55 protein-coding genes (1 of these 55 only partly in view) are annotated in these 57671 nt (G+C 48.8%); 34 read left to right on the top strand and 21 right to left on the bottom strand.

From position 1 onward, the window contains the following. The first annotated feature begins 8 nt into the window (after positions 1–8). Both B160_RS0107000 and B160_RS0106995 read left to right on the top strand, forming a co-directional pair. Positions 9–629 carry an SCO family protein gene (locus B160_RS0107000; RefSeq protein ID WP_018627184.1) on the top strand — a complete coding sequence of 207 codons (621 nt, stop codon included), beginning with the start codon at positions 9–11 and terminating at the stop codon, positions 627–629. 13 nt (positions 630–642) lie between these two features. Continuing rightward, on the top strand, positions 643–1062 hold the full coding sequence (locus B160_RS0106995) for a Fur family transcriptional regulator (protein WP_018627183.1): 420 nt from the start codon (positions 643–645) through the stop codon (positions 1060–1062). 96 nt (positions 1063–1158) lie between these two features. On the opposite strand, the gene B160_RS0106990 is transcribed toward B160_RS0106995, so the two are convergent. After that, entirely contained in the window at positions 1159–1506 is a 348-nt protein-coding gene (locus B160_RS0106990; RefSeq protein ID WP_018627182.1) for a phage holin family protein, read from the bottom strand. Between the two features lie 154 nt (positions 1507–1660). Here B160_RS0106990 and B160_RS0106980 point away from each other — a divergent pair, with 154 nt between their 5' ends. The 4 genes from B160_RS0106980 (at position 1661) to B160_RS0106965 (ending at position 4680) form a co-directional block, all read left to right on the top strand. Then, positions 1661–1855 (top strand): hypothetical protein, encoded by a 195-nt coding sequence (locus B160_RS0106980; protein ID WP_018627180.1) that lies wholly within the window; start codon positions 1661–1663, stop codon positions 1853–1855. A gap of 246 nt (positions 1856–2101) precedes the next feature. Then, positions 2102–2572: a DUF5362 family protein gene (locus tag B160_RS0106975; RefSeq protein ID WP_018627179.1), complete on the top strand. Its 471-nt coding sequence runs from the start codon at positions 2102–2104 to the stop codon at positions 2570–2572. Positions 2573–2689: 117 nt separating this feature from the next. Next, positions 2690–3835 (top strand): DmpA family aminopeptidase, encoded by a 1146-nt coding sequence (locus B160_RS0106970; protein ID WP_018627178.1) that lies wholly within the window; start codon positions 2690–2692, stop codon positions 3833–3835. Beyond that, positions 3832–4680 carry an aminotransferase class IV gene (locus tag B160_RS0106965; RefSeq protein WP_018627177.1) on the top strand — a complete coding sequence of 283 codons (849 nt, stop codon included), beginning with the start codon at positions 3832–3834 and terminating at the stop codon, positions 4678–4680. Before B160_RS0106970 ends, B160_RS0106965 begins: the two co-directional genes overlap by 4 nt. On the opposite strand, the gene B160_RS0106960 is transcribed toward B160_RS0106965, so the two are convergent. The 4 genes from B160_RS0106960 to B160_RS0106945 all read right to left on the bottom strand — a co-directional run bounded on the left by B160_RS0106960 (position 4652) and on the right by B160_RS0106945 (position 9204). After that, positions 4652–5080, bottom strand: coding sequence for a hypothetical protein (locus tag B160_RS0106960; protein ID WP_157557939.1), 429 nt, complete (start codon positions 5078–5080; stop codon positions 4652–4654). The genes B160_RS0106965 and B160_RS0106960 overlap by 29 nt on opposite strands. Positions 5081–5453: 373 nt before the next feature. After that, on the bottom strand, positions 5454–6500 hold the full coding sequence (gene rlmN / locus B160_RS0106955) for a dual-specificity RNA methyltransferase RlmN (protein ID WP_018627175.1): 1047 nt from the start codon (positions 6498–6500) through the stop codon (positions 5454–5456). Between the two features lie 79 nt (positions 6501–6579). Further along, on the bottom strand, positions 6580–7242 hold the full coding sequence (locus B160_RS0106950) for a response regulator transcription factor (RefSeq protein WP_018627174.1): 663 nt from the start codon (positions 7240–7242) through the stop codon (positions 6580–6582). A 51-nt stretch (positions 7243–7293) separates the two neighbouring features. Further along, the gene (locus B160_RS0106945) at positions 7294–9204 is read right to left on the bottom strand and encodes an ATP-binding protein (RefSeq protein WP_169540007.1); all 1911 of its coding nucleotides are present in this window, start codon (positions 9202–9204) and stop codon (positions 7294–7296) included. 168 nt (positions 9205–9372) lie between these two features. Between B160_RS0106945 and B160_RS0106935 the strand changes: the two genes are divergently transcribed. The 7 genes from B160_RS0106935 (at position 9373) to B160_RS0106905 (ending at position 16721) form a co-directional block, all read left to right on the top strand. Next, positions 9373–10446: a hypothetical protein gene (locus B160_RS0106935; RefSeq protein ID WP_157557938.1), complete on the top strand. Its 1074-nt coding sequence runs from the start codon at positions 9373–9375 to the stop codon at positions 10444–10446. Positions 10447–10466: 20 nt separating this feature from the next. Beyond that, complete coding sequence (locus B160_RS0106930; protein WP_018627170.1) at positions 10467–11015, top strand: hypothetical protein; 549 nt, start codon at positions 10467–10469, stop codon at positions 11013–11015. Positions 11016–11198: 183 nt separating this feature from the next. Next, a complete protein-coding gene (locus B160_RS0106925) occupies positions 11199–11675 on the top strand; it encodes a low molecular weight protein-tyrosine-phosphatase (protein ID WP_018627169.1) in 477 nt (158 codons plus the stop codon). Between the two features lie 33 nt (positions 11676–11708). Then, complete coding sequence (hisS, locus tag B160_RS0106920) at positions 11709–13079, top strand: histidine--tRNA ligase (protein ID WP_018627168.1); 1371 nt, start codon at positions 11709–11711, stop codon at positions 13077–13079. Positions 13080–13161: 82 nt separating this feature from the next. Beyond that, positions 13162–14865, top strand: coding sequence for a DUF4836 family protein (locus B160_RS0106915; protein WP_245562158.1), 1704 nt, complete (start codon positions 13162–13164; stop codon positions 14863–14865). A gap of 11 nt (positions 14866–14876) precedes the next feature. After that, positions 14877–15518 carry an ATP-binding cassette domain-containing protein gene (locus B160_RS0106910; protein ID WP_018627166.1) on the top strand — a complete coding sequence of 214 codons (642 nt, stop codon included), beginning with the start codon at positions 14877–14879 and terminating at the stop codon, positions 15516–15518. A gap of 9 nt (positions 15519–15527) precedes the next feature. Beyond that, positions 15528–16721 carry an FtsX-like permease family protein gene (locus B160_RS0106905; protein ID WP_018627165.1) on the top strand — a complete coding sequence of 398 codons (1194 nt, stop codon included), beginning with the start codon at positions 15528–15530 and terminating at the stop codon, positions 16719–16721. Positions 16722–16918: 197 nt separating this feature from the next. Here B160_RS0106905 and B160_RS0106900 read toward each other — a convergent pair whose 3' ends face one another. Next, positions 16919–18346 (bottom strand): S41 family peptidase, encoded by a 1428-nt coding sequence (locus B160_RS0106900; protein ID WP_018627164.1) that lies wholly within the window; start codon positions 18344–18346, stop codon positions 16919–16921. Between the two features lie 8 nt (positions 18347–18354). Beyond that, complete coding sequence (locus tag B160_RS28570) at positions 18355–19428, bottom strand: AI-2E family transporter (protein WP_040679532.1); 1074 nt, start codon at positions 19426–19428, stop codon at positions 18355–18357. Between the two features lie 472 nt (positions 19429–19900). Here B160_RS28570 and B160_RS0106880 point away from each other — a divergent pair, with 472 nt between their 5' ends. The 3 genes from B160_RS0106880 (at position 19901) to B160_RS0106870 (ending at position 24031) form a co-directional block, all read left to right on the top strand. Beyond that, a complete protein-coding gene (locus B160_RS0106880; RefSeq protein WP_018627160.1) occupies positions 19901–22081 on the top strand; it encodes a helix-turn-helix domain-containing protein in 2181 nt (726 codons plus the stop codon). A 357-nt stretch (positions 22082–22438) separates the two neighbouring features. Then, complete coding sequence (locus tag B160_RS0106875) at positions 22439–22978, top strand: hypothetical protein (protein ID WP_018627159.1); 540 nt, start codon at positions 22439–22441, stop codon at positions 22976–22978. A 6-nt stretch (positions 22979–22984) separates the two neighbouring features. Continuing rightward, on the top strand, positions 22985–24031 hold the full coding sequence (locus B160_RS0106870; RefSeq protein ID WP_018627158.1) for a patatin-like phospholipase family protein: 1047 nt from the start codon (positions 22985–22987) through the stop codon (positions 24029–24031). A gap of 56 nt (positions 24032–24087) precedes the next feature. Here B160_RS0106870 and B160_RS0106865 read toward each other — a convergent pair whose 3' ends face one another. From B160_RS0106865 to B160_RS0106845, 5 genes are all read right to left on the bottom strand, one after another. Next, entirely contained in the window at positions 24088–24504 is a 417-nt protein-coding gene (locus B160_RS0106865) for an OsmC family protein (protein WP_018627157.1), read from the bottom strand. 18 nt (positions 24505–24522) lie between these two features. Next, on the bottom strand, positions 24523–25311 hold the full coding sequence (locus B160_RS0106860; RefSeq protein WP_018627156.1) for a segregation and condensation protein A: 789 nt from the start codon (positions 25309–25311) through the stop codon (positions 24523–24525). A gap of 109 nt (positions 25312–25420) precedes the next feature. Continuing rightward, on the bottom strand, positions 25421–25846 hold the full coding sequence (gene mscL, locus B160_RS0106855; RefSeq protein ID WP_018627155.1) for a large conductance mechanosensitive channel protein MscL: 426 nt from the start codon (positions 25844–25846) through the stop codon (positions 25421–25423). Between the two features lie 67 nt (positions 25847–25913). Then, positions 25914–26477 (bottom strand): ribosome recycling factor, encoded by a 564-nt coding sequence (gene frr, locus B160_RS0106850; protein WP_018627154.1) that lies wholly within the window; start codon positions 26475–26477, stop codon positions 25914–25916. Between the two features lie 87 nt (positions 26478–26564). After that, on the bottom strand, positions 26565–27653 hold the full coding sequence (locus tag B160_RS0106845; RefSeq protein ID WP_245562157.1) for an MraY family glycosyltransferase: 1089 nt from the start codon (positions 27651–27653) through the stop codon (positions 26565–26567). Between the two features lie 226 nt (positions 27654–27879). Here B160_RS0106845 and B160_RS0106840 point away from each other — a divergent pair, with 226 nt between their 5' ends. After that, positions 27880–28713 carry a transketolase gene (locus B160_RS0106840; RefSeq protein WP_026309599.1) on the top strand — a complete coding sequence of 278 codons (834 nt, stop codon included), beginning with the start codon at positions 27880–27882 and terminating at the stop codon, positions 28711–28713. A 116-nt stretch (positions 28714–28829) separates the two neighbouring features. Here the strand turns inward: B160_RS0106840 and B160_RS0106835 are convergent, their stop codons facing one another. After that, positions 28830–30053, bottom strand: coding sequence for an FtsX-like permease family protein (locus B160_RS0106835; RefSeq protein WP_018627151.1), 1224 nt, complete (start codon positions 30051–30053; stop codon positions 28830–28832). A gap of 99 nt (positions 30054–30152) precedes the next feature. Further along, the gene (gene rbfA, locus B160_RS0106830) at positions 30153–30551 is read right to left on the bottom strand and encodes a 30S ribosome-binding factor RbfA (RefSeq protein ID WP_018627150.1); all 399 of its coding nucleotides are present in this window, start codon (positions 30549–30551) and stop codon (positions 30153–30155) included. Positions 30552–30597: 46 nt separating this feature from the next. Here rbfA and B160_RS0106825 point away from each other — a divergent pair, with 46 nt between their 5' ends. Beyond that, the gene (locus B160_RS0106825; RefSeq protein WP_018627149.1) at positions 30598–32412 is read left to right on the top strand and encodes an ABC transporter ATP-binding protein; all 1815 of its coding nucleotides are present in this window, start codon (positions 30598–30600) and stop codon (positions 32410–32412) included. A gap of 72 nt (positions 32413–32484) precedes the next feature. Here B160_RS0106825 and gltX read toward each other — a convergent pair whose 3' ends face one another. The 4 genes from gltX to B160_RS0106805 all read right to left on the bottom strand — a co-directional run bounded on the left by gltX (position 32485) and on the right by B160_RS0106805 (position 39296). Beyond that, entirely contained in the window at positions 32485–34014 is a 1530-nt protein-coding gene (gene gltX / locus B160_RS0106820) for a glutamate--tRNA ligase (protein ID WP_018627148.1), read from the bottom strand. A 90-nt stretch (positions 34015–34104) separates the two neighbouring features. Beyond that, on the bottom strand, positions 34105–36978 hold the full coding sequence (locus B160_RS0106815) for an alpha/beta hydrolase family protein (protein ID WP_018627147.1): 2874 nt from the start codon (positions 36976–36978) through the stop codon (positions 34105–34107). Between the two features lie 146 nt (positions 36979–37124). Further along, positions 37125–37751, bottom strand: coding sequence for an endonuclease III domain-containing protein (locus B160_RS0106810; RefSeq protein WP_018627146.1), 627 nt, complete (start codon positions 37749–37751; stop codon positions 37125–37127). 81 nt (positions 37752–37832) lie between these two features. After that, positions 37833–39296, bottom strand: coding sequence for a patatin-like phospholipase family protein (locus tag B160_RS0106805; RefSeq protein WP_018627145.1), 1464 nt, complete (start codon positions 39294–39296; stop codon positions 37833–37835). Between the two features lie 155 nt (positions 39297–39451). On the opposite strand from B160_RS0106805, the gene B160_RS28565 reads away from it, so the two are divergent. Then, positions 39452–39745 carry a class I SAM-dependent methyltransferase gene (locus B160_RS28565; protein WP_018627144.1) on the top strand — a complete coding sequence of 98 codons (294 nt, stop codon included), beginning with the start codon at positions 39452–39454 and terminating at the stop codon, positions 39743–39745. A 40-nt stretch (positions 39746–39785) separates the two neighbouring features. On the opposite strand, the gene B160_RS0106795 is transcribed toward B160_RS28565, so the two are convergent. Both B160_RS0106795 and B160_RS0106785 read right to left on the bottom strand, forming a co-directional pair. Continuing rightward, positions 39786–41630, bottom strand: coding sequence for a 2-oxoacid:acceptor oxidoreductase subunit alpha (locus B160_RS0106795; protein WP_018627143.1), 1845 nt, complete (start codon positions 41628–41630; stop codon positions 39786–39788). 396 nt (positions 41631–42026) lie between these two features. Next, positions 42027–42407, bottom strand: coding sequence for a RidA family protein (locus B160_RS0106785; RefSeq protein WP_018627141.1), 381 nt, complete (start codon positions 42405–42407; stop codon positions 42027–42029). Between the two features lie 75 nt (positions 42408–42482). On the opposite strand from B160_RS0106785, the gene tsaB reads away from it, so the two are divergent. The 14 genes from tsaB (at position 42483) to B160_RS0106705 (ending at position 55445) form a co-directional block, all read left to right on the top strand. After that, the gene (gene tsaB / locus B160_RS0106780) at positions 42483–43145 is read left to right on the top strand and encodes a tRNA (adenosine(37)-N6)-threonylcarbamoyltransferase complex dimerization subunit type 1 TsaB (RefSeq protein WP_018627140.1); all 663 of its coding nucleotides are present in this window, start codon (positions 42483–42485) and stop codon (positions 43143–43145) included. Positions 43146–43249: 104 nt separating this feature from the next. Then, complete coding sequence (locus B160_RS0106775) at positions 43250–43588, top strand: ArsR/SmtB family transcription factor (protein ID WP_051107132.1); 339 nt, start codon at positions 43250–43252, stop codon at positions 43586–43588. A gap of 98 nt (positions 43589–43686) precedes the next feature. Next, positions 43687–44334 (top strand): rhodanese-like domain-containing protein, encoded by a 648-nt coding sequence (locus B160_RS0106770; protein WP_018627138.1) that lies wholly within the window; start codon positions 43687–43689, stop codon positions 44332–44334. A gap of 143 nt (positions 44335–44477) precedes the next feature. Continuing rightward, entirely contained in the window at positions 44478–45626 is a 1149-nt protein-coding gene (locus B160_RS0106760) for an aspartate aminotransferase family protein (RefSeq protein WP_018627136.1), read from the top strand. A gap of 177 nt (positions 45627–45803) precedes the next feature. Next, on the top strand, positions 45804–45959 hold the full coding sequence (locus B160_RS32085) for a hypothetical protein (protein WP_211218056.1): 156 nt from the start codon (positions 45804–45806) through the stop codon (positions 45957–45959). A gap of 148 nt (positions 45960–46107) precedes the next feature. Beyond that, positions 46108–47091, top strand: a complete 984-nt coding sequence (locus B160_RS0106750; RefSeq protein WP_018627134.1) for a Rossmann-fold NAD(P)-binding domain-containing protein — start codon at positions 46108–46110, stop codon at positions 47089–47091. 56 nt (positions 47092–47147) lie between these two features. Further along, positions 47148–47495, top strand: coding sequence for a DUF1016 N-terminal domain-containing protein (locus B160_RS0106745; RefSeq protein ID WP_018627133.1), 348 nt, complete (start codon positions 47148–47150; stop codon positions 47493–47495). Then, on the top strand, positions 47492–48331 hold the full coding sequence (gene argB / locus B160_RS0106740; RefSeq protein ID WP_018627131.1) for an acetylglutamate kinase: 840 nt from the start codon (positions 47492–47494) through the stop codon (positions 48329–48331). The genes B160_RS0106745 and argB overlap by 4 nt, the downstream gene beginning before the upstream one ends. Before the next feature lie 28 nt (positions 48332–48359). After that, complete coding sequence (locus tag B160_RS0106735) at positions 48360–49424, top strand: M20 family metallo-hydrolase (protein WP_018627129.1); 1065 nt, start codon at positions 48360–48362, stop codon at positions 49422–49424. A gap of 89 nt (positions 49425–49513) precedes the next feature. Continuing rightward, on the top strand, positions 49514–51106 hold the full coding sequence (locus tag B160_RS0106730) for a DUF4419 domain-containing protein (protein ID WP_018627128.1): 1593 nt from the start codon (positions 49514–49516) through the stop codon (positions 51104–51106). Positions 51107–51179: 73 nt separating this feature from the next. Further along, entirely contained in the window at positions 51180–52535 is a 1356-nt protein-coding gene (gene argH, locus B160_RS0106725) for an argininosuccinate lyase (RefSeq protein ID WP_018627127.1), read from the top strand. A 137-nt stretch (positions 52536–52672) separates the two neighbouring features. Beyond that, positions 52673–53908: an MFS transporter gene (locus tag B160_RS0106720; protein WP_018627126.1), complete on the top strand. Its 1236-nt coding sequence runs from the start codon at positions 52673–52675 to the stop codon at positions 53906–53908. A 382-nt stretch (positions 53909–54290) separates the two neighbouring features. Further along, the gene (locus B160_RS0106710; protein ID WP_018627124.1) at positions 54291–54689 is read left to right on the top strand and encodes a GreA/GreB family elongation factor; all 399 of its coding nucleotides are present in this window, start codon (positions 54291–54293) and stop codon (positions 54687–54689) included. Between the two features lie 153 nt (positions 54690–54842). Continuing rightward, the gene (locus B160_RS0106705; RefSeq protein WP_018627123.1) at positions 54843–55445 is read left to right on the top strand and encodes a 3-keto-disaccharide hydrolase; all 603 of its coding nucleotides are present in this window, start codon (positions 54843–54845) and stop codon (positions 55443–55445) included. 93 nt (positions 55446–55538) lie between these two features. Here B160_RS0106705 and bshA read toward each other — a convergent pair whose 3' ends face one another. Further along, a complete protein-coding gene (bshA, locus tag B160_RS0106700; protein ID WP_018627122.1) occupies positions 55539–56666 on the bottom strand; it encodes an N-acetyl-alpha-D-glucosaminyl L-malate synthase BshA in 1128 nt (375 codons plus the stop codon). A gap of 109 nt (positions 56667–56775) precedes the next feature. Between bshA and B160_RS0106695 the strand changes: the two genes are divergently transcribed. Beyond that, positions 56776–57671, top strand: partial view of a M20/M25/M40 family metallo-hydrolase gene (locus B160_RS0106695; RefSeq protein WP_026309597.1) — the 5' portion only. Its footprint extends 499 nt past the window's final position; the window shows 896 of its 1395 coding nt (coding positions 1–896); it begins with the start codon at positions 56776–56778; its stop codon lies off the right edge, out of view.

The raw sequence follows: 57671 nt of genomic DNA, 5'->3' as shown, positions 1-57671 counted from the left end.
TTTCAACCATGTCAAAAAAGGCTATCTTTTATATCGCATTTTTCGTTTTTCTGTCCATTGCATTTTATCTGACAGCGGTCTATTTTATCCCTGGTTTCAATGACCGTAAACTGGAGCCCATCAGCAAGGTGGGAAAATTTACATTTACCGATCAGGACGGAAAGCCTTTTTCCAATAAAGATGTGGAAGGCAAAATATATGTGGCCGAATATTTTTATACGACCTGTCCGGGCATTTGCCCGATGATGAATGACAATATGAAACAGGTTTACAAAAAATACAAGGGTACACCGGGCTTCCTGATCCTGTCGCATACCTGCGATCCTGAAAATGATTCCGCCGCCCAGTTAAAACACTATGCCGATTCGATGAAGGTAGATACGCACCAATGGGTGTTTTTAACTGGTCGTAAGGACAGTCTTTATAAAATGGCACGCCTGAGTTACACTATTGACGATCCCAAGAATTATTTTAACTCGGACGAAGATGATTTTTTGCATACCCAATTCTGGGCGCTGGTGGATCGAAAAGGCAATGTATTAAAAATCTATGACGGACTCAAGCAAAAAGAGATCAACCGGCTGATCGCGGACATCGCGGACGAGCTAAAAGATGCTTCAAAAAATTAATTAACTTTAAGGTATGGATAGCATTGTTCATATATTAAAACAAAATAATTTAAGTGTAACGGAAGGGCGGCGCAAGATCCTGTCGCTTTTCCTGAACAGCAATGGTGCGCTGGCCCATGCGGATATTGAAAAGAACACCGATGGTCATTTTGACCGCGTGACCGTTTACCGGACCCTGCAATCCTTTGTAGATAAAGGGATCATCCATACTATTCCTACCTCTGATAACAGCATCAAATATGCATTGTGTAAGAACGACTGTTGGGAGGGGCACCATCATGACCATCATGTGCACCTGGTGTGCACCCGGTGCGGCAATACCTTATGCCTGGATGATGTAGTAACCCCAACGGTAAAGCTGCCGCGCGAGTACACCATACAGCAGGTAGAAGTGGTGGTGAAGGGCGTTTGTAAATCCTGTAATCATCTATAAAAGAAAGTCCTGATGTAGACACATCAGGACTTTTGATTAATGTTTTGACTAACTGCTAATTTACAGCCGGAAGCCATGTTTTCCAAATAAAATATCTTAATTTTTACCACCTCCTACCAGCGAATAAAGCACCGAAGATCCGAGCGAAAGCAAGATGCTGAATATCAAGGCCCACCAAAAACCGTTCACTTCTACCCCCTTAAAAAAGTTGGCTGCGATCAATACCATAAGAGCGTTGATCACGAGTAAAAAAAGACCAAGCGTAATTAAAGTGACCGGAATGGTCAGGATCACCAGCACCGGTTTTACAATGGCATTCAGCAGGGCCAGCACAAGCGCAAATAATGCCGCGGTTTTGATATCCGCTACCTTAACACCCGGCAATATAGCTGGAAGCAAATAAGCGATGAGTCCGGTTATGAGCACTTTTAAAATAAAATTCATCGAGTTGAAATGTGTATTAAAAGTTAAAGGTAGCTAAAATTGAAAGACTATGAATGGAATACAGCATCTTTTACATTGATCTGCAGCCCCCGGAAAAAAATCTCATTATTTTTTGGTAACTTGTAGGTATAAATAAACATCCTCCGGAGTTATCATGAATCCAAAAGAACAACATAACGAAAACGAAAAAGAGGACTTAAAAGATCCACTCAAAAAGCATGAAGGGGATCCCCAGGAAGATATGGAAGGCCCGGTATCATCTCTGTTACAAAGAGGAAAAGAAACCATCGACAAGATCGGAGATAAAAAAGGGCATGTGGAACATCCCCAGGGAAATGATGAAGCATAAGCCTTCCCCTTCATTGTTTTATCCTCGTAAGTGCCTGCGATCGGTGATCCGGCAGGCAGCTGTGACCCGTTATGGGTACAATCTGCGGGCTATTGCATGGTCCGGAACAGGCATGCCAATTCTTCAAGCCGGCGTTCCGGTACCGGGCGTTTGCCCTCATTCCTTGATAAAGAGCGCCTACCTCACACGATCGTCGCAAATTCGCGGTATATTTACAATAATACGTAACGCTTAAAACCAGACAATATGGAAGATCTCTATCAACCCGCTCCCCAGCCGGAGGAAGGTGGGCTTTTTAAACATCTAGAAATCAACGACCAGGGAAAGGCATATATTGACGAAGCCTCCAAATGGGCCCGGTTCCTGGGCATTATCGGCTTTATAGCCCTCTTCTTCATCCTCATAGCCGGCCTGGGTGTGCTTATGGCCGGTTCCGCCCTTGTACAAAACAGCGGGATGCCTTTTTCAGGCGCTTTTCTCGGTTTGATCTACATCATCATGGCCTTGCTTTATTTCTTTCCCTCCCTGTACCTGTATAAATTCGGAAGCGTCACCCGAAGGGCGATACAGGCGGAGAACCTTTCGGATCTGAACGAAGGATTGCGTTACCTCAAAAATTTTTTCCGGTTTACCGGTATCCTCACCATCGTAGTGATCGGGTTTTACATCATTGCGTTTCTCGGCTTTGGTATCGGAGCCGTAACATCCAGGTTCTGATCCCGCCATACAGGTCATTTCCTCTGGCCGGGGTCCATCCTGTAAAGGGTTTACCAGCTCCGCTATTTTTCAATGCTGCAGGAAGCACCTGCGGTTCATTGCCTATATTGAATCCGTATGAAACAGCTATACTGCCTTATTTTTATCCTGATCAGCAATGCCGTGTCCATTATTCCGGTAAAGGCGCAACCAAAAATAACTTCCGGTAGCCCTGTACGGATCGGTGTATTGCCGCGTGGAACCTATAATGCCATTACGGATGTAGCGGGTGTGCAGGTCGGGCATAAAACGCTGATCAGGGGCAGTTCCGTAAGAACGGGCGCAACGGTCGTACTGCCGCATGGCGGAAATCTCTTCCGGGAAAAAGTGCCCGCAGCCGTTTATGTAGGTAACGGGTTTGGCAAGCTGGCAGGCATTACACAGATCCGGGAGCTGGGGAATATCGAGAGCCCGGTGATCCTTACCAACACCCTGAATGTAGCAGCTGGTATCAATGCAGGCGTCAGTTACACACTTGCACAAAAAGGGAACCAGGATGTACAAAGCGTCAACATCGTGGTAGGAGAAACCAACGACGGCTATCTCAATGACATCCGGGGCAGGCATGTTACCGAGGAAGACATCCTTGAAACCATTCACATCGCAAAACCGGGAGCCGTGGAGCAGGGCAATACAGGTGCCGGCACCGGAACCGTTTGCTTTGGATTTAAAGGAGGGATCGGGTCTGCATCAAGAGTGCTTCCCAAAACGTTGGGAGGATATACTGTTGGCGTTCTGGTTCAGGCCAATTTTGGCGGGGTGCTGGAAATTGCCGGGGTGCCCGTGGGTAAAGAACTGGGCCGTTACTTTTTAAGCGACCGGCTCAATAATCCTGCAGACGGAAGTTGCATGATCGTTCTTGCCACTGACGCCCCGCTGCAGGCCCACAGCCTGGAGCGCCTGGCCAAACGGGCCTTTATGGGACTGGCCAAAACCGGTGGTATTGCCAGTAACGGCAGCGGCGACTATGTCATCGCTTTTTCCACCCACCCTTCTGTCCGGATCCCTCACCAATCGGAGCAACCACTGCATACGGCAACCACCCTCTTTAACGACGACCTTTCGCCCCTGTTCCTTGCAGCCATTGAAGCCACCGAAGAGGCCATCGTGAATGCGCTCTTTGCCGCAAAAACAATGACCGGCCGCAATGGAAATAAAGTGGAAGCGCTGCCAAAGGAAGCCGTAATTTCGATATTAAAAAAATACAACCGGTACCAGCCATGAGATGGACATTCGTAAACAATGACTTTGCAGGAGAGGGAAGATCAGTGATTCAGACCAATGACCTGGCCATACAACGGGGATATGCCGTTTTTGATTATTTCAGGACCATCAACAATCAGCCCCTGTTCCTGGACGATTACCTGGATCGTTTTTTTAACTCTGCAAAGGAACTCTCAATTTCCATTCCGCACCCCCAGGCGGCCGTAAAAGAGATCATTTCGCAACTCATCAAAAAAAACAATATCCCCCAAAGCGGCATCCGGATGATCGCAACAGGCGGTTACGCACCCGATAACTACACGCCGGTGCAGGGAAACTTTATCCTGCAGCAGCAGCCCCTGGCATTACCGGACAGCATTCAATTTGAACAGGGTATAAAGATCATGACGTATGCCTATCAGCGGGACCTCCCCGCGGTAAAGTCCACCAATTATGTTATGGGCATCTGGCTGCAAAAACGGTTAAAAGAAAAGGGGCTGGATGATGTGCTCTATTTTCAGAACAACATCATTTCAGAATTTCCGCGCGCCAATATTTTTATGGTAACACCGCAGGGACAGCTTGTAACGCCTGCGCACAATATACTGGCCGGCGTTACCCGCAAAAAAACACTTGCATTTGCCGGTGGGATCCTGCCTGCCGAAACACGTGATATATCCCTTACCGAACTAAAACAGGCAGCCGAGGTCTTCATGACCAGCACCACCAAACGCATTTTACCGGTAACAGAAATTGACGGCATCCGCATCGGAAACGGGAAGGCTGGCGCCCTGACCCGGCAGCTACGGGAACAGTTCATCCGGCTCGGAGAGTCGGTTACTGGATCCGCACATAGCCCGTCTTAGAACCGCCATCGGTTGGAAAAAAGCCCTGGAGCAGGTAAAGGGTGTCGTTGGAGAACTGGTAAAATACCTTTTGCCCCGGGTCAGATTCAAATATGATCCGGGATTCAAACTGTCCTTCCGGTATCACCAGTCCAACAGTAGCCTCGGCACTCTTGTCTTTTACCAGGCTGAAGGTGCCGGTTTTTTTTACTTCGTTATTTTCCAGGCGCACATAATGGTTATTGTTGAACTGCAGCTGATTTCCGTTCCCTTCCGGGTAAGTCGTCAAAGGCATATCACCCCAGGTAGTTCTCATCTCCCATTTGCCCTCAAGTGTGGTTGGTTGGTTATCTGCAGATTTCTCACAGGCAGCCATCAGCAGTGTGAGGCCAAGAATGGGCAGCAATTGTGTAGCTTTCATAATCATTCAGGTTTTGTTTATGATCAGAAACGTTTTTTCTTTCAAAAACGCAACAGGTCGTCCATGCCATTTTTACGCGTTTCACTTTCCGTTGTCCTGACCGGTTTTCGAGTTATTTACTTACAGGGACCCCGGCAAAGAAGAGGATCTCTTTTTATACGTATGTGGGCGGCTGCCATCCGTTGGGAAATAACCGCAAACAATTATGCTCATAGCATACACAGATTTTTACAGAAATCCTTAAGAGTCGGAGACCGGGTAAATAAGGAGGTGCGAGAATTACACCGATCACAAAATAGCTACAACAAATCTGTGAACATCCGTGTAATCCGAGAGAAAACTAACATATGCACACTTTTCCCTGCTAGCCATCTCAGTTGCCCTTATTGGCCAGCTGGCCACAGGCGGCATCGATGTCTTTTCCCCTGCTGCGGCGCAACCGGGCATTTACCCTGTTTTTTTCCAGGTAGCTCATAAAAGCTTCTACTTTTTCCTCGGAAGGCTTGGTGAATTTTGCAAATTCGATGGGGTTGTATTCGATCAGGTTCACCAGATCGGCCGGCACCTGGCGGTAAATTTTGATCAGCTCATCCGCATCTTCCAGCGAATCATTAAAATTATTAAAGAGGATATACTCAAAAGTGATCTCGTTCTTCGTTTGCTTATAAAAATAATTGAGCGCTTCAATAAGCGACTGAATATTATTGCTGTCGTTAATGGGCATGATCTCGTGGCGCTTCCTGTCAGTGGCCGCATGCAGCGACAGCGCCAGCTTGAATTTCACCCGGTCATCGCCCAGCTGCCGGATCTGCTTGGCCACCCCGGCTGTGGAAACGGTGATCCTCCGCGGGCTCATGCCGAGGGCATCGGGGGAAGTGATCTTTTCGATCGCTTTTAAAACGTTCTTATAGTTCAGTAACGGTTCTCCCATGCCCATAAATACGATGTTTGTCAGCTTTTTATCATACACTTCCAGCGACTGCTGGTTGATCAGTGCCACTTCATCATAGATCTCGTCAAAGCTCAGGTTCCTTTTCCGCTCAATATAACCGGTAGCGCAGAATTTACAGCTGAGGCTGCAACCGATCTGTGAACTGACGCAGGCCGTTTTGCGCTCGTCAGTAGGGATCAGTACCCCCTCTGTCAGGTGGCCCTCAACGGTTTTAAAGCGGGATTTGATGGTGCCATCTTCTGAATGCTGCGTGGTATCAATCCTCAGCGCCGGAAAATCAAACCGGTCAGCCAGTTTCTGCCGCAGCTCCTTGCTGATATTGCTCATCGCGTCAAAATCTTGTACCGGCTTCAGCCACAACCAGTCGTAAACCTGTTTTGCCCGGAATTTTTTCTCCCCGATGGATAAAAAATAATCCTCCAGGTCGGTAAGACTGAGGGTGCGGATGTTCTGCTGCTTTGTGTTCATCCGGCAAAGATACGCCGGTTTTCGGTTCGCGGGTTTTGATTTGCCGCCGGTGCCCGGTAAGTTTTACCTCTTTTCTTTACTACTCCCTTCCAAATACCCTGATCGCCTGTGCTTTTGAGGTTACGTGCAGCTTCCTGTAGATGTTGGCAATATGGTTGCGGATGGTGTTGGGGCTCACGTTCATCTGTTGTCCTATTTCCTTGTATTCCAACCCATCGACCAACAAGGTCAGTACTTCCTTTTCACGACCGCTCAGCTTAAATTCGTCCGTTTCCTGTTTTGACGTACTACCTTTCAGATCAAGGGTGGCATTCATCAGCATGTTCAGGGCGCGCCGGGCAATGCTGGGCGACATAGGAGCACCCTCCTCATCCATTAATTGCGTGATGGCCTTTTTAATCGCTTCGATGGGTTCGTCTTTCAGCAGATAACCACTGGCGCCTGCTTTTATAGCATTGAAGATCTTTGCGTCTTCATCAAAAATAGTGAGCATCAAAAACCGGGTTTGCGGATAGCGTTTTTTCCCCTGCAACACTGCTTCCACTCCATCCATTACCGGCATATCAATATCCATCAGTACCACATCCGGACAAACAGATTTACGGGCTTCCATCATTTTCTCCAGGAAATCTTTACCATTTTCAGCCGTAAATAATACCTCGTATTTGCCGGCTTCGCTCAGTTTTTCCTGCAAGGTCTTCCTCAAATGTTTCTTATCGTCTGTGATGGCAATATGGATCATATGGTTTTTACTTAAAATTACGGTTGCCCTTCATGAAATAAAATAGTGCATCTATACTATCAACCTGTAGTGTGTGCCATTACCCGCAGCGGTTTCCATGATAAGCTCAATTCCGAATTCCCCGGCACGCTTCCGGATGTTTTGCAAACCATAGCCCTCCTCCTTCTGTAGTGCCGCATCAAACCCCATCCCGTTATCGCCGATAGCAATCATCAGTTTTGCCGTATCTGACCGCAGATCTACTTTCAGTTCATCTGCCAGGCTGTACTTAAATGCATTGGTAAGGATTTCCTGGCAAATACGGTACAGGTTCAGACCCAGCAATGCATTCAGCTCTTTTCCGGCTTGTACGCTTTCCGTGAACACAATTTTCACATCGCCGCGGTTAAAAAGGTTCCGGACATACAGTTTTAGTTTGTCAGAAAAATCCTGCAGGGAGATATTGGCATCGCTGATGGCCCAGATGGTTTCACGCAGGCTGCCGATAACACTGCGTACCGACAGGTCGATGTTTGCTGCGATCTCGGCCCGTTTTTCTTTATTTTCCTCATGAATGCCGTCGAGCGAATAAATGATATACGACAGCTGCCCGCCTACATTATCGTGCAGGTCGCGGGCAATGCGTTCTTTTTCCTTTTGCAGATCGGCAATGGCTTTCAGCTCGCTTTCTCTTCTGCGCAAACGTATCCGTGTTACCCAGCCAAACATCAATGCTGCCACAAACAACGTCGATGCCACAAGTATATAAATGGTGCGGTTTTTATTGCTGATGCGCGCCTCCTTTAAAGCATTTTCGTTCTTTAATAACTTATTTTCGTTTTCCTTTTTTTCCGTTTCATATTGCACGCGCATGTTAGCGATCGCTTCGCTGTTTGCTTTTTCAAACAGGGTGTCTTTAAGACTGCCCAACAACTTGTAGGCACCTGCGGCCTCCTTATAATTTCCCGATGCTTCATAGCCATTAGCCAGCGACAGGTACAACATGGGCAGCTTTGCATCAATGTTGTTTTCTTTTGCAATGGCCAATGCCTCCTTGCTTGTTTTAATACCCGCCCCGGTATTTCCCATCGCGTTATAAAGGGTTGCCAGCGTGGCCATATCAGACACAACAAAAAACGGGTTGCCCACTTTCTGCCTGAGTGATTTTGCATGCAGCAATTTTTCCAATGCTTCCCTGTATTTTTTTTCTTCCATCAATGCCGTTCCCAGGATGTTCAGCCCATTGGCAGCAGTAGCATAGTCGTTAACCTTCAATGCGGCGGCTATCCCTTTGTTGGTGTACAGGTAAGCAGAATCGGTTTCCCCTTTTGCACCGTAACAGGATGCCATGTTGTTATAAATCTTGGGCACATAAAACGGGGGTACCGCTGTGGAATACTGTTCCGCCAGCAATTTTGCGGTATTAAACTCGGCTATGGCCCGGTCGAATTGAAACAGCTCCATATACACCCAGCCAATATTGGTAATGGCCGCCACTCTTCCATAAACGGAACCGTTCTGCTCGCTTATTTTCAGCAATTCATAAAATGTGTTCAGGGCTTCCTGCTGTTTGTTCAACTGCATCAGGCAACCACCCCTGAGGCGCCAGAAGTCAATGACCAGATCTGCGTTCTTTTTATCATGCTGCAGCTGCACCATCGCTTTTTCGCAAATAGCAAGACCCTCTTTTGCCCGGCCGGTACTGGTAAAATACTGGGCTATTAACAACTGTGCCCGGTATTGCCGTTGCTGATCGCTGTGTGCCTTTGCCAGCGTTTCGAGCTGTGCGGCAAAATGGTAGGCAGAATCGGGAGCGGAGTTCTGGTAACGTTGGCATATGTCGTAGAGGATGTCCGCCTTTTGCTCGTAACCCGATGCGGTCTTCAGCCTCTTCAGCAAAACGGAAGTTCCCTGCTGCTGGCCAAAAGCCAAAAAGCCGGTAAACAACAGCAGGGTTGATGATAAGAATTGTTTCATTCTCATAGCAGTGTCCATTTCTATCGCAAGTTTACAAAATATTTGCCATGCGGCGAATTCCCGTATAGTACATCTGCACTATTGTTTACCTGCAATTTTCTTTCGTGATTTGCGGTGAAATAGCTGCCGGTCTTATCATTGAGATCCCTTTCAAAACTTTCAAAAACAATAAAAATGAACCAAACAACTTCTTTACATGACGGCATCCGCCATTCAAAGATCCCCGGATCGGCGATAACGAACCATTTAAAGCACGCTGCCCACCTGCTACCCATTATCTTGCTTATTTTCTGCAGCCTGACCCATTTAGCGGGTTATGCCCAGGTAAGCACGGAAGATAAACAGAATGCCGAAAAACTAAAGCTGATGCTGGCGGGTACTTTTGCAAAGCCGAAAATACTCCCCAATCTTCAAAAGTTTGCCATTGCCCAACTCAGCATAACCTATAAGCTGAATACCAGCGAATCGACGATTGGTAAGGAAAGAAGCACCGGCGCTATTGCCGGAGCAAAGCTGAAAGCCTTCCTCGAAACCACAGACGGGCAGCTGACACAGGAAGACTTCCAGGAGATCACCGACTATTTTTATCATTCCTTTCAAAAGAAACTGAAGGCGGCAGGAATCGATACCGTATCCTGGGGCGTCATTACCAATACCGATTTTTATAAAAAACAGGACGATAAGAAGCCGGAATTCGACAGGGAGCAGGTAATCATAGCTACCAATGCCAACAACGGGAATACGCTGTGGGGCGGCAAAACGGGATTTGCTTTTGGCAAGGCCAAAAAAGCCATGCGCTTTTGTGATGAACTGGGAGCCGACGCCGGCTATTTTTATCTTACGTTGGATTTTGCCGATATTTTGCTGGACGTAAAAATCAAAAGTTCCGAAAAGCAGCATATTTATACAATTGAAAAAACAAGGTCGTTCAAATATTCCGGCACAGTAATTCCTCAAATGGTTGTGAGCGCCAACACCAGAGCCAACGCTGCATTATCCATGCTTCTAAACGGGAAAGGCGGAGTAGAGACAATAGTGATCATGAACAACCTTGAAGGGGATGAAAGCTATTCCGAAAAAATATCACAGGACCCCTCTCGCCTGAAACGGAACGGATTTGCCTTTGCCAAATCCTTAAACCCGGTAGTGATTGAAACCACCCGGGCAAAATACAGGGAAGCAGCAAAACGATCGCTCGATAAATATGCCGATGCATTTATTGCGAAATCCATCCTGCTGAAAAAATAATCTTCATAAAAAAAACGATCATGACAAAAAGCAAAACGACCTGCAACATTTTCTTTACCGCCATTCTGCTGGCAGCGTTCACTTTTACCGCGTGTAAAAAATCCGGTGCCGGCGATGATTCCGATGCCAGCCTGGGCAAGGCCTCCATCCGGTTCTCTACCAGCAAAGCATTTGGGGGCAAAAATGAATTTAAATCCAATTCCGTTACAGGAGGCCTGGTGTCGAAAGTAAACACGGTAAACAAAACACAGATCAGTATTACCGCTGTCCAGATGAACGGAACACAGATCGGCACGGCCATGCTGGTGATACACCTACCCCAGGGACAAACCGGGGCTATCAGCGGTAAATTTGAGAATGGCAGCACCGCCAGTACACAGGCCGTGCTTACCATTGGCATTTCCAATGCCGGCGCCAGCCAGGAAGCCTACGCTTCCAAGACCGGCAATTTCAGCATCACCAGGCTCACCGATAACGAAATTGAAGGAACCTTTGATGCCTACTGTATCAACGAAACAACCAATGCCAATATCAATCTGAGCAGCGGAAAATTCTCCGGAAAATTTTAACGACGCCGATAACCGTTTCACCCACCGTACACCAGCGTGTCCGGTCAAAACCCCTCCAACCCGGGGGTTTTGTTCTTTTCAGCCCGTACAGCTTCCGCAAGCCGGCACAGCGGGGCCGGGTGAAAACAGGAATTGCCCGAAACGGCAAAATAAAAAACAAAAAACGATGGTTATCTTTGCCGCATGAAGATTTTAATGGTATGCCTGGGCAATATTTGCAGAAGCCCGCTGGCGGAGGGGATTTTACAAAAAAAAGCGGCGGAGCAGGGATTGGACTGGGAGATCGACAGCGCCGGAACAAACGGCTATCATACCGGGGAAGCACCGCACCGCCTGTCGCAAAAAGTGGCAGCCTTACACGGGATCGATATTTCAGGGCAGCGGGCAAGAGATTTTGCAGCAGCTGACTTTGACCGGTTCGACAAAATTTACGCAATGGCAGGGGATGTTATTGACGAAATCCGGTATATCGCCCGCAACCGGTTCGACGCCTCAAAAGTACAACTCATCATGAATGAAACGGAGCCCGGCGGAGACCAGGATGTACCCGACCCCTGGTACGGCCCTGAGCCGGGCTATCATGAAGTTTACGACCTGCTGGAAAAAGCCAGCGATGCCATCATTGCAAAATACCGGATGAAAATAGCAAACCCCAAATAGTAAATTCTAAATAACAAATTTTAATTTGTAAGTGTGAGCAAACCATCGTTACCACAAGGAACCAGAGATTTTGACGCGGCAACCGTACGCAAACGCAATTATATTTTTACTACCATAAAAGAAGTTTTTGAGTTGTATGGCTTTCAGCCGCTGGAAACACCGGCCATGGAAAACCTGGATACCCTCATGGGTAAATACGGTGAGGAAGGCGATAAGCTGATCTTTAAGATCCTGAACAACGGGCTGGACAACGCCGGGAAGGCTGACAAAGTAAAGGCCGGCTTTGAAAATGTGATGGCGGGCCGGTCCAGCAAAGATATTACCGAGCGGGCCCTGCGCTATGACCTCACCATTCCTTTTGCCCGCTATGTAGCCATGAACTACAACCAGCTGACCCTTCCCTTTAAACGTTACCAGCTGCAGCCGGTATGGCGGGCCGACCGGCCCCAGAAAGGACGGTACCGGGAATTTTACCAGTGCGATGCAGATGTGGTGGGCAGCCGCTCCCTGATCAACGAGCTGGAACTGGCCGCTATTTACGCCACTGTTTTTCAGAAGCTGGACCTCCCGGTAGAGATACGGATCAATAACCGGAAGATACTCACCGCATTGGCGGCACAGTGCGGCGGCACCGAAAAAATGATCGACATCGCTATCGCCATTGATAAGCTGGACAAGATCGGCTTGGATAAAGTAAAGGAAGAGCTGGCCGGAAGAGGCCTTTCAGACAGTCAGACCCTCCTCATTCAGCAGTTCCTTGAGATCGGCGGAACCAACGAAGAGAAACTGGCACGGCTGAAATCCATCTTTGCCGGGAACAGCACCGGGCAGGAGGGGGTCCGGGAGCTGGAATACATTATTGAAAGATCCCAAATCGCAAATCCCAAATCGCAAATCTCGATAGACGTCACCCTGGCCCGTGGTCTGAATTATTATACCGGAACTATTTTTGAAGTAAAGGCCCTGGGCGTACAGATCGGGAGCATTGGTGGCGGTGGCCGCTATGACGACCTCACCGGCCTGTTTGGAGTACCCGACGTGCCCGGTGTGGGCATTTCTTTTGGCGTTGACCGGATCTATGACGTACTTACCGAGTTAAACCTGTTCCCTGCCGACGTTCATAACGGAACCCGCCTGTTGTTTTTTAACTTAGGCATTGCCGAGGCCCAAAAGGCGTTTGAGCTGATGCAGGAACTGCGCTCAGCGGGGATCGCATGTGAACTTTTTCATGAACCGGTAAAATTTGATAAACAATTCAAATATGCCGATAAAAAAGCGATCCCTTATGTGGCCATCCTGGGCAGCAAAGAACTGGAAGCCGGGGAGATCATCATAAAAAATTTACATTCCGGCGAACAAAAACAGGTGACCTTTGGCGATTTAGGGAATTATAGCTTTGAGTAGGGATGAAAAGCTGCCGGGTAGGATGTTTATGAGTACGGAAGCAGGCAGATTCAAAAAACACAAACAACAAAACCAACATATCATGACAAACGTGAAAAACAAAGGCTTGCTCCTTTTAAGCATCAGCCTCGTACTTTTGATTACTGCCTGTAATAAGGGAGGCAAAACCGGATTACTGGTACCCAATGACGCCGGTATGGTGCTCCATGTGGACCTCACTTCCCTTTCCTCCAAGCTGACCTGGGCAGAGATCAAACAAACTGCCTGGTTCACGAAAGCCCTGAATCAAACTACGGATTCCCTGGCAAAACAGCTGCTCAACGATCCGGAAACCTCGGGTATTGACCCCAGGGGCAGCCTGGTGGTATTCATGAAACGCAATGGCAGCAATGGCTACGTTGCATTTGAAGGAACCCTGAAAGACGCTGCCAAATTTTCCAAAGTAATTGAAGAGGGTGGCAAGGGAAATATAAAGATCGAAAAGGACGGGGAATACAATTTTGTAAGATCTCCGGATAACGACAATGCTGTTGTGTACTTTAACGACAGGTTATTCGTTGCCATTATCGACGCATCCGGCGTTAGCAAAGGACTGGCCGGCGGACGCAACGGTTTTGGAGGGCGCGCCGAAAAATACCCGCTGGACAGTCTGAAGCTCTTCGCCAAAAGTACCTTCCAGCTGAAAGGCAGCAAATTACTGGACAGCGACAAACGCTTTGCCGAACTGATCGGCGATAAGGCCGACATGCACTTCTGGGTAAACAGCGGCAACCTTTATAGCGGGCTGGCCGGCGGCATCATGGCAATGATGAAATTCAACGCACTGCTGGACGGCGCCATTACGGCCGGTAAGGCCAATTTTGACAATGGGAAAATCACCGCGGATATGAGGAACTACTACGGAAAAGAAATGACCGACCTGCTGAAGAAAAACAACGGCAGCAACATTACCGAAGAAACCATCAGCCACTTACCGGAGCAGGATGTGCTGGCTGCATTCAGCATGAGCTATGCCCCATCCTACATAAAAGACCTGATCAAACTTTTAGGATTTGATGGCATCGCAAACGCGGGGCTGGCACAACTGGGAATCAGCATAGACGATTTTACCAAAGCAAACGGAGGTACCCAATCCTTTGCCTTAACAGATGTTACCGTAACCGGCAAACCTGCTGCCATTACGCTGGACAATGGCGAAACCATTTCTTACGAAAAAGATGATACCAAATTTGATTTCGTATTCGGCTCTTCAGTAGGCGATCAACCGAGCTTCCAAAAGCTGATCGATGCCTTTAAAAAGACAATGGATAAAGAGATGCCGGTAAAGGACAGTACCCTGGAGCGTATCAAGAACCGGCTCACAGACAAATGGTTTGCCCTTGGCGGTTCGGATGCCGAAGTGGACGCCTTCCTTGCGGGCGGCAAAAAACCGCCTTATGCACAAGCATTTACCGGTCATAGCATGGGCGGATATGTGAACCTGCAGAAGATCTTCACCACCATTATGGCCAACAGCAAAAAAGATACGGCCTATAAAAAGAACCTGGAAATTTCTGCCAATTTCTGGAAAACGATCACCATGCATTCCGATATCAAGGGTGGAGAGGCCATCAGCAAAATAGAGATCAACCTGGCAGACACCCAGACCAACGCCCTGAAGCAATTGAACCAGTACATCGACAAAATGTACCAGGCCATTCCTGAAAAAGAGGGGATCGTGGTTAGCGATATCCCCGGCGATGCAACAATAGCAGATACAACGGCTGTTGTGTCCCCAGTAAATTAATCAATGCCTTCATGACGCTTGAAATACAGAATTTATTACCGGTATATTTTGAAGAGGAGCGCAAATCCACCTCAGAGATCTGGGGAAAGGAGCGCTCCTTTTCCAATGGTGACCTTGTGAATATTGTAGCACCTTCCGGTACCGGTAAAACATCGCTGATCCATTTTCTTTATAAAATGAGGGAAAGCTACAGCGGCACGGTGCTGTATGATGACAAGCCGCTACAACAGTTCAGCAGGGAAGAGACCGCCGCTCTCCGCAAAGATCATGTAAGCATTATCCTGCAGGACATGCGGCTTTTTGAGGAACAGACCATTCTCGAAAACCTGGAGATCAAACGGCAGCTCAGCCCTTACCATCCGCAGGAACGGATCATCGAAATGGCCCGGCGACTTGGTGTTGATCACCGGCTGAACGCCCTGGCCAAAAATTGCTCCTATGGTGAGCAGCAACGGTCGGTGATCATCCGGGCGCTGTTGCAGCCTTTTGACGTTCTATTGATGGATGAGCCTTTCAGTCACCTGGACAATGCCAACTCAAAAAAAGCTACAGAGCTGATCCTTGAGGAGACCGCCCATAGAAAGGCCCTGGTCATTTTTGCGGAACTTGAAAAGGCCGGCAGTTTTCCGGCAACGCATTTGTATCATTTGTAAATCTTTATTGTGGCATTATCCTTTAAGCCCATAAAACCTTTATTGCATACCGGCACCAACGCCTCATCGCGCTGGTTTTCCTATATTGGTCTGGGCGTTGGCGTACTGTTGCTTTTATGCTCGGTGCAGATGTTCATCAACATCCAGCAATTGCTGAAGGAAGGCAGTATCCGTAAAGACGGTTTTGATTTTGTGTCCATCACCAAAAACATCACCAATGAAACCATGGGACAGCCGGAGAAGAACCTGTTTCATGCCGATGAGATCGAAGCAGTAAAAAAGCAACCGTTCATCGCCGGCGTATCACCCCTGCTGGCCAATGATTTCCGGGTACAGCTAAGCGCGGGGAGCGTACTGCCCTTCAGTACCGATATGTTCCTGGAAGCCCTGGATAATGACTTTATTGACACCTTGCCGCCGAATTTCGCCTGGAAGGAAGGCGATCAGCAGATCCCTATTATTTTATCATCCGATTTTTTTGAGATCTACAACATCTTTGCGCCCGGCCAGGGCCTGCCCCAGCTTTCTAAAGAAACAGCAATGGGCATCCCCGTACAAATCACCTGCTACGGGAGGGACAATGCATTTACCTTTTCAGGCAGAATTGTTGCCTTCAGCGACCGGGTGAACTCCGTACTGGTACCCAAGAATTTTCTGCAGTGGGCCAATAAGACCTTTTCCCATAAAGAACGCCAGGACGCCAGCCGCCTGTTCCTCAAATTAAAGGATGTCAATGATCCGCAGCTGGTCCGTTATCTCGACGCCCAGGACTATGTGATCAGCCGCGATAAAACCCTGCTGGGGCGTAATAAGATCGTATTACAGGGGATCTTCAGCGGGCTGGGTATTTTTGGACTGCTGGTCGTGATCCTGGCGCTGATGCTGTTTTCGTTCTACCTGCAACTGGTTATTGCCCGCAGCCGGCAAAACCTGGAGCTGTTGCTGACCCTGGGTTACTCGCCACGGTGGCTGGGTAAAAATGTATCCAATCAATTTATTCCCGTCTATATTTTTATTGTGCTGACCGCCCTGCTCTGTACCCAGGTCATGCAATGGGCCTTTCATCATTTTGTGATGTTCAACCGGCCGGAGCTGTCTTCCTTCATAAACTGGACGGTTGTATTACTGGCAGCTGCGCTTGTTTTGATGGCAATAGTTACCAATGCAAGACTGGTAAAAAAACTGCTGTACCGGCTGGGATAATTTTTTGTTCCGGGTTTGATACCCTCCGGCCCGTTCGGGCAGGTTTTTTGTTTCCTGCCCGACGATCTGCAGACGAAGATCTGCTTTTATCTGATAATACGTTAATGGCAGATGCTGACGCATATATCTCCTCATCTTAATATGATCTTCCTTAGCTTGACGCACATGCGGTCATCATCGGGACTCAAATTTTCAAATTATTCTCCTTTGCGCTTATCCACTTCGATCAATTGCAGTGCGCGTTCCATTTCAAGGTCCCGGTTATTCAAATAATCATCCACCGTATAGGATATTTTTATATCCGGTTGTACACCGTGGCCCGTTTCCGAAGACGGGTATGTGGCCATGAATGGCACCAGGCCAAAAGAATAAGCGATGCCTGTATATTTTGTCTGGTTATGGAACATGATACCCGCGGTTGTACTGTTTCTGCCACCGCCCGTTTCCTCCCCGATGAGCACCGCTCTTTTATCAATGCCCAATGCATAGGCCATGATGGCAGCAGCTGAAAAAGTACCACCATTGATCAGCACATAAAGCCGTTGTTTATACGATGTATTAAAAGGCCCGACCTGCTCCCAGCCCAGGGATTGATACTCCTTTATATAATTCTGCTGGTTGATCCTGACGGTATCGGCGGATGAGGGCAAAGCAGCAGCAGCCAGCTCCTCCGGAAAGGTCACCGGCCGTACCGGCTTTGAGATCAGGCTTTTGAGCAACATCAGCATCAGTTCCTGCCGGCCTCCGTTGTTTCCCCGCAGATCAAGGATCAGGTGACTTGTTTGCGAAAACTCCTTTAAGAGCACCATGGCAAACATGCGTTGGTCTGCCGTATCCCAAGCCGGCTCAAACGTATTTACTTTCAGGCAGGCCGTACCGGCATCGATGCGTTTAAACTCAAGAAACGGCATTTTTTGAGGATGAGACTGTTTCAGTGCCGCTGCTGCAGCCGGCTTACCCTGTACCGTGATGCTGTCCGGTATATTTTTGACCCTGTACACAATATGCAGCGACTTGCAGGACCGGAATACATGGTTCCACAGCCCGTCCGGTCGCCGGTAATTCAGAAAAAAATATTTGAACGTGGTGTTGTATCCATCCGAAAAAGTAAACCGGAACAGCGAATCGATGATCGCTCCGGACCTTATACTATTAATACTTATGATCTCCGCACCTGCAGGGATCCTTTTATGCTTTGCCCGGTGATCCCGCACGAAGATCTTTTTGCCTATGAAACACAGGCTTAGGGAGTCAAACGGCGAATGGTAGGCCAATGCATATCCTGCTGCATCCTCCGGGGTGATCCTGTCCGGTTCAAAATAATTAATGCCGATATGCCCGTCGCCGATCCTGCTTAGTACCGGAAGCAAGCGGTAATACAGATCCCGGGCCGTTAATGAATCCGTGAGACCAGACCGGAGACTGTCAAAAGCTTTTTGCAGAACGCCGGTGCTTATAAACCGGGTAAGGTCCGGATGATTTTTTTTCAGGTCGCCATAAAGCTGCGCCACATCCTCCTTCATTTCCTCCGGGGCATATTTCCGCTCCAGCCTTCCGTACAGGTACTGGGCTTCGCAGGTAACCTGGATCCACAAAAACAAGGCAGTCAGTTGCAGCAGCTTCATCCGCGGTATTATTTTTTCTGGATCACACCAACCGTTTCCGGTCCATGCGGAAGATTGTCGCTCTTCCTGCCAAACTCGATGCGGTAAACCTGGATCAGCAGCAGGAAATAAGACATAAATAACGGGCCGAAAATAAGCCCCATAATGCCAAACAGCTTCAGTCCGAGGATCACCCCAAATACGGTGATCAGCGGGTGGATGTCTCCGATCCTTTTAAGAATGGTAAACCGCAGCACATTGTCTATGCCCCCCACAGCGATCAGGCAGTACAATGTAAGCCCGATCCCATTGCCCACATGCCCGGTGGCAAAAACAACAATACAGATCGGTACCCAGATGATCATAGTGCCCACCGCGGGGATCATGGAGGCCGCACCGGTGACCAGTCCCCACATTACAAAATTATCCACCCCAAAGATCCAGTAGCCCAGTACTGCCACCAACCCCTGGCATAAGGCCAGGATGGGGATGCCCAGGGCATTGGCACGCACCATCATTTTGGTCTCTTCCCACAGCGTATGGGTATTGTCATCACTGAACGGTATGAACAGCCGGATCCGCTTTTCCATACCTCTTGCATTGACCTGCATGAAATAAAGGATGAACAGCGCGGTAAAAATATTTACAAAGATCTCGGCAACAGAATTCAGAATACCCGGGAAATAGGCGGTCACTTTCCCCAATGCACGCAGCAGCGATTCGTCAGAAAGGTTGATACGATTGAGCAGCGGCTTACTGGCGATAAATGCTTTTACCGCATTGAACTTTTCGATGATCACCTGCTTGTTGGCCAGCAGATTGCTGATCTGCGGGATCATTACCTCAATGATCAGCCACAGGGGCAACGCAATGACCGCCAACGTCACAAACATAAAGAAAAAGCTGGCCGCCGATTTGCGCCAGTTTTGCTGCTCCGTAAGTCGGAAAAAAGTCTTTCGGAAAAGAATGTACAGGGTGATGGCGCCAAGAGCGCCGGGAGTAAAGTACCGGAGATTAAAAAAGATCATAAAGCCAAGAAGCCCGATCAACAGGATCAAGACGATCTGCCGGAGTATATTGTTATCGATTTTGCTGTAGCTCATTTGATGATTTTTATGGCCCTAAAAATAGCCTATTTTTATCATTGCTGCGCTTCTGCGTACAAGGCAGACATCACCCTCTGGGGTAATTTTCCGGCGGTCCGGTCCGGCAGCATTGGGAAAGGCCTTTCCGCCGGTTCCTGCCCCATACGCCTAAAGGTGATCTTCACCTGACCGCAGGCCATCCGGGGTCAGTTTGCACATATAAAAACGGGAGCTTTAATACCCATGATCCTTCTGAATCGGAAGCCTGATCCATCCACGGTTATGGGTATAACATTTTGTATCATGCGCCCTTTCTCCCCGCCGGAACGGATCTTCCGGGCTGGCGCGGAGCAATAAGCCGCTGAGATCTACGCAGAGCGATAATGGCATCCCGCTGCGTAACTTCCGTTTCTCCGGATCGCTGTGGTTCATACAATGGCGGGGTCCTTATATCCCTGCTGATCTACATATTAAAAATTAACCGTTATCTTTGCAGCACCTATCTGAAAATACCAAAAGCCGCATTTCATTGTCTGAAAAAATATACAATATCATAGAGTTCACCCAGCGGAACGTTTTCTTAACCGGGAAGGCCGGAACCGGGAAAACAACCTTCCTGAACGATTTTATCCGCAGAACCATCAAAAACAGCATCGTGGTAGCCCCCACTGGTATTGCTGCGATCAATGCCGGCGGGGTCACCATCCATTCCATGTTCGGGTTGCCGCTTACTTCGTTTATCCCCACAATGGATCCCGTTGACCGGAACGAAGCGATCAATATTCCACAGCTGCTCCCCCATTTTAAATACCGGAAAGAAAAGCTGGAGCTTTTGAGGGCGCTGGAGATCCTGATCATCGATGAAGTATCCATGCTCCGGGCCGATGTGCTGGACATGATCGACCTGGCGCTCAAAACCGCAAGGCGCTCTACCCTGGCGTTTGGCGGGGTACAGCTTTTACTGATCGGCGACCTGTACCAGCTTCCGCCGGTGGTAAAAGCTTCCTCGGAAAAACTGCTGGCCGCCTTTTATTCCTCTCCTTATTTCTTTGAATCGAAGGCCCTCAAGAGCACTCCTTTTGTCACCATTGAGCTTACAACCGTATTCCGGCAAAGCGATCCCGTTTTTATTGCGCTGCTCAATTCCATCCGCGAAGGCGAAACCTACCAGATTGATTTTCCCCTGCTGAATACCCGGTATCAGCCGGGCTTTGAGCCGCAGGACCGCTATGTATACCTGGTGTCGCACAACTATATGGCCGACGGCATCAATACCCGCCGGCTGAACGATCTGCCCGGATCCGGCATCTCCTGCCCGGCCGTCATTACCGGTGATTTTAAAGAACAGCTTTATCCCAACGATCCCAACCTGGTATTAAAACCGGAAGCCCAGGTGATGTTCATCCGCAATGACGGGTCGGAGGCGAAAAAATATTATAATGGGCGGCTGGCCAAAGTGGTACGGGCAGAAGAAGACAAGATCATCGTAATCCCCGAAGGCTCGGAGGCCGAGCTGGCGGTAGAACGGGAGATCTGGGAAAACAAAAAATACTCCCTCAATGATAAAAAAGAGATCCAGGAGGAGGTCGTGGGCAGCTACGAACAATATCCCTTCCGGCTGGCCTGGGCCGTTACCATCCACAAAAGCCAGGGGCTTACTTTTGACCGGGTGATCATTGACGCGGGTGCTTCATTTACCAGCGGGCAGGTGTACGTGGCCTTAAGCCGCTGCCGCACACTGGAGGGCATTGTTTTAAAATCGCCCATCAGGGCCTCCAATATTTTCAGGGATACCCGGATCTCCGATTTTCATGAAGCTACCAATGCCTCCGAAAAAATGGAGCAGATCTACGAAACAGAGAAACATGCTTTTGCCGTCAGCAAACTGCTGCGCACGCTCAACTGTGCTGCTTTTCTTACGGCTATGGAACGCTGGATAGAAGCCGGTGAAGGCAATCTTCAGATCAGCCAGGAAGCGCTTTCCGCCGTATCAGCGCAGGTAAAAGAGACCTGCCGGGCGCTCGAAAACACCTTCATCAAATTTGAACATTTTGTTCAGCGCAAAATGCGTGATGCCCCTCCGGATCTTTGGGAGCAGATCCCCGAAAAAGGTGCCGCTGCGGCGAACTATTTTTTTGACCAGGTACAACAGCAGGTCTTTACTCCGCTGAAGGTGCATTACGCCAGTACTAAAAATCTGAAGGGCGTTAAAAGTTACACCCGGGTCCTCGAAGCATTGATGACAGAGCTGGAAGCCTACCTGCGGGGGATGAAAAATGCAGTGTTCCTGGAGAAGAAACTGCTGCCGGAGGAAAAAACGATGGAAACATATGTAAAAGAAAAAGACCGGCCTTCGCACCTGGTCAGCTACAGCCTGCTGGACGAAGGAAAGACGCCGGAAGAAATTGCAGCTACCCGCAACCTGGCAGTCAGCACGGTTTACGGGCATTTTGCCCGGGTTGCCCAGGTTGGGATCCTCGACATTCATACCCTTTTCTCCGAAGAGCAACTGCGCATCTTTAACCAGGCTTTTGAGCCGGGAAAATGGGCTTCTATTACCGTCGCCAAAAGCGCCCTACCGGTTTTTGAGTTTCACGAACTACGGGTGCTCATCAATCATTTTACCTATTGGGCCAATAAGGAACGGCCGGTGAAAGAACCTTCCCGGTAAAAGGCTGTCCATTTGCCACAAGATGGCTGATTTGAGCATGTAGAGATGTGCGAATGTGACTATGTGTGAATGGGCATCGGGTATCAAACAGGATCAGCCCTTATAAGGAACCGGTACCAATTATCTTTATCCATTTATTGTGGGGCTGACTAAAAAGTATTTTTCAGCCGGAAAGTCAGTAAGACGGCAAGTCTTATAGATTGACAGGCCCGCCTTTTTGTCTTCCCGGTTTCCGGCCCGCCACATTGGGCCGCGCCCTGATTCGGGTTCTCACGAATCAGAAAAATGTTATGCACCCCCCAAATTGGCGGTATCCTTTCGGCGTACAAAATCGTAACTTTAAGGAAACTTCCTCCGATGCCTATAAAAACAGGAACCCTCGTTCTGATACTGGTGCTGCTTTTTCCTTCAGCAAATGCGCAGAAGAAGCAGATTACCGAATTTACAAAGGGCGGCATCTTATTACTGAAACTCGACAATGGGTTTACAACCGGTTTCAGAACCGCTACACCGGACCTGTATAGCGGTGGGGTGGCTTTAAGTCCGCAGGTGACCGTTATTGCCGACCGGCTGCGACTGGGCGCCAATGCCGGCATCGTTTACAACAATAAAAAACTTTCGGGGCTGTTTGGTCCGGCAGCAGCTTTAAAACTGGCCGATTTGCGGACGAAAAGACCCATGGCACTGGCTTTTGGTAATTTGCAGTTGCTGGCCGAAGCCAACTGGGGCACCCATCAGCAAAGAATGGCCGGCGGAGGCATTGGATTGGAACTGTTGCAAAAAATACAGCTGGGGGTTACGGCCCAGCGGGATTACCATCTGAACAGCTGGTGGTTCCGGTCATTTATCGCCTACCAGTTCAATAAAGCCAAAAAGGTAAAACACCAATTTGAATAAACGGTTATGAACAAAGCGCTCATCATAAGCGGCGGGGGATCCAAAGGCGCATTTGCTGTTGGCGTTGTCAAAGACCTGGCGGTAACCTACCGGTTGGTTTTTGACACGGTAGTAGGCACCAGCACCGGTGCGCTGATCGCTCCACTGGCAGCCATGAATGAGCTGGATGTGCTGGAATCCCTGTACACAAATGTTACCACCGGCGATCTCCTGGAAGAACACAACCTCGGAGCCAGTATATGGAACGGCACTTCTATCTATACGGCCAATGGATTGGGAGCGCGGGTGCGGCAGATCTATACAGATGCTTTTTATAGCCGTCTGATCGCCGCCCGCAAGAAGATCTACCTGACCACTACCTGCCTGCAAACCCAGGAGCTGGTGGTATATACAACAGATCCCCACCCTGCAGCCATCGGCAGTTACTACCGTATCAGAAAGATTCAAAATGCAGAGCATTTCAGGAGAGCCGTAATGGCATCGGCCAGTCAGCCGGTATTTATGCCGCCGGTACGCATCGACAAAGATATGCCGGGGGCTGCAAACCCGGGATACCAGTATGTTGATGGCGGAACCCGCGAATATGCCGGTATCGGAATTGCGCTGGAAACCGGCGCGGATGAGTTGTTTTCCATCCTGCTCTCGGCCAGGAGCAGCTCCCCAGACCCCGGCACTTATAACGACCTGCTTTCTGTTTTAATGCAGACCATCGCCGTTTTTATAACAGATGTGGCCGACAATGACCTTTTTGCCCCGCGGCAATACATCCGGTTTGTCAACTATATCAACCAGGTAAAAGCGGCAATGAAGGCCGACGGTATTTCAGCGGCTGCCCTGGAGCGCTATTTCGGCAGCACCCATCCAGGCTTCCAAAACCCGGCAGACGGTGCTTCCATAAAGCTGCACGTGATACAACCCGACAATGCCCTGGATGGCGGGCCGGGCGGACTCGTTTTTGAACCGGAGAAGATGAAACACATGGTTCAGCAGGGCAGGATCGCCCTTCAATCTTATGTTGCCCATTTAAAGCCGGGGGAAACCGATTGGGCATAATGCAGCCGATATGCATTTCCCGGGCGTCTCCTTCCGAAGACACCACGGGAAGATGGTCAGCCGACCAATGTAGCCGCAGAAGTGATCTTTGTATTCAGCAATTTGCTGATAGGGCAATTGGCTTCCGCATCTTTAATAGCGGCATCAAATGTTAACTGATCAATGCCCGGAACAGCAGCCTGCACCTCAAGATGGCTTTCTGTTACAGCGCCATTTTCAAAAGTAACCGTACACTTTGTATCAATATTCGTGGCCGTAAAACCGGCCTCATTCAATACAAAACTCAGCTTCATAGTAAAGCAACCTGCATGGGCCGCCGCTACCAGCTCCTCGGGATTGGTACCGGGATTGCCTTCCTCAAACCGTGTCTTAAAGGAATAGGGGGTATCGTTCAACACGCCCGATTGCGTGGAAGTCTTACCGGTTCCTTCCTTACCTGTTCCCTGCCAGTTGGCTGTTGCAAAACGTTTCATGCCTTTATTATTTTATGGTTAAGAGAATGTAGATTCGATAGTCGTCATGGCCTCTTCCCGGTCTTCCGGCTCAACGAATTCCAGGATAAAGTTGTTCTTCCCTTCGCCGGTCATGATCTTCAAAAAGCTTTGCTGCACCAGCTCCAGCACCGAAAGAAAAAGGAAGATGGCCTGAACCCTTGTTTCTGCATAATCAAAAAGTTTTTCAAACGAAAGGGTCTTGGAGCGTCCTGCTTCCTCCATCACCTTTGCCCGGCTGTTCTCCATCGTATAATTGTACCGCACTACGGTATGTACCGGCTGGTTGACCTTATCAGAATACCGCTGCATCGCTTTTTCAAAGGCCTTCATGAGTTTAAACATCGTGATGGCATGGATCTCCGTTCCTTCGCCTGCTTCCTCTCCAATGGCCGACAGCTCCTTTTGAATATTGCCTCTCTTTACCATCAGCATCCGCATCGCCTCCAGCTCGGCCATTTGTGCAGAAGCCTCTTTAAAGCGCTTGTACTCCAGTATTTTGTTTACCAGCTCCTCCCGCGGGTCGATCTCATTGCCCTGCGCATCCAGCTCCTTGCGCGGGATCAGCATTTTTGCCTTGATGCGCATGAGCGTGGAAACAAAAAGAATGAATTCGCTGGATAACTCGATGTTCAGCGCATCCTGTTCTCTTATGTACGCCAGAAAATCGTTGGTGATCTGTGTAATGGGGATATTGTAAATATCCAGCTCATCCCGTTCAATAAAGAACAGGAGCAGATCAAACGGGCCTTCAAACTGCGAAAGTTTTATCTGGTAGGTTGTGCTCACTTAAAAAAACTTTAAATCGGTAAAAGAAGACAAATGTAACAAATAAGCCCCTGACACTAAAAAACGCCCTGCTGTTACAGGGCGTTTGTGCATAAATTGGGCAGATTTTTTATTGCTTTTTCAACGCGTCCCGGATCTCCATCAGCAACTGATCCGTAGAAGATGGTCCCTCAGCCGGGGGCGGCGGCGTTTCTTTTTTCATTTTATTCATGGCTTTCACCATCCAGAAGATGACCAGTGCCAGCAACAGGAAATTAATTGCAATGGTGATAAAGTTACCATAGGCAAAAATGGACGTGTCGGCGATCTTGCGGGCTTCTTCCAGCTTGGTTCCGGGTGGCACATTTCCTTTCAGCACGAGGTAAAGGCTGCTGAAATCAGGCTTTCCGATAATGGCGCCTACAACCGGCATGATCAGGTCATCAATGATGCTGGTAACAATTTTACCAAATGCACCACCGATGATCACACCCACTGCGAGGTCAACCGCATTCCCCTTAATGGCAAATTCCTTAAATTCTTTAAACATTCCCATGTAATTGAGTTTTTAAGTTATAAAAAGTGATTCGGATTACTGGTTGTTCCGGACAGACGGCATCCCATCAAACGGCCATTATTTCTTTTTCCTTTACGGCAAGATACTTTTCAACAATCGCAATGTATTTGTCTGTCAGCTGTTGTGCGGTGGCTTCGGCGTCTTTCATTCCATCTTCGCTCAGTCCTTCCTTCTGCAGTCTTTTAATACCCTCGATCACTTCCCTCCGGGCACTCCGGACCCCGATCTTTGAATTTTCCCCCTCTCCAAGACTCTTTTTTACCAATTCCTTCCTGCGCTCTTCTGTAAGCGGGGGCAAAAACAAACGGATATTGACACCATCGTTCTGGGGATTCAGGCCAATGTTTGCCGCAATGATGGCCCGTTCAATGGGCTGCAGCATATTCTTTTCCCAGGGTTGAATATTGAGGGTACGGGCGTCCAGCACGGTAATGTTCCCCACCTGGTTGATCGGCATCGCAGATCCGTAATAGTCTACATAAATTCCATCCAGTATTTGCGGGGTTGCCTTCCCGGCCCTTATTTTGGCCAGCTCTGATTCCAGGTGAGTGATGGCTTTCTTCATACTCTCCTCCGACGATTCAATAAGCTTACTTACTTGTTCCTGCATAAAATCAAAAAATTTAAAGACTGCAAATCTAATGAATGGAACTGAAACTATGGAGTACTGTGCCTGAAATGAAGAAATTACGATCGCCTAATGTACGTGATTCTGAACTTTTTCCTTGGTTTGCAGGTTGATCACTTTGGACTGTGACGCGGTTGGGATCCGCTCCTGTTTTGTTTGATTGACCACATACCTGCGGTGAATGACCAGCTTTCTTTTGGGTAACGTATAGTAAAGAATGGCCAGCGCCACAAAGGATGTTCCAAATAAGGCCAGGATCAGGGCCGTATCTCCGAAATTACGGCACAGATACGTAACCAGGATCAGGGAAATATTGGCCGATACGCAGATCAGCGTCACCGTGGAATGCCCCAGTCCCCTGTCCAGCAACAGGTGGTGCACATGGTTCCTGTCCGGCGAAAAAGGAGACCGCCCGCGCAGGATCCGGTTCCCAAAAACACGGATCGTATCCACCAGCGGTACGATCAGCACCGATACACCCACCGCAACCGCAGAGGCTATCGGAAGCGCGGCACCCGGCTCGCTGGCAACGCTGATAAATTTCAATACCAGTATGGATACAACCATTCCTACCAGCAACGAGCCGGAATCACCCATAAAGATCTTCGCGGGATGATAGTTAAAGATCAGGAAGGCCATCAATGCCGCGGAAAGCCCGAAGGAGAAGGCCGCGTACGGATACATTTTTGCCAGGAGGAAATAGGTTCCGAAAAGCAGGGTGGCCATCAGGCCCAGGCTTCCGGAAAGACCATCAATACCATCGATTAAATTATACGCATTGATGATGAGGATAATGGTAAAATAGGTTAAGGGCACCCCGTACATCGGATCCAGGGTCTCCATTCCAAAAACACCATGCATGCTTTCAAGCCGTACCCCACCCAGATGGATGATGATGGCCGCCGCAATGATCTGTGCCACGAATTTTTTTGTAGCAGATAAGGCTATGATATCGTCCTTAAGCCCGATAAAGAAGGTCAGTGTAGCCGCAGCCAGGAAATAACGCATTTCCGGGGCATTGGAAAAACTAATACAGAGCAGACCCGCAAAAAGAAACCCGACAAAAACACCCACCCCACCTAAAGAGGCAATTGCATGTGTATGTAATTTTCTTTCATCCGGTATATCATACAATTTCTTCTTGTCAGCGATGAGCATTACAACCGGAATTGCGAGAAACGCAACTATAAAAGCAATTATAGCTGTTACCAGAATTTCAAGCATCAAATAAGGTTTACAAGAACAAAAGTAAGATTTATCACCAAGATACCAATTTTTATGCACATTTTAATGATAAAATAAATTCCGGCAGGGTCAGAATTCATTGCTAATGAACAGGAATTGTCAAAAAAAAAATGCACTTTTGCTGTTCAAAAAACAGATTATGGCAAGTTTACAGGAAATCGCATCACAGGTTAGACGTGATATTGTAAGAATGGTGCACGGAGCAAACAGCGGCCACCCCGGGGGCTCTCTCGGATGCGCCGATTTTTTGACTGCCCTGTATTTTAAAGAAATGGAGCACGATCCTGCTTTTAATATGGACGGCATCAATGAAGACCTCTTCTTCCTGTCAAACGGCCATATCTCCCCCGTATTCTATTCGGTCCTGGCCCGTTCAGGATACTTTGATGTAAAAGAACTGGCTACCTTCCGTAAAATAAACAGCCGTTTGCAGGGCCATCCGGCCACACACGAGCACCTTCCGGGTATCCGGGTTGCCAGCGGATCGCTGGGGCAGGGCATGAGCGTGGCGATCGGCGCGGCACTGAGCAAAAAATTGAACAACGATACCCACCTGGTATTTTCACTCCATGGCGATGGGGAGCTGAATGAAGGACAGAACTGGGAAGCGATCATGTTTGCCGCTGCGCATAAAGTAGACAACCTGATCGCTACTGTTGACTGGAACGGCCAGCAGATTGACGGACCTACCGATAAAGTACTGAACATGGGTAACCTGGCCGGTAAGTTCCGGGCATTTGACTGGGAAGTGATGGAAATGAACGGTAACGATATGGATGAGGTCGTAGGCACACTGGAGAAAGCCAAAGCTGCCGCCGGCAAAGGAAAACCGATCGCCATCATGATGCATACGATCATGGGTAAAGGCATCGATTTTATGGAAAACGACCACGGCTGGCATGGTATTGCCCCCAACGACGAGCAGCTGGCCAAAGCACTGGAGCAGCTGCCGGAAACGCTGGGAGATTATTAAGTTCCAGGTTTAAGGTTGAACGTTTCTGGTTTGTTCCAAAGCCTGTCAGCGAATCCAAAAAAAAGAACAATATATAGATGGCTACTGGTTAAAAACGGTAACCATTTTTTTTGTGCCTATTCTGCTTTCAATGAGAATTCTTTTCTTGAGGCCTTGCGGGCGGGTGTCCATGAAGCTACAAACGCGATCACCAAAACGGTTACCGCCACCAGCAGGAAGTCGCGCAGTTTTAATGCCACCGGAAAATAATCGATCAGAAAAGAGCCGCCCTGCAAAGGCACCAGATGAAACTGTTGCTGCAGGATCACCAGGAGCAGCGCCAGCAGCATCCCCATTCCCCCCCCGATCACGGCCAGCAAAAAGCCTTCACTCAGAAATACTTTCAGGATAAAACCGCGGTCGGCGCCAAGGGCATTCAGCACGCTGATGTCCTTTTGCTTTTCCAGCACCAGCATGGTCAGAGCTCCAACCATATTAAAAGCCGCTACCACCAATATCAGGCTCAGCACTGCATAAAAAACCCAGCGCTCCAGGTTCATAATGGAATACAGGCTCTGGTTTTGCTGGTAGCGATCCTGTACCTTGTAGCCCTTGCCAAACAACTGCTGAAGGGATTGCTGCACACGGGCGGTGACCGAAGGATCGGTTACTGCAATTTCAATACCGCTGAATTCGTTGGGTGCCAGCGCCATTGCCTGCTTCAGGAAATCGATCTGGGTGAGCGCATATTTATTGTCAAAATCCTGCTGGATCACAAATGTGCCTGCATTCCGGATGGTATCGGGTGTGATGTTACTGGTAACATCAAACGCTTCCGATTCGCTTTTACGGGGAATGTAAATGCTCATGGGTTCTGTATGCGGACCGCTGCGGATGCCCAGGGACCCTTCAATGCCGCCGCCTACCACCAGTTTCGGATGCGCTGCCGTGCCGATATCAAACCGGCCGTTCACCAGATGCTCCACAATACCGTTGATCGTCTGAAAGCGGGCATCCACGCCTTTTAACGATACCAGCGCCTGGTTGTCCCCGTTCCGGAGGATGGCCTTCTCCTCCACCACCAGCGAAAAATCGCGCAGGCCGCCAACACCTCTTAATTGCTGCAGCCGTTTTTTATCCAGCGTCAGGTATTTTCCTGTTGCGGGCAATACCTTTATATCCGGGTAAAAAGAGGAATACAGCGATTTTACCAACCCCTCAAAGCCATTAAAAACACTGAGCACCATGATCAGCGCAGCCGTGCCGATCATGATCGCAACAATACAGATCCACGCGATGATATTGATCACGGTGGTCGACTTTTTTGCTTTGAAATAGCGCCAGGCGAATAGAAATTGCAAATTTTATGATTTCAGATTTGAGAATCGGGAATTGGGACATTAACAATATATGCCAAAGGCAGACTTAAATTTTTAAACATAGCAGCCATTAGCCGGATGCTATTCCGGTTTCTGATTTTGTTTCCGTTCTTCCTCTATTTTTTTAAACAGCTCTTCCATCTTAAACACATGGTCCAGCGTGTCATCCGCATAAAATTTCAACACCGGGATGTTGCGCAACTGGTGCCGGACAGCGGCAGCCAGCTCTTTTTTTATTTCATGATGCCGTTCTTCAATTTTCTTCAGGGCCGCTTCTGCATCGCTTACCTGAAAAAAGCTGAGGTAAAAACGCGCTTCCAGCAGATCGGGCGTCACCTTCACCCCCGATATCGAAACCATGCCACCATCGACCATATTGAGGCCCAGCTTTTGAAAAATGCCGTTGATCTCTTCATTGAGCAGCGCGGCTACCTGCTTCTGACGTTTACTTTCCTGCATAATCTTCTCTTTCTGTTCCATGTAAAATTAGTTACTTTACAGGTTTTAGTGATCATATCCCTTCAGAATGAAAAAATATTCACGGGTTTTATATTATCTGCGGCCCTATTCGGGCGGCATTCTTCTTTATTTCCTGTTCACGATCTTATCCATTGTTTTCGCGCTTTTCAGCTTCGCTTTATTGCAGCCTTTTTTTGACATCATCTTTTACGGTAACAAACCCGAAGCTCCTGCCGCTAAAGATCCGGGTCTGCTAACGGACATGAAAGGCTACCTCCTGCACCTTGTAAACGGGGCGCAGCTGACCCCGGCACAGTTACTGGGGATGATCTGTATCGTGCTGGTAATAGCCATTTTCCTGAAGAACCTGTTCCTTTACCTGTCTTCCTATGTATTGAACCCCATCAAAAACCAGATCGTTAACCGGTTCCGCGCCGATATTTATGACAAGATCCTGGGCCTTCCGATCGGTTATTTTACCGAGCAGCGGAAAGGCGATCTCATCAGCCGGGTCACCAATGATGTGAACGAAGTGGAAGGATCGGTGATCGGCGTGCTGGAAGGATGGATCAAGGACCCGCTGAACATTATCTTTACACTGATCGCCCTGTTCCTGATCAGCCCCCTGCTTACCGGATCTATTTTACTCTGTATCCCGGTAATTGGCCTTATCCTGGGCCGCATTTCAAAAGCCCTGAAACGTCCGTCCAACGAAGCTGCCATCAAACTGGGCGAATCACTCTCCATCCTCGATGAGACGCTGAATGGCCTGCGGGTGATCAAGGCCTTTAATGTGGAAAGGGTTCTAAAAGGAAGGTTCGACACCGTAAATGACCAGCTAACGAATGCCAAGAACCGGATCAGCCGCAGACGGGACATGGCTTCCCCCATGTCTGAATTTTTAGGCGTTCTGGTTTTTGTAGGCATCTTATGGTTTGGAGGTAGGCTGATATTATCGGACAGCATCGATCTGCGCGCACCGGCCTTTTTTGCTTACCTGGCTATGTTCTACAACCTCATCAATCCCATTAAAACACTTTCCACTTCCTTCAGTAATTTAAATAAAGGCTCCGCGGCCATCAACCGGATCGAAGAGGTGCTGAAAACGCCGGTTACCGTAGACGATAATCCCCATGGCAAAACCCTGGAGCTATTTGAAAAAGAGATCGAATTCCGGAACGCAACATTTGCCTATAATGAGCAGGTAATTTTACAAAACATCGACCTGACCATAAAAAAGGGCCAGACCGTTGCGCTGGTAGGATCTTCCGGTGCGGGGAAATCGACCCTGGCCGACCTGGTGCCACGCTTTCATGATGTAACGGGTGGCGGGGTCTTTATCGATGGGGTCAATATCAAAGAATATTCGCTGCACACCATCCGGAACCTATTGAGTATTGTAACCCAGGAACCGATCTTATTTAATGATACCATTGCCAACAATATTGCGCTGGGCCATGCCACGGCAACCACGGAAGCGATCATCCACGCGGCAAAAATTGCTAATGCGCACCCCTTCATCGTCCTCAAGGAGCAAGGATATGACACCAATATCGGCGACCGTGGCAGCAAACTGAGTGGTGGCGAGCGCCAGCGCCTTACCATTGCTCGCGCCGTGCTAAAGAATCCGCCGATCCTGATCCTGGACGAAGCAACCTCATCCCTGGATACCGAAAGTGAACGGCTGGTACAGGATGCCATCAATAAAATGATGCAGAACCGGACCAGCCTCGTGATCGCCCATCGCCTGAGCACCATCCGGAATGCCGATGAGATCATTGTACTTCAAAAAGGAAAAATTGTAGAACGGGGTACTCACAGCAGCCTTTTAGCACAAAACGGCTTTTATAAAAAGCTGGTGGAGATGCAGGAACTGAAATGAGGAATGAGATTTGGGCTATCAAAGCGATGTTCGTTGGCCGACGTATTCTTCGTACCTTAAGAGGTCCAAATCTCAAATCAACAACCCCAACGTATGCCGGATCCGTTGAATGGTCTCTTCTTTTCCCAGTATTTCTGCAATATCAAAAACATGCGGTCCAAATTTGCCGCCAACCAGCATGATGCGCAAAGGCAGCATCACTTCGCCGGGTTTTAACTGGCTGGCCGCGGCTATTTCTTTAAAATCGTTTTCAAGCGCCGCTGCATCCCAGGCGGACATAAGCTCATAGCTGCGGATCAGTTCCGCAAAAAACAGCTGTTTCGCTTCATTCCATTTAGGCCGGACAGCAGTAATATCAATCGTTTCCGGCACTTTAAAGAAATATACCGTCTGATCATAAAAATCCGGCAGCAAAGTAATTCGATCCTTTACCAGCTCCACGATCTTCTGCAAGGGCGCCTTATCAGAAATGGACAGCCCTTTTGCCGTCAATACTTCTTTAACGCGTTGCGTGAGGTCTGCCGGGGCCAGCTTTTTTATCCATTCATGATTGTACCATTTCGCTTTCTCGTAATCAAATTTAGCTCCCGAACTGTGCACCCGGTCCATCGAAAATTTCTGAATCAGCTCGTCCAGCGAAAACAGCTCCTGCTCCGTGCCGTCGTTCCAGCCCAGCACCGCCAGCAGGTTGATAAATGCCTCGGGCAAAAAGCCTTTTTCTTTAAATCCTTCGGTCAGTTCGCCGGTTCTGGGATCGGTCCAGTTCATGGCAAACACGGGGAATCCGTATTTGGCGCCGTCCCGCTTGCTCAGTTTTCCGCCCGGACCCAGTATCAGCGGAAAATGCGCCCACCGGGGCATATGGTCCTCTCCATACAGGTACTTCCATAACAGGATATGCACCGGTGCGCTGGGCAACCACTCTTCGCCACGAAATGCGTGGCTGATCTTCATCAGGTAGTCATCCACCACCACTGCCAGATGGTAGGTAGGCATCCCATCGGCCTTCAGCAATACCTTATCATCCACGAGGGAGGTGTTAAAGCTTACATCGCCACGGATCATATCATTAAATCCAACGGTTTCATTTTCCGGCATTTTAATGCGGATCACATGCCGGGTGTTGTCCTGTAACAACCGGTCAACGTCTTCCTTTTGCAAGTTCAGCGAGTTCCGCATTTTATCGCGCACATGATGATCGTATTGTGGCGAGGGATTCTGTTCTGTTTTGAAGTCCTGCCGCATCTGCTCCAGCTCTTCCGGGGTGTCAAATGCATAATAGGCCTGTCCGTTCGCTACCAGCTGTTCCGCGTATTGGCGGTAAAGCGCCTTGCGTTCGCTTTGGCGGTAGGGGCCGTAAGCTCCGCCCTGCTTCACACTCTCATCCGGCTCCAGACCTGCCCAGGCTAGGCATTGAAAGATATATTCCTCTGCCCCCGGCACAAACCGGGTCTGATCAGTATCTTCGATCCTCAAAATAAAGTCGCCCCCATGCTGGCGGGCAAATAAATAGTTGTATAAAACGGTTCGTACACCGCCTAAATGCAGCCCGCCGGTAGGCGAGGGAGCAAAACGCACTCTTACCTTCTTATCAGTTGCCATAGGGTGCAAATTTAAAGTTTCAGCGTCCAGGTTCCAAGTTTCTTAGCTGTCAGTTTTCAGCCTCCGGCATCAAACGGTATAACTGAAACATTATTCCTCCAGGCCCCAATCGATGCCCTTTTCTACAGCAGGTACGCCTTCTGTAATCCACCGCACCGGTCTGGCGCCTTTGAGCAACCAGTCAAAGAACTGTTGCTCGCGGATGGAAATATCTTTCCGGTTTTTTCGCTGCACCAGGTTGTGCTCTTCGCCATTGTAATTCAGCATCCATACGGGTTTTCCCAGGCGGCGCATACCTGTAAACAATTCGATGCCCTGGTACCAGGGCACTGCCCCGTCGTTGTCGTTGGCCATGATCACCAGCGGTGTGGTCACGTTGGGCAGGTGGAACAGGGGTGAGTTCTCAATGTACAGCTCCGGTCTTTCCCAAAGTGTAGCGCCAATGCGGCTTTGTGTCCGTTCATACTGAAACTGCCTGTTGAGCCCTCCTTTCCAGCGGATGCCGCCGTAGGCGCTGGTCATATTGGCTACGGGGGCTCCCGCCCAAGCCGCCGCAAACAGGGGTGTCATGGTGATCAACTGTGCCACCTGTATGCCGCCCCAGCTTTGTCCCTGGATGCCCATATGCGCCGCATCTATCCAGGGGAGTCCTGCCAGGCTTTTTGCGCCACTTACAATGTAATCATAAGCACTTTTTGCCGGATGGCCGATGGTATAGACAATATCGGGCGTGAGCACCACATAACCACGGCTCACAAAAAAGGAGATATTTAACCGGCTGGGCGTAGGTACAGGGGGAATATACCGGTACAGGTTGTCAGAGAGCTTTTCGTAAAAATACAGGATCACCGGGTATTTCCGGGTGCTGTCAAAGTCCTCGGGCTTATAAAGGATGCCCGTAGCCGGCTCATTCCCGAAAGTGTTCCAGTGATACAGGGCTGCCGTACCCCAGTTATACCCCAACTGCTGCGAGTTCGTGGCAGAAAGCCGCTGCTCTTTTCCGCCGCGGTAGCTATACATATCCGGGGAGTGCGTATAGCTCTCTTTTGTGTAAGCATACACCGGAGCATCCTTCGCTTTTGTTATATGATCATAATAAAAAGGCTGGTCATAAAAATGCGCCGGTGTAAAAAAGGAGGTATCGATCCGGTCATCCTCAAGAATGGCCAGACCTGCCTTTTTACTGAAGTTATTAAAGACCCGCAAAAGGCTCTTACAGCCTTTTTTGAGGTACCGTTCTTCCGGATCTGTGGAAATATACCGGTAGGTTACCCCGTTCTTCCGCCCTTGTCTGGTAAGATTGACCGGCCGCATTTTTCCTGCAGGATCCACCCGCCAAATGTCATAGCGGTCATAGATCAGCACATACCGGTCGCCCTCTGTCCATCCCATTACGCCATAAGGCGCAGGGTCATCCGGCACGTCGTTTTCCTCGTCATACAGGGCCGTTGGTATGGCGCCGGTAATGGCACGCGTGCCGGTGCCGTCAAATGTAAAATAACCCTTTTTTTTACTGTCGTACCAAAGCACATATTTTCCTGAAGGGGCGCACCAGGAACCGCCCGTTTGCCCTTCCAGGTCTTTGATCACCGGCAGGTAACGGCCATCGCTGATGTCTATTTTATAAACATCTTTTTTTGTCCGGCCCGTCCACTGGGCGGCAACACGCCGGCCTGTATCTGTAACCGCTATAAAATAACGGCCATCGCTCTCCGGTGCTTCATATACAAAAGGCAGGTCTTTGCTGCCCACCTGTGTCATCCTGTTTTGGTCAATATCATAAACGGCCAGATAGCTTCTTTCCCGGTCCCTTTTCTGATTTTCCAGCTGGTAAGGCTGAAGATAATCGTCTCTATAGTTCCATATATCTATATTTACCTTGTCTATTTCCGCCACGGAAGTATCCTTTGGAGCGCTTACAGGCACCGTTCCAAAAAGCAGCCGGCGCCCCGACTCACTAAAACGCAACGAACCGGATGCGCTTACCGTACTTCCTGCCGGCATGTTTTCCGTAAGGGTATCTGCCAGTACTTTTGCCTCGTTCATACCTTCTTTGAAATACCACAATTTATAAAACCGGAGCAGGGCTCCGGGCTTCGCATCCCTTTCTGCAATAAAGGCTGCCCGGGTTCCGTCATCCGACAAAACAAGATCTTTGAAATCATTGCCGCCCCGGATAAGTGTATCCGCAGTTTTTGTTTTTAAATGATAGAGAACTACCCGTGCCGAACCGGCGGTATCTTTCAGGTTGAGGGTTTGGCACATCAATAGCTGGCTGCCTTTTTTGTTGAACACGTACTCGCTGACATTGAAAAAGTAGTGCCGCTCTCCCGTAGCCGTATTCATCAGCAGCAGGCGGTTATTTTTTCCATGATCGGTAATACTGTCTTTGTTAGCCGCTCCTTTTAGCGGTTTGAGGGTGCTGATCACATACTGCAGGGAATCGATCACCTGTTGCAGGCTGTCTTTACTCTTGTCCGACTGGTAAGCCGGTCCGGGCCGCGGTTCATTTTTAAGCAACCCGGCAACCCACTCGTTCTGCTCCCCGGGTCCTTTATAAGAGAGCAGTCCGGGAAATTTCAGGACCCGGTCTTCGCCCAGGCGGACCAAAGCAAAGGAATCCTTTGGCATATCTGCAGCCTTTTTCTTTTTGATCTTCGCCTGCCGTATCTGTGTAAACAAGGGTTTTATCCTGAGAATCACCGTTTTTCCGTCTCCGGTAATACGGGCATCATATCCCCTCGGAACCATCTTTTTATACGAGTGGTCCGTGGCCTGTATCACCAGCCTGTCATCTCCTTCCTGTACATGGATATCGTACACTACCCATTTGCCGTCGCTGCTCATTACGGTTTTGCCCACAGATTCCCAGCTGTCATAAACAGAATGGTCCAGCGGTTTCTTCTGAGCAGCAGCACCGGAACAGGCTGCCCCGATAAGGACAGACAACATCAATTTCTTCATCAAGCCGTTTTTTGGAGGCTAAAGTATTATTAATTTACAGAAAAACCCTTTTTTGAAGCAGGTCATTAAAATCCCCAGGGGCCGGTTTTCCGCCCTGAACCCGTTTTAAGGAAGGCCTTCACTCAATGGCTGGTAAGCAGGGGATATCAGTTGCTATTATAGAATTTGCAAACGGTTTTCATCAAGCACAGCGGGCATTTCGGGTTGGTTGGCCGGCAGAGCTCCCGCCCCAGGAAGGATATCGCCATTCCCGCATCCCAATCCTTTTGAGGCAGCGTGTCCATGATCTGTTTTTCTATTTTTTTGGGATCAGTGCCCGTAGCAATCCCAAGCCGGGGCGCTACCCTTACCACATGCAGGTCTACGATCACCCCTTCCGCCGGCATACCACTTTCCCTCAGGATCACGTTGGCAGATTTCCGGCCGATCCCTTTTAGGCCGGTCAATGCGTCCAGGTTCATCGGGATCGCAGTGTCCTTTTTTAAGGTCCGGGCGATCTCCGAAAGCCATTTGGCCTTATTGCCAAAATTGCGCACATCACTGATCTGCTCCGCAATAGCCGCTTCTGTGGCTTTGGAAAGCGCCGGCATGCCGGGAAAAGATTTAAAAAATGCAGGAGCGATCTGGTTAATATGTCGGTCGGAATCCTGGGCGGACAATACCACCATCACCAGCAACTGGTAGGGGGTTTTATAGTCAAGCGGATGTTTGGCGGACTGGTATTTCTTTAGAAGCGGTTGGATGGCCTTGGACCAATTTACAGGGGCGCTCATAAAATAAAATTTACATTGAAATTACGATTTTTTGAGTGACGATGGCATTGCGACCCGGGCTTTGATACAGGATCTGATTACTTACGGCTTTTCCGGTTTCTTTTCGATCGTAACCTGCATAATGCTCCGGTCCATTTTATATGCCTCCCAGTCAAAACTCAGCAGAAAGCGGGTTGCCGCCGCCGCGCCGCGTTCAAATAATGCCAGCTTTTCCTTGTCCGTAATAAAAAAATTCAGCCAGTTAAAGTCTGCGAGGGGTATCGTACCAATGCCCCGGGAATACATTTTATTTTTTAACTGGAAATCCTTGTCATAGTAATTCCGCACCGTGTTAAAGATCCGGGAAAAATACCCGGCCAGCGTCCATCCGGAAGCATTTTTGCCGGCGTCCCCCGGGCTGCTGTCGTTCAGGTCAATCCCAAAAACCGGAAGCCGGGGCACCACTATCTTCGGATTATAAAATATACTGATGGGAAAATTGGACAGGATCCCCCCATCTACAAAACGTGCTTCCACAGGCGGTTCTTTTTCGCCAAATGCCTCCATCCACGCTTTTTTTATTGTTTCATCCTCACGGGGTATTCCGTAAATAAAATAGGATTCAAAAAACAGCGGGATGGACATCGACGCGCGCACCAGGCCCGCGGGATGTAATGCATCCATCTGGTCGCCGGACCGGAAAAGATTGCACATTTTTGGAAATTCGACCTTATTTTCCGTGATCAATTCCGATGCAATGACCGTCACATCCGGTGCCAGGCCATCCAGTCCATCGGGATGCTCCTGGCGCAAATGAAGCCCCGCAACCGGCTGACCGGCTTTGTTTCGAAAATCGGTCACATCGTTTACCCCGTTTTCCTTCATCAGCTGTTTCAGCCAGTCATAGAAAAAATCACCGGGATTGATCCCATATCCGCTGGATCGCAACCGCCTTAGCAGACGACGGACATACCAGGCCAGCGCGCCTAGCAACAGGGTTACTGCAAGCAGCACCACTACCAGTGTTTGCGTAAACTGCCGCATGGGCGTATTATGGGGAAGCAGCCATAGGCACACGAAGGTTGTTGCCAGCAATACTGCATAAAAGATACCAAGCCCGTTTGCCCACTTCTTCAGCTTTCCTAAAAAACCGCTCCTGGTTATAAATTTTTTGATCAGCCACCGGGCCGCGGGATGGCCGTCCACCAGGTCAAAGAAATTGAGCTGCGTGATCGCTTCCAGGATCCTTGCCGATTTCTCCTCTTCCTTTTTTCCAACAATTGCCAACAGGGCCGTATTGATCGCCCCCGCACTGGTCCCGGCCAGCCGCATAAAGCGGATGCCCATCTGTTCCAGCACATAGGTATAGCCTACCAGGGCCACCCCCAGCACGCCCCCGCCCTTCTGAACAAGGTTTACATATTGATGGCCTTCTTCATCCAGTGTGTCTGAAAGCACCAGCTTTTCTCCGTTCTCACCAAACACAGATTTCAGTTTTTCCAGTTGGGCCAGCACTTCCGGGCTTTGAAGAAAATCATTTACTGTTAATTTTTTAGAGGCAGGCATCTTTCTGATTTTAGAGCCAATGAATCCTCTATAAAGGTAGCGGATGTAACCCGTTTTATCTTAAAATCGCTATTTTCGGGGATGGGTCCCCCCTCTGTAATGGGCTCCGTCAATGGTCTCTTTCACGGTCTGATTTTTTTATAAAACACAAGGATATGGACCTTTCTCCCCGTTTGGCTGCAATTGTAAAAGCCCTGCCGCTTTGGGAAGGCATCCGTGTACTGGAGATCGGGTGCGGGCCCGGTGCCTCCGCCCGGGAAACAGCGAAACGGATCGGAAACGGTTATATTCTCGGAATTGACCGTTCTTCAAAAGCCATCCGGCTGGCCCTGGAGTCTGCACCGGTTGAAATAGCGTCAGGGAAACTTAGTTTTCAGCAAATTGCCATTGAAGATTTTGAGCTGCCGGCAGGAGTTCCGTTATTTGACCTTGCTTTTGCCGGGCGCTGACGATCCGGAGGGAACCGGCCCGGAAAGCCGGTATTCCTTCTTACAAATAGTTTCCGATCTCTTCGATCAGCTCCTGCTTGGTAATGGGCACACCCATAATTTTATGATAGCCTTTTGCATCGATCAGGTACTGATCGCGGATGATCTTTATCAGCTGGCCATTGTTGATCTCGGGGATCAGCACGGTCTTGAAGCGCCGCAGCAATTCGCCCAGGTTTTTGGGAAAAGGACGCAAGTGACGCAAATGTGCGTGGCTTACCGACTTTCCCTGTGCCTGTAATTCCAGAACGGCGGACTTGATCACACCATAGGTAGACCCCCACCCCAGCACCAGCACATCCCCCTCTGCCCTGCCGGTGTCAATTTTCTGTTCCGGAATGAACTCCGCGATCTTATCTACTTTTTCCTGGCGGATCTTCACCATTTGCTGGTGATTCGCCGGGTCATAACTGATATTTCCCGTAATATTTTGCTTTTCGATACCCCCAATACGGTGCTCCAGTCCTTTTGTACCGGGCACAACCCAGGGGCGTACCCCGTTTTCATCCCGGACGTAGGGCTGGAATTTATCTTCATGATGCCCCAGCTCCTTTTTAAATTTCACATGGATCGGGTGCAGCGATTCTTCTGTCGGAAACTTCCAGGGTTCTGCGCCATTGGCAATATACCCGTCGCTTAAAAAGATCACCGGCACCATATGCTGCACACTGATCTTTGCCGCTTCATAAACCGCGTCAAAACAGTCTGCCGGCGACGAAGCCGCGATCACCGGCATAGGGCACTCCCCGTTACGCCCGTAATACGCCTGGAGCAGGTCCGATTGCTCCGTTTTGGTAGGAAGTCCTGTGGAGGGGCCTCCGCGCTGCACGTCGATGATGAGTAAGGGGATCTCGAGCATTACGGCCAGACCCATGGCTTCTGTTTTCAGCGCCATTCCCGGTCCGGATGTGGTGGTAACCCCCAACGCGCCGCCGTAAGAGGCTCCGATCGCCGCGCTGATGGCCGCTATTTCATCCTCAGCCTGGTAGGTACGGATGCCAAAATTCTTATGCCGGCTCAGTTCATGTAAAATATCCGACGCGGGCGTAATCGGATACGAGCCCAAAAACATGGGTAAGCCGCTTTTTTGAGAAGCCGCGATCAGACCCAGGGCCAACGCCTGGTTTCCCATAATGGAACGGTAGGTTCCGGGCTCCATGCGTGCTTTTTCTACTTTATACGTAGTGGTAAAGGTTTCTGTGGTTTCACCATAGTGATAGCCGGCCTGCAATACTTTTATGTTGCTTTCCAGTATCTCCGGGCGCTTTTCAAATTTCTCTTTCAAAAAATCCACGGAGCTTTCCATATCCCGGCCGTACATCCAGTACAGGAATCCCAGCACAAACATATTCTTGGCCCGGTCCTTTTCTTTGGTACCCATGGTGAATTCCTTCAGCGCCTCCCGGGTCATTTTGGTCACATCCATCTTAATGACCTCATAGCTTTGCAGACTGTCGTCCGCGATCGGGTTTTCGCCCTCCGGGTAGTTGGCCAGCCGCAGGTTCTTGGAATCGAAGCCATCGGTATTTACGATGATCTTTCCTCCTTTTTTCAGGGTGCCCAGGTTCGCCTTCAGCGCTGCAGCATTCATCGCTACTAAAACATCATAATTATCACCGGGCGTGTAAATACTGTCCGACGAAAAGCGCAGCTGGTAGCCGCTTACACCGGGCAGGGTGCCCTGTGGCGCCCGTATCTCTGCCGGAAAATCGGGGAACGTCGAAAGATCATTTCCTAATAAAGCCGTGTTATTGGTAAACTGTGTTCCGGTCAATTGCATGCCATCACCACTATCTCCTGCAAACTTGATGACTACATCCTGTAGCACCTCCTGATTTCGAACCATATCAAAAATTATTGGGACGCAAAGGTACAACAGTTTGCCCGGAGGTTCTACCACGAATTTGTAAAAATGACGGGCAGCGGTCAGCCATTAGGTTTCAGCAATCAGTGGTCAGCTATCAGAAATTTGAGCTCCGAGCCCCCGGAGAAAGATTTAAAAATGTGGAAATGAGCGTACAGCATGTATAAAGCCCGGCTTTTCATTTTTACTTTAAACCGCCTTAGGCCGGCAACGCCGTATTGCTTCCCCGCCTGCTGCTATAAACGGTCGCTCCTGTTGCGTGGTTACTCCGCAGCGCGCAGCAGCCTCCAGCTTTCAGCCTTCAGATGTTTCGCATCAAGTATAAAAAACGGGATCTAACATGAAACCAGGAACTTCAAACCTGAAACAAACCAGTGGTTACCGCACGGCGATCATGCTGATCTCCACATTTACAAACTTGGGGAGCGCCGCTACCTGAACGGTTTCACGGGCGGGGAAATCCGCTGTAAAATATTGACCGTAAACGCTGTTGATCTCGGCAAAGCGGTTCATATCCGTAATAAAGATGGTCGATTTCACCACATGAGAAAAGTTCAGCCCTGCTTCCCCTAAAATGGCTTCCAGGTTGCGCATGCATTGGTGTGTTTCCTCCTCAAGGCTTTTATTATTCAGCTCACCGGTCTGTGGATCAATGCATACCTGCCCGGAAATATACAGGGTGTCACCCGCCAGCACAGCCTGGTTGTATGGCCCAATGGGAGCCGGGGCTTTGTCTGTTGTTACGATTTTCTTCTCCATTTTTGAATATTTTGAGAACGAATATAGTTTTAATGGAGTGCATGCACAAAAAGCAGTTTGTGTTACTTTTGTGGAATGGCGTTGTTTTTAAATATCGATACCGCAGTGGATTATGCATCGGTTTGCATATCGGAAAACGACAAAACCATAGCCTATACGGAAACCCCTACCACTACCGCCCATGCCTCCTGGATCAATGACGCCATCCGTGAACTCTTTACCTCAAACCAGTTATCAATGAATCATTTAGACGCTGTTGCAGTTAGTAACGGCCCCGGGTCTTATACAGGGCTGCGGATCGGCCTTGCAACCGCAAAGGGATTGTGCTTTGCCCTCCGCAAGCCGCTTATTTGCCTGAGCACGCTTGAGATCATGGCCCACTCCGTAAAAGAGCAGGCGGCGGATCTGATCTGCCCGGTTATTGATGCGCGCAGGATGGAAATCTATACCGCGGTATATCAAAAAGATTTAACAACTGTCCGCCCCCCGAAGGCGCTGGTCGCAGACGGGCAAAGTTTCCAGGACCTGCTGGCGGATCACCGGATGCTATTTACCGGAAATGCCATCCGAAAGCTGCAGCCGGTTATAAAACACTCTAACGCAGCCTTTAATACCACCCGCTACAACGCGGCGAACATGCCCTATTTAACGATTAAGCACTTCAGGCAAAACCAGTTCGCCGATCTTTCCTATACCGAGCCTTTCTATTTAAAAGCTGTACATTTTAACAAAAATTAAATTAGGGAAATTTATATACGTTTTTGGCCCCTGCAAATATCAAATAATTTAAATGGATGTATACCTTTGTTGGCCATTCAAATAAACTCTATTTATACAGAACAATGAGCAATTACCAGATTTCTTTTACGTTAAAAAAAGAAAACAGTAGCCACATCACTGTTGACACTCTCAATGTAAAAAAAGCCGCCTTGATCCTGAGAGCCTTTAACCACAAATTGAGACAGCAAATTCTGAAGCTGATCGACACCCAGGACAAAATCACCGTCACTGAGATTTACGTAAAATTACGTATTGAGCAGTCGGTTGCCTCACAACACCTTGCCATCCTGCGTAAGGCTGAATTTGTAAACACAGAGCGCGACGGAAAATTTATTTACTACACGGTAAATACCGATCGCATGAAGGAATTAAACCGCTTTGTGTCTGATCTCCTTGGTTAACACATAAGGACTTTTAAGATCTTTCAGAAGTACCCCTTTTTATAAGAGTGGTACTTTTTTTTTACCCATAACTTTGCTCATCTAAACAACATGTATAAATGAAGACTTTAGCGCTGAATGATTTTTTACAGACCGCCGGAAAAGGTCCGGTGATCCTGGACACAAGAGCCACTGAACTGTTTAAAGCGGGCTTTATTCCCGGAAGCATCCATGTGCCTTTTGGTGCAAAACAATTTGAAGAGTGGGTCACCGCTATCCTGGAAAAGAGCACACCGGTTTTACTGGTAGCGGAACAGGATACTGCAATGGGGGCGGCTACCGGCCTGGAGCGGCTTGGCTATACCGTAGAAGGAACCCTGGAGGGCGGCTTTGAAACCTACCGCAATTCCGGCGCTCCTTCCGACATGATCATCGATGTAGAAACAGACGAACTGATGATGGACATTCCTTTTGATGAGCACCTGATCGTAATGGATGTCCGCAAACCGATCGAGTTTGCAGAAGGCCATCTTAAAGATGCGGTTAACCTGCCATTGAGTGAGCTGAACGATCCCCTGCGCATTGCCGCCATTGAGGATAAGGACAATCTATACCTGCACTGTGGCGGTGGCACGCGTAGCGTTATCGCCGCATCCGTTCTGAAAAGACAGGGATTGCACAACCTGCGGAATGTGGCCGGGGGATGGAAGAAGATCAAGGAAGAACCCCGGGCGGAAATTGTAAAAGAACCAGGAATGCTGAATTAGATCATGACAAATGGTTCATGGATCACAGAAAATCCGTTATGGGCCGGTCCTGAACAATTCGCCCTGCACTATGAACAATTTTACTTATTTTTATAGCCTCGATTGCCTGGTTACAGGCATATTTTTTTTAAACCAACGGTATAATGAATTTATTTGATGTTTACCCCCTGAACGATGTTACCATTGTAAAAGCAAAAGGGTCTTATGTTTGGGATGACCAGGGCAATCAATACCTGGACCTCTATGGCGGCCATGCTGTGATCAGTATCGGACATACACATCCCCATTGGGTAAAACGAATTGAGGAGCAGCTTGAAAAGATCGCATTTTATTCCAATTCGATCCGGATACCGCTGCAGCAGGAACTGGCAAAAAAGCTGGGCGAGGTTTCCGGCAAAGAGGATTATCAGCTTTTTCTCTGCAATTCCGGAGCCGAAGCCAATGAGAACGCACTGAAACTGGCTTCTTTTTATAACGGGCGAAAAAAGATCATTGCTTTTAATAAAGCCTTCCACGGCAGAACTTCCCTGGCCGTGGCTGCCACGGATAATAAAAATATCGTGGCGCCCGTAAATGAAACCGACAACGTGGTCTTTTTGCCCTTTAATGATGAAGAGGCCCTCGAAGCCTATTTTGACAAGCACGGGAAAGATGTGTCTTCCGTGATCCTTGAGGGCATCCAGGGCGTAGGCGGTATCAATGTGGCGAGTGAATCATTTTTAAAACTGATCCGGGCGCTCTGTACCAAATACGGCGCTCTTTATATTGCAGACAGCGTTCAATGCGGATATGGGCGCAGCGGAAAATTTTTCAGTCATGATTTTGCCGGTGTGAACGCCGATATCTATACCATGGCCAAAGGTATGGGGAACGGTTTCCCTGTGGCCGGGATCATCATTGCCCCGCATATACAGCCCAAACATTTTCAGCTGGGCACTACCTTTGGAGGAAATCACCTGGCCTGTGCGGCAGCGCTGGCGGTGCTGGAAGTGATCCGCGAAGAAAAACTGATGGGCAATGCCGTAATGGTAGGCAAATACCTGCGGGAAGAGCTGGCAACCATGCCGGAAATAAAGAATGTGAGAGGCCGTGGACTGATGATCGGCTTTGATGTTTCCGAAGAGCTGGGTCCATTAAAAAAGAACCTGCTGACCAATCATAAAATATTTACAGGAGAGGCCAAACCCAATGTGATCCGGCTGCTGCCATCATTGGCATTGAAGAAAAAAGATGCTGAGGAGTTTATTGAAGCTATAAAAGAGGAAATTGCGGCGCTGCATGCGGCGGTATAAAGTACCGGCATTTACCTGCTGCTGCAATCGTTGACCAGGCGCAGCACTTTCTCCATCACAGGCCGGACCGGCACTTGCGGGCTTTTTACCTTATAAATACTTCAATAGGAAAAAAACCACCATCCAGATCTTTGAACAAAAACAGGTACGTTCCGCTTGGAATGAGGAACAGGAAAAATGGCATCTCCCATTGTTGATGTTATTGCCGTTTTAACGGAAAGTGTTGATGCAAATGCCTGTTGGCGCAAGCTAAAGCAGCGTTTAAAACAAGAAGGAAATGAAACCACGATCAATAGTCACAGTTTGAGAATGGTAACTATTGGAGTGGCTTAAAACTGTGGCGTTAAAAAATAGCACAAGGGGAAGGATGTCGCTGGAAATGCCCGCAAACAAATTGAAGCAAAAACCGGGAAGATGATCCTAGCAGGCGCTTCTGCGGGGAAACGTTCACAAAACAAAAAACAAGAACTGATACAGTAAAATGTCTCTTTTAAAAACAAAAAACTTTATAAGTGCCCACGATGTTACAGACATCAATGCACTGGTAGCAAAAGCGCTGGATTATAAAGCCAGTCCTTTTAAAGACAAAACCCTTGGTGCCGGAAAAAGGATCGGCTGCCTGTTTTTAAACCCCAGCATGCGTACCCGCTTAAGCACGCAGATAGCCGCGCAGAACCTGGGCATGGAGCCCATCATATTCAATGTGGGTTCAGAGGGATGGAAGCTGGAGTTTGAAGAAGAAGCCATCATGAGCGGCTCCACGTCGGAGCATGTAAAAGAAGCAGCCCCCATCATGGGTCAGTATTTCGATATCCTGGCGATCCGCACCTTTCCATCGCTGGCCAACAAAGAGGATGATTACAGCGAGCTGTACGTAAACCAGTTCATCAAATACTCCGGCATACCGGTGCTGAGCCTGGAAACCGCTACCCTGCACCCGCTGCAGAGCCTTACGGATGTGATCACCATTAAAGAAACATTTAAAGAAAAAAGAAAACCAAAGGTAGTACTTACCTGGGCTCCGCATGTAAAGCCGCTTCCCCAATGTGTAGCCAACAGCTTTTCGCAGTGGATGAACGCCTGGGGTGAGGTGGATTTTGTGGTTACCCATCCGGAAGATTATGAACTGGACCCGGCCTTTACCGGTAACGCCACGATCCTGCACGACCAGAATGCAGCGCTGAAAGATGCGGATTATGTATATGTAAAGAACTGGAGCACCTATACGGATTATGCCAAGATCTACAATAATGATCCTTCCTGGATGCTGACGCTGGACAAGCTTGCTGCTACCAATAATGCAAAAGTCATGCACTGTCTGCCCGTACGCAGAAATGTGGAATTAAGCGACGAGGTACTGGACAGCCCCCACAGCATTGTAACCCGGGAAGCCGGTAACCGTGTATGGGCAGCCCAGGCGGTATTGAGTGAGTTAATAGATCAACTGAATCCCGTTCACCATTAAGCCGGATACAACGCCGATATACTACAATTCGTATTAGTTGATATACGCCCCCCTGCATGAATAATTTCAAACAATTAATAACAGCCATTGAGCAAACGCACCAGCGCTTACAGGTACAGGCAGCAGGCGCTGTAAACCGGGCCCTGACCCTGCGGAACCGGCTCATTGTTTATTATATAGCAGCGTTTGAACCGAAGGGCCGGGAGCGCGCAAAATACGGAGAGCAGCTCCTGGGCAAAATTGCGGCGGCCGTTAAGAGCAATGGAATTCCGGTCACCAACCTCAAGCTATTCCGCCAGTTTTACCTGGTTTACCCGCAAGTAAGTCAGACACTGTCTGACCAATTCCAATCTCCTTATTTAATTGAGGACCATATCAAAGACGCGTTAAAAAGATTACAATGAGCAGGGAAGACAAGAAAGATACGTTAAACGAGGATCATATGCCTGTCCAACGCCCCCTCTTTATTATAAAGATCGGAGGCAATATTATCGACAATCCCGATGCGCTGGAAACCTTCCTGGCGGACTTCTCAAAAATAAACGCCGTGAAAATCCTCGTACACGGCGGCGGAAAGATCGCCACAAAGATCGGCACCCAGCTGGGCATCGGGTCAAAATATATAGATGGACGGCGGATCACTGATGATGCCGCCATCGACCTGGTAACTATGGTATACGGCGGATTGGCCAACAAAAAGATCGTAGCACAGTTACAGTCCCGGAGTACCAATGCCATCGGGCTCACGGGAGCAGATGCCAATATCATCCCCGCAAAAAAGCGGCCGGTGAAAGAGATCGATTACGGATGGGTGGGCGATGTGGAACCATCTGACATCAGACATCAGACCCTAAACTTCTTCCTCGAAAACGGTATTACACCGGTTTTTGCCCCGCTCACACATGATACCAACGGGCATATTTTAAATACCAATGCTGATACCATTGCCTCCTCCCTTGCGGTGGCATTGTCCGGAACCTTTAAGGTACGGCTCATTTACTGTTTTGAAAAAAAGGGCGTACTGGAAGATGTCAACGACAACAATTCGGTCATCAAAAAATTAAACCGGGAGTATTACCGGCAGCTTAAAGCAGAGAAGAAATTGTTCGAAGGCATTCTTCCAAAAATTGACAATGCCTTTGCAGCCATCGACGCCGGCGTATTCCAGGTGCTCATTGGCGACGCAGCGGACCTGATCCAAAACACCACAAACGATCACGAAGGAACATTGATTTATTAAACAGGCCCAAGGGCTATAATTTTATTTTATGCAGGAACAACTTTACCAGGAAGCAGTCACACTGTTAAAACAATTGATCGAAACCCCCAGTTTCAGTAAAGAAGAAGACCAGACTGCAGAACTGATCATTGCTTACCTGAACAAGTACCAGGTCCCAACCAAACGGCTGGGCAATAACATCATTGCTAAAAACAGGCATTTTGATGAAGCCAAACCAACCTTGTTACTGAATTCACATCATGATACGGTAAAGCCCAATCCCAAATACACCCTGGATCCGTTTAAGGCCATTGAAAAGGAAGAAAAACTGTACGGGCTGGGCAGCAATGATGCCGGCGGATGCCTGGTATCGCTGATCGCTACTTTTATCTACTACTACGAAAAAGAAAACCTCAGATACAATGTGATGCTGGTGGCCAGCGCAGAAGAAGAGATCTCTGGTTACAACGGCATTGAGGCGGCTGTAAACATCCTCCCTCCTATTGATTTTGCCATCGTAGGTGAGCCCACCAAACTGCAGATGGCAGTGGCGGAACGGGGACTGATGGTGCTGGACTGTACCGCGCACGGAAAGGCCGGGCATGCCGCACGGAATGAAGGCGACAACGCCATTATAAAAGCCATTAAGGACATCGAATGGTTCCATTCCTACCGGTTTGAAAAGGTATCGGACCTGCTGGGTGATAGCCGCATGACCTGTACCGTTATTGAAACCGAAAACAAACAGCACAATGTAGTGCCATCCTCCTGCAAGTATGTGGTGGATGTGCGGCTGAATGAATTGTACAGCTTTGAAGAGATCCTGGACGCCATCCGTCAGAACGTTTCCAGCGAGGTAAAACCCCGGTCTACCCGCCTCCGCTCTACCTCCATTTCGCTGGACCATCCGATCGTGCAGGCCGGCATTGCCATGGGAAAGACCACTTATGGGTCCCCTACTACATCCGACAAGGCGCTGATGCCCTTTCCGGGTCTGAAAATGGGCCCAGGCGATTCTGCCCGCAGTCATACGGCAGATGAATACATCTACCTGCATGAAATAGAAGGCGGCATTAAAGATTATATTGAGATCGTGGGAAGGGTAGTGATTTAGCCCGAAGCCGAACGTTTAACAAAACGCTAAAAAAATACAGCATTTTTATGCAATTCACCGGAATAACGCATCTTTAGAAAAAACTAACGATGCGTTATTTTTTATGGTATGCCTGCCTGATTGTAATAAGCGGCTGTCTGCATGCGCAAAAAGGAAATCCCTCGGGCAAAAAAAAGCCGGGCACATCGCAGCCGGCAACCCACCCGGGTATCACATTTGATATAGAAACACTTGAACCGCCTAAAGATCCTCTTCCGGAAATTGCCGGCGATCAGGTTTATAAAACTTTATTTTCAACAGATGCCCGGAAGCTTTCCCGGAAACCGGAGGCCCTCGTTACCCTCAACCAGCAATCCATTGTTGCCCGGTCTGTATTACCGGAACCACTGGTCCATTATGGATACCATTCTTTTTTTGACGGTGTGTACAGGGCCTATGCCGACCACCGCCCACTGGTGATTTCACCGGATATGATCTGGCTGCTGATCGCCCAGGGCTTTTCGCAACACATCAATAGCGACCCGGAAAAATACCGGAAATACTTTGTACAACACAAGGGAAAACTGACACTGATAGTACAAAATAATGCCATCCTCCTGGATAACCCCAATAGCCCCTGGGAGCAGGTGTTCCCGGAGTTCACGAAACAGATTGCTGCTCATACCGGACAGGAACTGATCCGTACGCTTACCTCCGGTTTTTCAACCACAACACCCGCATCCAGCATCGCCTCCCAGATAACCATTATGGATGCCCTGAAAAGCTACTTTGAATATGTTGTATTCCTGATCGGATGCGGCATCCCCCACGTTACGCTGGAAGGCAAGCCCGCCGACTGGGAGGCCATTTATAAAAAAGCGAACAGTCTTAAAAAATATGAACTAAACTGGTGGCTAAGGGAACTGGATCCCATTCTTACCCAATTTATAGCCACATCCAAAGGACAGGTGGACAAGGATTTCTGGCGCAACCTGTTTAAAGTGCATAAAGCCGGCAAACCCTATCAAAGCAATAAGATCGATGGATGGTTTGTAAAATTCTTCCCCTATACCAAGGACGGTAAAAGAAATGACCTGCAATCCTTAACCGGAAGCTCCAACCTGCCGGATGAAATTGTAAAAGTTCCGCTCCTTCATGTGTTTCAGAATACAGATGGTACTACGGTACAAACGCCGCTGGAGCTCTGGGCCGGTTTTATGGGGCTGCAGCAAAACAGCCGGGACTTTACATTAAAGCCTGAGATCGGCTGGATGATCAAAAAGAAAACGGGAGCGGAAAAAGAAATCCAAAGCGACCTGGAACGGCAATTATCCGGCCCTCAGCGCTCCGATTTTTTCCCAGTGGAGATACGCGTAACAACGATCCCCGACGTGATCCTGAACCTGAAAAGGATCAATAGCCTGGCGATAACCTTTACCGACAGCATCCGCGTACCGGAAGCCATGGGGGCCATTGACATTGAAAGGCTTGCCTTAAACGGAAAAATCTCAAATGCCGGAAAACAACGGTTAAAACAACTTTTGATCAATACCACCCTTCGGGTTAACGGGGAACTGATCAACCAGACGGCGGCAGACAAAGAACAGGAACGGGCCCAGAAAGAAGCGCTTGACAAAATCATCAACCAAAAGGCAAAACGCGGTCAGCCGGATCCCGACACCCGCATCAACGGGGGCCGATAATGATTTCACAAAAAAACTAGCATCACTCAAGATATATTGGCATCTTTGCAGATAAATCGTTTTTATTTGTAAGATGAAGCTTTGGAAAAAAAATACGGACTCCTTAAAAGAAGTAGAAACCTTTACTGTAGGTAGGGACCGCGAAATGGACCTGTACCTGGCCCCTTTTGACGTGTTGGGCTCACTGGCCCATATACAGATGCTGGAATCAGTGGGATTGCTGGAAAAAGAAGAACTGGCCGGATTACAAAAAGCATTAAGAACGATCTATGCCGACATCAAAAAAGGCGATTTTGAGCTGCACGATGATGTGGAAGACATCCACTCCCAGGTAGAGTTGTTGCTTACACAGCGCATTGGTGAGGCCGGAAAAAAGATCCACAGCGCCCGCAGCCGGAACGACCAGGTACTGGTAGACCTGAAACTGTTCCTGCGCAGCGAAATAGAACAAACCGTTAAGGCCGTTGTTCCCTTCTTTGAACTGTTACAGGCGCAAAGCGAAAAATATAAAGATTTCTTATTACCCGGTTATACGCACCTGCAGCTGGCCATGCCCTCCTCTTTTGGTCTTTGGTTTGGCGCTTACGCCGAAAGCCTGGTAGATGACCTCATCAGCCTGAAAGCAGCTTACGACATCATCAACAAAAACCCCCTGGGCTCGGCGGCAGGGTATGGCTCATCGTTTCCCATCAACCGGACACTCACTACAGAACTGCTGGGGTTTGCTGCCCTGAACTACAATGTAGTGTATGCACAAATGGGCCGTGGAAAAGCGGAGCGCGTGGTGGCCCAGGCACTCGCAAACATTGCAGATACCCTGGCACGCCTGAGCATGGATGCCACCCTGTACCTGAACCAGAATTTTGGTTTTATCAGCTTTCCCCCGGAGCTTACCACCGGCAGCAGCATTATGCCGCATAAAAAGAACCCGGATGTTTTTGAGCTGATCCGTTCGCATGGCAACCGCATAAAGGCATTACCCAATGAGATCACGCTGATGACCACCAATCTTCCATCGGGCTATCACCGCGATCTGCAATTGTTAAAAGAGCATCTGTTCCCGGCCTTTAAATCACTCAGGGATTGTATTGAAATGGCCGGATTGATGATCTCCAACATCGAAGTAAAACCAGACCTGCTAAAAGACGAGAAATATAAATACCTGTTCACCGTAGATCTCGTGAACCAGCTGGTGCTGGAAGGCGTTCCCTTCCGTGATGCCTACATACAGGTAGGAAGATCTGTGGAAGATGGCAGCTATGTGGTACCGCAACAAACCGGGATCAAAAATCCCCATGAAGGAAGCATCCAGAATTTATGCACACCGCAGATAAAACAGCTAATGGACCAAACGGTGGCTTCTTTTGACTTTGAAGCCGTGCACCAGGCCTTCCAGCGCTTGCTGAATGAAGCTGCTGACAGACATTAGCTGTCAGGCGTTAGACATCAGACAGGATCGGCTGTCCGGTCAGCCTCGGTTCTTCGGAACATGCTGTTCCGAAGGGAATAACTTCAGTACCTTTGCAAATCCGTTACGGATACCAATGACCTATTTATTGAACAAAAATGGCACAAACAGATCTTACAGGCAGCAGGACCGGGCAAACCGTCTTTCCCATACTTATTGCATTGAGCATTGCTCACTTATTAAATGACACCATCCAGTCACTGATCCCTGCTATTTATCCGATCATCAAAACAAATTACAACTTAAGCTTTTCGCAGATCGGACTCATCACCCTCGCCTTTCAGCTGGCTGCCTCGCTACTGCAACCCTTTGTAGGCATGTACACGGATCGTAAACCCAAACCCTACTCCCTGGCAACAGGCATGGGCTTTACCTTGCTGGGGCTGATCCTGCTGGCCAACTCGTCCCAATTCTTTATGATGGTGATTTCCGTATGCCTGATCGGGGTCGGTTCTTCCATTTTTCATCCGGAAGCTTCGCGTATGGCACATACGGCTTCCGGCGGACGCAAAGGGCTTGCCCAATCGGTATTTCAGCTGGGTGGCAATTTTGGCAGCTCTTTAGGTCCGTTGCTGGCAGCCTGGATCATTGTGCCGCATGGACAATTCAGCATTATCTGGTTTTCGGTAATGGCCCTGTTTGCCATCGTTATCCTTTCCTATATCGGTAACTGGTATAAGCGCGTAATGCTGGCGCACCGGAAAAAAAGAGCAGCATCCCCCATCCCGGTTCCGGCACTTTCCAAAAGAAAAGTGGCCCTGGCCGTTACGGTATTGCTGACCCTTATTTTTTCCAAGTATTTTTACATGGCCAGTCTTACCAATTATTTTACCTTTTACCTGATCCATAAATTTCATGTAACGGTACCGGCTTCGCAGATCTATTTATTTGTGTTCCTTTTTTCAATCGCCGCCGGCACCCTTATCGGGGGGCCTGTTGGCGACCGCATCGGCCGCAAATACGTGATCTGGGTTTCCATTTTAGGCGTAGCGCCGTTCTCCCTGCTGCTTCCCCATGTAAACCTCTTCTGGACGGTGGTATTGGTCATACCGATCGGTGTGATCCTGGCATCGGCATTTTCCGCCATCCTTGTCTATGCACAGGAACTCATACCGGGAAAAGTGGGGCTGATATCCGGGCTGTTCTTCGGTTTTGCCTTTGGTATGGCAGGAATCGGATCTGCACTGCTGGGCAACCTGGCAGACGCCACCAGCGTTGAGTACGTATTTTACCTTTGCTCTTTTTTGCCGTTGATCGGTCTTTTAACGGGCTTTTTGCCGGACATCGAGGGAAAAAGGAAGAGGAAAGCTCCAACAGAGGTGCAGCAACACTGAGGCCGGTTATGATTGGTGGCAACCGAAAACATTATTTCACGAAATGCCGGGCCCGAAAGCGGGTAATGCGATGAGAAACAACTCAAACCTGTGTGTTAGTGCTTCAGTGGCCTCTTACGCATTTTGAGCCGCTGATGCGCCGACAAAATACAGCATAAACAAGCCACAGAAGGGCTGAAGCACTGAAAAATCTGTGTTTCGTGTTTTAGTGGCCTTGCCCCGTCCAATTTGGCCGGCTGCCCGCTTTTTGATACCTTTGCCCCAATGCATCTGTATTTCATACATACAAAGGCCTATCTCTTACGGCCCGCTGGTCAGCTTCAATAACAGCTTTCCGGTTATCCTATCTGCATTATTTTTTCTAATCATTTATTTCTTTATTATGAGTACGAACAGTAACCCGGTCATTCTTTGTGAATCCGATTATAAAAAACTTACAGCAATTATCGTTCTGGACAAAAAAACAGAAGAAAAAGACAATACGCTTGCCTACGAGCTCAGCAGGGCAACCATTGTAAAAGATGAGGACTTCCCGGACAACACCATCCGCATCGGTTCCAGCGTAACCATATTGGATGTGGAGGCTCAAAAAGAAAAAGCGTTCCGGATCGTTATGCCCGGGGAAGCAGATATCCAGGCAAAGAAAATATCCATCCTTACCCCGATGGCCGCCGCAATCATTGGTTTCCGGAACGGAGACGAAGTTTCCTGGAAAATGCCTTCCGGGCTCAAAAAATTAAAAATTGTGGGCGTTAACAACGGAGAACCGGTAAAAGCCTGATGTTTCTGCAGAAATTGGCCGGCTGATCACGTAAAACAGGAAGCACCCGTAATGCAGCCCGGCAATAAAAACACCGCGTCTTTCAAGGTTCCTTTCATTATTTCTTTTATTTTAGATGTTTCGATCGCTTCTAAAATTTAAAACTTCTTAAACATGAAAAAAGGCTTTTTATTATTCCTTTTCTGTGCAGCGCTCTTTGCAGCAAATGCGCAAAAGAAAAAGGCGGCATCCCTGTTCAACGGTAAAGATCTTACCGGCTGGAAGATACACGGCACCGAAAAATGGTACGTAGAAAAAGGAGAGCTGATTTGCGAAAGCGGACCCGATAAGCAATACGGGTACCTTTCAACAGATAAAGCGTACAAGAATTTTGACCTTACCCTCCAGTTCAAACAGGAGGCCAACGGGAACAGCGGCGTCTTTTTCCGTTCGGGGATCGAAGGCGTAAAGATCAGCGGCTGGCAGGTGGAAGTAGCGCCCATGAATCACAATACCGGCGGCATCTATGAATCTTATGGCCGTGGCTGGCTGATCAAACCCAAGCCTGAGGATGAAAAACGATTGAAAGAAGGCCAGTGGAACACTATGCGCATTAAGGTAGTGGGCGACGAGGTAACCACCTGGCTCAACGGCCACCAGATGGTATATCTGAAAGATGAAAAGATCGGAAAGGGCCAGGGCTTCATCGCCCTTCAGATCCATGATGGCGGTGGCATTAAGGTAAGATGGAAGAATTTTAAGATAAAGGAGCTGTAAGCATGTAGCTTTCAGCCTTCAGATGTCAGCCTTCAGATGTCAGCCTTCAGCTATCAGCAATGCTGCTAAAAGCTGAAGGCTGATTGCTTTCCGCTAACAGTCCTTACAAAACCGGCGGTAAATCGCCTCGTATTCCGGAATAATCGCATCGATATTGAACTGTTGTGCATGCGCAAGGGCATTTTCCTTAAACTGCTCCAGCACCGCATCGTCCTTTAAAATCAGGAGCGCTTTTTCGCTCATCGTAGCCACATCGCCCACTTCGGCCAGGAAACCCGTAACCCCCTCCACATTTACTTCTCCCAGTCCTCCTGCATTGGTAGAGATGACCGGGACCCTTGAAGCCATCGCCTCCAGCGCCGCCAATCCAAAGCTCTCATACTCCGAGGTCAGCAGGAACAGGTCGGCCACGGCAAAGATCTCCTCCATCTGCTCCTGTTTTCCCACAAATACCAGTTGATCAAAGATCCCCAATTCCCTGCCCTGCTCCTCTGCCGTCTGGCGTTCCGGGCCATCTCCTACCAGCAACAGCTTCGAAGGCAGGGTCTTCTGCACTTCATAAAATACTTTGACTACATCCTGTACCCGTTTTATCTTGCGGAAATTAGAGGCATGCAGCAGGATCCGTTCCCCGTTGGGGGCCAGCACTTTTTTAAACGCATCCAGCGGCCGGTGGTTGAACCGTTTTACATCGATAAAATTGTACACCACCTCAATCTCCTTGCGGATGTCGAAGTTTTTATAGGTCTCCTCCCGGAGGTTGGTAGATACCGCAGTGATCACATCACTCTGGTTAATGGAGAATGCCACCACCGGCGCGTAGGTCTTATCACGCCCCACCAGGGTAATATCCGTTCCATGCAAGGTGGTGATCACGGGGATATGCTTTCCTTCCTTCTCCAGGATCTTCTTGGCCATATAAGCCGCTGACGCATGCGGAATAGCGTAATGCACATGCAGCAGGTCCAGGTTATAATTTTTGATCACGTCCACCATCGTACTTGCCAGCGCCGTTTCGTAGGGTGGAAAGTCAAACAAAGGATACGTGGGTACCTGCACCTCATGGTAATAAATATTGGGAATAAACCCGTTCAACCGCACGGGTTGCTGATAGGTGATAAAATGCACAAAATGCCCTTTCTCGGCAAGCGCCTTTCCTAATTCTGTTGCCAGTACACCGCTCCCGCCATAGGTAGGATAACAAACGATTCCGATTCGCATACCCAAAGATATGTTTTGCTTTTATAATTACCGGTCCATTTCTTATTACAACAACTTTCAGGACCGGATCATTGGTAAAATTTTACCTTTACAGAAAACAAATAACAGCATGGGTAAAAAATTGTTTTTGATCGCAGGCATCTTTTTTTCGTTAGCCCCGCCCGCACAAACAAAAGATGAAACATTTATCCGCAGGATCGCAGACGAAATACTGGTAAACAGCAAAGCATACGACAACCTGAGAACACTGACCAAAACCATTGGTGGCCGGCTGGCTGGTTCTCCCCAGATGTACCAGGCGGAAGAGTGGGGATACCAGTTGCTAAAAGAAAGCGGCAGTGAACATACCTTTAAACAGGAATGCATGGTACCCCACTGGGTGCGGGGAGGCAAAGACGAGGCCTGGGCCTTTCCGCGTGCAGTGCCCCTGCGAAAAACGGCGGAAAAGATCAAAAGGCCACTGGATATAACGGCCCTCGGCAATACGGAAGGTACCGGACCCGGGGGCATTACGGCCCCGGTAGTGCTCATTAACTCCTTTGAGGAGCTGGAAACAAAAAAAGACCAGCTGAAAGGAAAGATCGTTTTTTACAACTATCATTTCAATCCCCGGTTCATAAGAACTTTTGAAGCCTACAGCGACGCTGTAAAATACCGCACACGCGGCACTTCGCTGGCCGCCAAATACGGGGCTCTGGCCAGTATGGTACGCAGCATGAGCCACAGTGTGGACAACAATCCGCATACCGGCGGTATGCGCTACGACACCGCTTATAAAAAAATACCGGCAGTAGCCGTCGGGCTGCGGGATGCAGATTGGCTGGCAGCGGAACTCAGCAAGGGCAGCCCCATATTCGTATCCCTCAAGACCATGGGACATTTTCTTCCGGATGCAAAGGGACATAATATTATTGGTGAACTGAAAGGAACTGAATTTCCCAATGAGATCATTACGATCGGCGGGCACCTGGACAGCTGGGATATTTGTGAGGGTGCGCACGATGA

It is taken from the genome of Niabella aurantiaca DSM 17617, from assembly GCF_000374125.1.
GTDB classification, from domain to species: Bacteria; Bacteroidota; Bacteroidia; order Chitinophagales; family Chitinophagaceae; genus Niabella; species Niabella aurantiaca.
The sequence above is the reverse complement of the archived record's forward strand: the minus strand, read 5'-3'. Positions and strand labels throughout refer to the sequence as shown.

Bases quoted from the DNA above. Each gene is read 5' to 3' on its own strand.
- B160_RS0106750 (WP_018627134.1), top strand. From the start codon at position 46,108: ATGTCTCTTTTAAAAACAAAAAACTTTATAAGTGCCCACGATGTTACA.
- B160_RS0106915 (WP_245562158.1), top strand. From the start codon at position 13,162: ATGACAAACGTGAAAAACAAAGGCTTGCTCCTTTTAAGCATCAGCCTC.
- rlmN (WP_018627175.1), bottom strand. From the start codon at position 6,500: ATGAACACAAAGCAGCAGAACATCCGCACCCTCAGTCTTACCGACCTG.
- B160_RS0106945 (WP_169540007.1), bottom strand. From the start codon at position 9,204: ATGAGAATGAAACAATTCTTATCATCAACCCTGCTGTTGTTTACCGGC.
- B160_RS0106930 (WP_018627170.1), top strand. From the start codon at position 10,467: ATGACAAAAAGCAAAACGACCTGCAACATTTTCTTTACCGCCATTCTG.
- B160_RS0106875 (WP_018627159.1), top strand. From the start codon at position 22,439: ATGCCTATAAAAACAGGAACCCTCGTTCTGATACTGGTGCTGCTTTTT.
- B160_RS0106980 (WP_018627180.1), top strand. From the start codon at position 1,661: ATGAATCCAAAAGAACAACATAACGAAAACGAAAAAGAGGACTTAAAA.
- B160_RS0106990 (WP_018627182.1), bottom strand. From the start codon at position 1,506: ATGAATTTTATTTTAAAAGTGCTCATAACCGGACTCATCGCTTATTTG.
- tsaB (WP_018627140.1), top strand. From the start codon at position 42,483: ATGGCGTTGTTTTTAAATATCGATACCGCAGTGGATTATGCATCGGTT.
- B160_RS0106935 (WP_157557938.1), top strand. From the start codon at position 9,373: ATGAACCAAACAACTTCTTTACATGACGGCATCCGCCATTCAAAGATC.
- B160_RS28565 (WP_018627144.1), top strand. From the start codon at position 39,452: ATGGACCTTTCTCCCCGTTTGGCTGCAATTGTAAAAGCCCTGCCGCTT.
- B160_RS0106950 (WP_018627174.1), bottom strand. From the start codon at position 7,242: ATGATCCATATTGCCATCACAGACGATAAGAAACATTTGAGGAAGACC.
- B160_RS28570 (WP_040679532.1), bottom strand. From the start codon at position 19,428: ATGAGCTACAGCAAAATCGATAACAATATACTCCGGCAGATCGTCTTG.
- B160_RS32085 (WP_211218056.1), top strand. From the start codon at position 45,804: ATGGCATCTCCCATTGTTGATGTTATTGCCGTTTTAACGGAAAGTGTT.
- B160_RS0106805 (WP_018627145.1), bottom strand. From the start codon at position 39,296: ATGCCTGCCTCTAAAAAATTAACAGTAAATGATTTTCTTCAAAGCCCG.
- B160_RS0106730 (WP_018627128.1), top strand. From the start codon at position 49,514: ATGCGTTATTTTTTATGGTATGCCTGCCTGATTGTAATAAGCGGCTGT.
- B160_RS0106770 (WP_018627138.1), top strand. From the start codon at position 43,687: ATGAAGACTTTAGCGCTGAATGATTTTTTACAGACCGCCGGAAAAGGT.
- frr (WP_018627154.1), bottom strand. From the start codon at position 26,477: ATGCAGGAACAAGTAAGTAAGCTTATTGAATCGTCGGAGGAGAGTATG.
- B160_RS0106840 (WP_026309599.1), top strand. From the start codon at position 27,880: ATGGCAAGTTTACAGGAAATCGCATCACAGGTTAGACGTGATATTGTA.
- B160_RS0106720 (WP_018627126.1), top strand. From the start codon at position 52,673: ATGGCACAAACAGATCTTACAGGCAGCAGGACCGGGCAAACCGTCTTT.
- B160_RS0106965 (WP_018627177.1), top strand. From the start codon at position 3,832: ATGAGATGGACATTCGTAAACAATGACTTTGCAGGAGAGGGAAGATCA.
- B160_RS0106995 (WP_018627183.1), top strand. From the start codon at position 643: ATGGATAGCATTGTTCATATATTAAAACAAAATAATTTAAGTGTAACG.
- B160_RS0106775 (WP_051107132.1), top strand. From the start codon at position 43,250: ATGAGCAATTACCAGATTTCTTTTACGTTAAAAAAAGAAAACAGTAGC.
- B160_RS0106710 (WP_018627124.1), top strand. From the start codon at position 54,291: ATGAGTACGAACAGTAACCCGGTCATTCTTTGTGAATCCGATTATAAA.
- B160_RS0106760 (WP_018627136.1), top strand. From the start codon at position 44,478: ATGAATTTATTTGATGTTTACCCCCTGAACGATGTTACCATTGTAAAA.
- B160_RS0106785 (WP_018627141.1), bottom strand. From the start codon at position 42,407: ATGGAGAAGAAAATCGTAACAACAGACAAAGCCCCGGCTCCCATTGGG.
- B160_RS0106960 (WP_157557939.1), bottom strand. From the start codon at position 5,080: ATGAAAGCTACACAATTGCTGCCCATTCTTGGCCTCACACTGCTGATG.
- B160_RS0106705 (WP_018627123.1), top strand. From the start codon at position 54,843: ATGAAAAAAGGCTTTTTATTATTCCTTTTCTGTGCAGCGCTCTTTGCA.
- argH (WP_018627127.1), top strand. From the start codon at position 51,180: ATGAAGCTTTGGAAAAAAAATACGGACTCCTTAAAAGAAGTAGAAACC.
- B160_RS0106810 (WP_018627146.1), bottom strand. From the start codon at position 37,751: ATGAGCGCCCCTGTAAATTGGTCCAAGGCCATCCAACCGCTTCTAAAG.
- B160_RS0106865 (WP_018627157.1), bottom strand. From the start codon at position 24,504: ATGAAACGTTTTGCAACAGCCAACTGGCAGGGAACAGGTAAGGAAGGA.
- B160_RS0106975 (WP_018627179.1), top strand. From the start codon at position 2,102: ATGGAAGATCTCTATCAACCCGCTCCCCAGCCGGAGGAAGGTGGGCTT.
- bshA (WP_018627122.1), bottom strand. From the start codon at position 56,666: ATGCGAATCGGAATCGTTTGTTATCCTACCTATGGCGGGAGCGGTGTA.
- argB (WP_018627131.1), top strand. From the start codon at position 47,492: ATGAGCAGGGAAGACAAGAAAGATACGTTAAACGAGGATCATATGCCT.
- B160_RS0106900 (WP_018627164.1), bottom strand. From the start codon at position 18,346: ATGAAGCTGCTGCAACTGACTGCCTTGTTTTTGTGGATCCAGGTTACC.
- B160_RS0106825 (WP_018627149.1), top strand. From the start codon at position 30,598: ATGAAAAAATATTCACGGGTTTTATATTATCTGCGGCCCTATTCGGGC.
- B160_RS0106970 (WP_018627178.1), top strand. From the start codon at position 2,690: ATGAAACAGCTATACTGCCTTATTTTTATCCTGATCAGCAATGCCGTG.
- rbfA (WP_018627150.1), bottom strand. From the start codon at position 30,551: ATGGAACAGAAAGAGAAGATTATGCAGGAAAGTAAACGTCAGAAGCAG.
- B160_RS0106735 (WP_018627129.1), top strand. From the start codon at position 48,360: ATGCAGGAACAACTTTACCAGGAAGCAGTCACACTGTTAAAACAATTG.
- B160_RS0106745 (WP_018627133.1), top strand. From the start codon at position 47,148: ATGAATAATTTCAAACAATTAATAACAGCCATTGAGCAAACGCACCAG.
- mscL (WP_018627155.1), bottom strand. From the start codon at position 25,846: ATGGGAATGTTTAAAGAATTTAAGGAATTTGCCATTAAGGGGAATGCG.
- B160_RS0106925 (WP_018627169.1), top strand. From the start codon at position 11,199: ATGAAGATTTTAATGGTATGCCTGGGCAATATTTGCAGAAGCCCGCTG.
- B160_RS0106870 (WP_018627158.1), top strand. From the start codon at position 22,985: ATGAACAAAGCGCTCATCATAAGCGGCGGGGGATCCAAAGGCGCATTT.
- B160_RS0106815 (WP_018627147.1), bottom strand. From the start codon at position 36,978: ATGAAGAAATTGATGTTGTCTGTCCTTATCGGGGCAGCCTGTTCCGGT.
- B160_RS0106795 (WP_018627143.1), bottom strand. From the start codon at position 41,630: ATGGTTCGAAATCAGGAGGTGCTACAGGATGTAGTCATCAAGTTTGCA.
- gltX (WP_018627148.1), bottom strand. From the start codon at position 34,014: ATGGCAACTGATAAGAAGGTAAGAGTGCGTTTTGCTCCCTCGCCTACC.
- B160_RS0107000 (WP_018627184.1), top strand. From the start codon at position 9: ATGTCAAAAAAGGCTATCTTTTATATCGCATTTTTCGTTTTTCTGTCC.
- B160_RS0106910 (WP_018627166.1), top strand. From the start codon at position 14,877: ATGACGCTTGAAATACAGAATTTATTACCGGTATATTTTGAAGAGGAG.
- B160_RS0106845 (WP_245562157.1), bottom strand. From the start codon at position 27,653: ATGCTCATCGCTGACAAGAAGAAATTGTATGATATACCGGATGAAAGA.